Raw genomic sequence first — 55080 nt, 5'->3', positions numbered from 1 at the left:
GCGCGCTGCTCGGGCTCGGCTTCGGCGGTGAATGGGCCGCCGGCGCGGTGCTGATCGGCGAGGCGATCCGGCCGCAGTATCGCGGACGCGCGGTCGGCTCGGTGCAGTCGGGCTGGGCGGTCGGCTGGGGCCTTGCGGTGCTGGCGCAGGCGATCCTGTTCTCGGTGCTGCCAGCGGAGAACGCCTGGCGCTGGATGTTCGTGATCGGCGCACTGCCGGCGCTGCTCGTGTTCTACCTGCGCCGCTACGTCACCGAGCCGGAAATCTCCGCCGCGACCATGGCGCAGGCGCAGGCCTCTGGCAGCGGCCCCGCCGCGTTGTGGGAGATCTTCCACGGACCGATCCTGAAGACCACGCTGCTGGCCTCCCTGGTCGGCACCGGCATGCAGGGCGGCTATTACGCCATCACCTTCTGGGTACCGCGCTTCCTCACCACCGAGCGCAAGCTCTCGGTGGTCGGCTCGACCGGCTATCTCGCGACGCTGATCATCGGCTCCTTCATCGGTTATCTGGTCGGCGCCTGGCTCGCCGACCGGATCGGCCGGCGCAACCTGTTCCTGATCTTCTCGATCGGCGCGATCGCAGTGGTGCTGCTCTACACCCAGCTGCCGCTGTCCAACGAGGTGCTGTGGGTGCTGGGCTTCCCGCTCGGCTTCTTTGCCTCGGGCTATTTCTCCGGCATGGGCGCGTTCCTGACCGAACTGTATCCGACCCGGCTGCGTGGCTCCGGCCAGGGCTTCTGCTACAATTTCGGCCGCGGCATCGGCGCGCTGTTCCCGTTCCTGGTCGGCGCGCTGTCGACCACGACCACGCTCGCCAACGCGATCGCGATCTTCGCGGTGGCGGCGTACGGCGTGTTCTTCATTGCCGCCTACGCGCTGCCGGAAACCCGCGGCCGCGTGCTGCATGCGGATGGCTGAAATTGAGCACTGACCTGTCAACTTGCGCCGCTTCGCCTCTCCCCCTGTGGGAGAGGCCGGATTGCATCGACAGATGCAATCCGGTGAGGGGTTGCGGTCTCTCCATGCAGTATACCGTGTGGAGAGATACCCCTCACCCCAGCCCTCTCCCACAAGGGGAGAGGGAGCCATCGTCTCGTGCGTCCCTCACAGGAGGCTCTCATGACGTCGCTCAAGGGCAAGACGCTGTTCATATCGGGCGCGAGCCGCGGCATCGGGCTGGCGATCGCGCTGCGCGCCGCGCGTGACGGCGCCAATGTCGCGATCGCGGCGAAGACCGCCGAGCCGCATCCGAAGCTGAAGGGCACGATCTACACCGCCGCCGACGAGGTCCGCGCCGCCGGCGGCAAGGCGCTGCCGGTGCTCTGCGACATCAGGGACGAGGCGCAGGTGATGGCGGCGATCGAGCAGACCGCCGCCGAGTTCGGCGGCATCGACGTCTGCGTCAACAATGCCAGCGCCATCAGCCTGACCAATTCGCAGGCGACCGACATGAAGCGGTTCGACCTGATGATCGGGATTAACACCCGCGGCACCTTCATGGTGTCGAAATACTGCATCCCGCACCTGAAGAAGGCGGAGAATCCGCACATCCTGATGCTGTCGCCGCCGCTCGACATGAAGACGAAATGGTTCGAGCACTCGACCGCCTACACGATGGCGAAGTTCGGCATGAGCATGTGCGTGCTCGGGCTCGCGGGCGAATTGAAATCGGCCGGCATTGCCGTCAACGCGCTGTGGCCGCGCACCACGATCGCGACCGCCGCGGTCGGCAATCTGCTCGGCGGCGACGCCATGATGCGCGCGAGCCGCACGCCCGAGATCATGGGCGATGCGGCCTACGCGATCATCACCCGGCCGTCGCGCGAATTCACCGGGCATTTCTGCATCGACGACAAGGTGCTCTATGCCAATGGCGTCCGCGACTTCGAGCGCTACCGCGTCGATCCCTCGGTGCCGCTGATGTCGGACTTCTTCGTGCCCGACGACGACGTGCCGCCGCCCGGCGTCACCGTGCAGCCGCTGCCGTCACACTAGGCTACACCGCGAACGCATTCAGCTCCGCGCGCCAATGCTGCACGCGCTCCTTCAGCAGCGTGTCGCGCACATAGGCGAGCTCCTCGTCCTCGATCCGCTCCAGCGTTTCGAGCGAGAGATTGTCCGCGCCATGCCCCGACCAGGCGCGCTGCAGCTCGGCGTTGCGATGACTGCCCATCCGCAGCGTGAACCAGATGCGGTTCTCGATCTTGTCGAGGTCGAGCGCCTGCCCGACCCAAACCTCGCCGGTCGCGCGGCAACGGATCGCGAACACGCCGGCGACGCTCGCGCGCTTCTTGTAGTCGGCGATGGCTTGCTTGCGGTCCTCGGTCTTCATGGTGACTCCTGTCGTTCTGTCGGGCTATTTATATCCGGGTATTATTGACAAAGCAATTATGCCCGGGTAAAAAGTGCCATCAACCTTCGATGGGACACCGACATGGACACCGCCGCCTGCTATCTCGAGCCGACCTGGAACGCCGGGCGCGACTTTGCCCAGCGCGAGATCGCGGGCGAGCTGGTGATGCTCAATTTGTTGCGCTTCCACGCGATCGCCGACTATTCGCAAAGCCCGGAGCTCGCCCCGCCGCAGCCGATCACGGGGGCGGAGGCCTACGACTGCTATGTCGCGCACACGCTGCCGCATCTGCGGAAGAGCGGCGGCGATATCCTGTTCATGGGTGAAGGCGGCCCGTTCCTGATCAGGCCGGAGGGCGAGCGCTGGGATCGCGCGATGCTGATCCGGCTGAAGAGCCGTGGCGCGTTCCTCGCCTTCGCGGTGGCGGAGGCCTACCTCGCCGGCATCGGACACCGCACCGCGGCGCTGGCGGATTCGCGGCTGCTGCCGCTGGTCGAGCTGCCGCGATGACCGCGTATTTACCGGCCGACCTGGTACGGCCCGCCCTTCTCCAGCGCCCGCGCATAGGCCGGGCGGGCGTGAATACGCTCCAGGAACGCGATACACTTGGGATGGCCGTCCTCGAGCCCGCCGCGCGCCGCGGCGGCCTCGAGCGGAAAGCTCATCTGGATGTCGGCGCCGGAAAACTCGCTGCCGGCGAACCATTCGCTCTTGCCGAGCTCGCCTTCCCAATAGGCCATGTGCTGCCTGAGCTGCGGATTGACCAGCGTGGACAGCGCCGTGTTGGATACCTTGCGCACCAAGGGCCGCAGCAGCGCCGGCGCGCGCTTCGGCATCAGCGTGAACAGGAGCTTCAGCAGCAGCGGCGTCATCGCCGAACCCTCGGCGTAGTGCAGCCAATAGGTGTAGCGCAGCCGCTCCGGCGTATCGGCCGGCGGGATCAGGCGCCCGTTGCCGTAGGTCGCGATGATGTATTCGAGGATCGCGCCGGATTCCGCGATCGTGTGGCCGTTGTCGGTGACGACGGGCGACTTGCCGAGCGGATGGATCGCGCGCAGCTCCTTCGGCGCCCGCATGTCGGGCTGCCGCTGGTAGCGCACGATCTCGTAGGGCACGCCCAATTCCTCGAGCAGCCACAGTACGCGCTGCGAGCGGGAATTGTTGAGGTGATGAACCGTCAGCATGGGCATCCTCTGAAAGATCAGCGCAATCGGGCGGCGTTTGGTGCCAGCGGGAAACCAGAAAGTCGAGATCCACGCGCTGCGATTGCCAAGAATTATCCGGGCAGTATGTCGCGCAATCTGAGAGGTCTACCATGAATCCTGCCTATGTCGCGTTCGAAGGCGAGCACCGCATCGGGGCCGGCGACCTCCCGGAGGTTGCGCGCGCCGCCAAGCAACACCTCGACCAACGCAAGGACGCCGCGATCCTGGTGTTCAACGGCCGCACCTCGGCGCTGGTCGATATCGATTTCCGCGGCTCGGTCGACGACGTGCTGGCGCGGCTGCCGCAGCCCGCACCTGCGCGCGACGAGGAGCCGACGCCGACCGCGCCGCGCGGCCCGGGACGTCCGAAGCTTGGCGTCGTCGCGCGCGAGATCACGCTGTTGCCACGGCATTGGGATTGGCTCGCGCAGCAGAAGGGCGGCGCGTCGGTTGCGATCCGCAAGCTGGTCGACGAGGCGCGGCGCTCAAGCGGCGACAAGGACCGCACGCGCAGCGCGCAGGATGCCGCCTATCGCTTCATGACTGTCATGGCCGGCAACCGGCCGAACTATGAAGATGCGATCCGCGCGCTGTTCGCCCACGACCGGCGCCGCTTTGCGACGCTGATCGCGGACTGGCCGGCCGACATCCGCGATCACGCGATCCGGCTCGCCTATAGCGATCAAGCGGACTGACTGGTTTCGAGTGACATGGATGGCGGCCCGGCCTGCCGGCGATTCGGTTCTGATCGAACTGAACCGCAGCCCCTGGTCCGCCGCCGTCCCTGACGTCGCAATTTTTGGAAGTTGAACGTGTCCAACCCTCGCTCCCTGCGCAAAGCCTTCCTCGCCTTCCTCGCGCCGATGCTGCTCAGCAACGTGCTGCAGTCGCTGTTCGGCACCATCAACGGCGTCTATCTCGGCCAGATGATCGGCGTCGACGCGCTCGCCGCCGTCTCGGTGTTCTTTCCGGTGATGTTCTTCTTCATTTCCTTCGTGATCGGCCTGAGCGCCGGCGCCTCGGTCATGATCGGCCAGGCCTGGGGCGCCGGCGAGCCCGACCGGGTGAAAGCGGTCGCCGGCACCACCATGACCGTGACGCTGCTGCTCGCGCTGGCGATCGCGATATCAGGCGGCCTGTTCGCGCGCCCGCTCTTGATCGCGCTCGCGACGCCATCCGACGTCCTCGACGCCGCGGCGGCTTATGCGCAGATCATGATGATCACGATGCCCATCACCTTCGCATTCCTGCTGCTGACGGCGATGATGCGCGGCGTCGGCGACACCGTGACGCCGCTGGTTGCGCTGACGGTCTCGACCATCGTCGGCCTAGTGGTGACGCCGGCGCTGATCCGCGGCTGGCTCGGCCTGCCGATGCTCGGCGTCGCCAGCGCTGCGGTTGCCTCCGCGGTCTCGGGCGTGGTCACGCTGCTGTGGCTGCATGTCCATATGCTGCGGCACCGCCATGCGCTGGCCTTCGACGCCGCGTTTCTGCGCGCGATGCGGCCGAACGGCGCGCTGCTGCGCATCGTGCTGCGGCTCGGCATTCCGACCGCGATCGGCATGGTGGTGGTCTCGCTTGCCGAGCTGGTGCTGCTCGGCCTCGTCAACGGCTTCGGCTCGGACGCCACCGCGGCCTATGGCGCGGTTAACCAGGTGATCGGCTATGTGCAGTTTCCGGCGATCTCGATCGCGATATCGGTGTCGATCTTCGGCGCGCAGGCGATCGGCCGCGGCGATTCCGCCCGGGTCGGCGCCATCGTCCGGACCGGGATCGAGATGAATCTCGCGCTGACCGGCGGGCTGGTCGTGCTGGGCTATCTCTTCGCGCGGCCGCTGATGGGCTTCTTCATCGTCGACAATGCCGTGCTCGGGCTGGCGCAGCAGCTGTTGTACATCGTGCTGTGGAGCATGGTGCTGTTCGGCATGGCGACGGTGTTTTCGGGCGCGATGCGCGCCGGCGGCACGGTGTGGATGCCGCTGTTGCTTTCGACCCTGCGATCGCGGTGGTCGAGGTGCCGGTCGCGATCCTGCTCAGCCGCACCATCGGCGTCAGCGGCATCTGGATCGCCTATCCCGTCACTTTTGCAACCATGTTCGTGCTGCAGATGGCCTATTACGCCCTGGTATGGCGCAAGCAGACCATCAAGCGGCTGATTTGACATCGCGCGCCGCGGCTCACATGATGACTATCATATTCTACTGATGGCGCCTGCGACAGCAGGTCCATGCTAAACAAGCCCAAACGAGACAGGCCGAGGGAGAGACCGCCGTGAGCCAAAATCCGCAATTCCTGTTCGATTTCGGCAGCCCCAACGCTTTCCTCAGCCATGAAGCAATCCCGGCAATCGAAAAGCGCACCGGCGTCAAGTTCGAATATGTCCCGATCCTGCTCGGCGGCATCTTCAAGGCCACCAACAACAAGTCGCCGGCCGAGACGCTGGCGGGCGTCAGGAACAAGCCGGAGTTTCAGAAGATCGAGACCGAACGCTTTCTCAAGCGCTTCAACGTCAAGCCCTACACCTGGAACCCGTTTTTCCCGGTCAATACGCTGAACCTGATGCGCGCGGCGGTCGCCGCCCAGTTTGAGGGCGTGTTCGAGAAGTATATCGAGGCCGCCTTCCACCACATGTGGGTCGAGCCCAAGAAGATGGACGATCCTGAGGTCGCCGGTAAAGCCATCGCCTCCTCCGGCCTTGACGCCGCGAAACTGTTCGCCCGCGCACAGGACGCGGATGTGAAGGCCAAGCTGATCGAATATACCTCATCCGCCGTCGAGCGCGGCGCGTTCGGCTCGCCGACCTTTTTCGTCGGCAACGAGATCTTCTTCGGCAAGGAGCAGCTGCGCGAAGTCGAGGAAATGGTATCGGGAAAGTGAGATGAGCGAATGGCCAATAGCGAGTAGCGAATAGTCGAACAGTATCCTTATCTATTCGCTACTCCCTATTCGCTCGCCTCCTCGGGCAACAACAAAGAAGGACAAATTCCCATGCGCGTTCTCGTGGTCGGCGCCGGTGCGATCGGCGGTTATTTCGGTGGCCGGATGCTTCAGGCCGGCCGCGACGTCACTTTCCTGGTGCGCCCTCGCCGCGCTTCCGAGCTCGCCTCCGCCGGGCTCGTGATCAAGAGCCCGAACGGCGATGTCACGCTGAACAACCCGCCGACCGTGCAGGCCGACAAGCTGTCGGACAAGTTCGACGTCGTGCTGTTGAGCTGCAAGGCGTTCGATCTCGAGGATGCGATTAAGTCCTTTGCGCCCGCCGTCGGCAACAAGACCGCGATCATCCCGCTGCTCAACGGCATGCTGCATCTCGATACGCTCGACAAGACGTTCGGAGCTCAGCATGTGCTCGGCGGCCTGTGCGCGATCGCGGCGACGCTGAACGAGAAGCGCGAGGTGGTGCAGCTGCAGCCGATGCAGTCGCTCGGCTTCGGCGAGCGCGCCGGCGGCCTGTCGGACCGGGTGCGCGCGATCGCTGAAACTTTCTCGGCGATCAACGGCGCCAACGCCAGCGAGCATGTGATGCAGGACATGTGGGAGAAGTGGGTGTTCCTGGCCTCGCTCGCCGCCTCCACCAGCCTGATGCGGACCTCGGTCGGCAACATCCTGGCCGCGCCCGGCGGCAAGGATTTCCTGCTCGGCATCCTCGACGAATGCAGCGCGATCGCCGCCGACGCCGGCCATGGCCCGGGCGGACCGTTCTTCCAGCGCACCCGCGGGCTCCTGACCACCGAGGGCTCGCCGATGACCGCATCGATGTTCCGCGACATCAAGGCGGGGCTGCCGGTCGAGGCCGATCACGTGATCGGCGACCTGATCGTGCGCGCCGACGCCGCCAAGATCCCGGTGCCGAAGCTGCGCACGGCCTACACGCATCTCAAGGCGTATGAGAAGCAGCGGGCTGGGTGATCTTGTAGCCCGGATGGAGCGGAACGAAATCCGGGAATCATCTCGCGGCAGATAGAGCGCCCCGGATTGCGCTGCGCTCCATCCGGGCTACGCACATTTTTCGTACCTACAAATGCGCCAGATAATGCGCGAGCGCGGTGATCTCTTCGTCGCTCAGCGGATAGGCAACATCGGCCATCGCGGCCTGGGCGCCGCCGGAGCGCTGGCCCGACTTGTAATCGTGCAGCGCCTTGACGAGATATTCCTCGCGCTGGCCGGCGATGCGGGCCACCGCCTTGGTACCGGCAAACGTATCGCCATGGCATGAGGCGCAGCGGCGGCCGGCGGCGGCTTGCTTGCCCTTTTCGGACAGGTCCGGATTGTCGTCCTTGCCGCCCTTGAACGGCGTCAGCGACGCGAAATAGGCGCCGAGACTGCGGATGTCGTCGTTGTTGAGCTGCTCGACGATCGGCTGCATCTGCTCGTTCTTGCGCGCGCCGGCGCGGAAGAACACCAGCTGCCATTGAACGTACTGGTCGAGCTGGCCGGCGAGCGAGGGAATGTTCTCGGTCTGCGAGATGCCGTTGTCGCCGTGGCAAGCGGCGCAGAGTTCGGCCTTCGCCTTGCCGGCGGCGACATCGGCGGCATTGGCGGACGACGCAACTGCGATCACCGCCGCGAACAGGATTGCAAAGGACGTAACACGCATTGCCAGTTTTCTCCACGGGTCATTGCCGGGCCTGGCCCGGCAATCCATCTGGCTTGCAGAAGGGTTGTTGTTTGGATGGATGCCCGGATCAAGTCCGGGCATGACGAGTCTGTTCCGTCGTTGGGCTTGCCGAACCACGTAAACGGGGCTGCGGCTGCCTGATCGGCCACCGCAGCCCCGCATTGTTTCAACCGTTACTTCTTGCTGTAGCTGATGCGATAGATCGCACCGGCCCAGTCGTCGGCGACGAGAATCGAGCCATCCTTGTCGAGCAGGATGTCGGCGGGACGGCCGAGATAGCCCTGGTCACCCTCGATCCAGCCGTCGGCGAAGATCTCCTGCTTGGCGTTCTTGCCGTCAGGGCTCGCGGTGATCTTCACGATGCGGCCGCCCTGGTACTTATGCCGGTTCCAGGAGCCGTGCTCGGCGATCAGGATGCTGTTCTTGTACTCGGCCGGGAATTGGCTGCCGGTATAGAACTTCATGCCGAGCGGCGCGACGTGCGCACCGAGATTGTACACCGGCGGAGTGAACTCCGAGCACTTGTGACCCATCGCGAACTTGGTGTCCGGCAGGTTGCCCTGGTGGCAATAGGGATAGCCGAAGTGCTCGCCGATCTTCGAGATCATGTTGAGCTTGTCGCTCGGCAGATCGTCGCTGATCCAGTCGCGGGCATTCTCGGTGAACCAGTACTTGCCGGTGCGCGGATCGACGTCGCCGCCGACCGAGTTGCGCACGCCGAGCGCCCAGATTTCCGCGTTGCCGGTCTTCGGATCGACGCGGCGGATCTGCGACACCGAGGTCGGCGGAATGCCGATGTTGAAGGGCGGTCCGAACGGAATGTAGAACCAGCCTTCCTTGTCGACGGCGATGTATTTCCAGCCATGCGCCGCGTAGGACGGCATGTCGTCATACACCACCTTGCCGCTGCCGAGATTGTCGAGATTGGCTTCGGCATTGTCGTACTTGATCAGCTTGTCGACCGCGATAACGTAGAGCGCGCCGTCGCGGAAGGCGAGGCCGGTCGGCATGTTGAGGCCCTTGAGGATGGTCTTGACCTCTTTCTTGCCGTTGTTGTCCTTGATCGCATAGACGTTGCCGAGCCCGAACGAGCCGACGAACAGCGTGCCCTTGTCACCCCAGGCCATCTGCCGCGCCGCGAGCACGTTCGAGGCATAGACCTCGATCTTGAAGCCCGGTGGCAGCTTGATCTTCTTCATCATCGTCGCGAGCTCGGAATCGGACGCGCCGGTCGGCGGACCGGACGGCGGGGCAAGGCCCTTCTGCGCTTCGGTCTCGTCGCCGAGGAACCAGTCATCCGGCGGATGGGTCCAGAATTCCTTGGTGCCCGATTCGTACTTCTTCAGCGCACGATTCTTGTCTGTCTGTTGCTGCGCACTGGCGAAGGTCGTCCCCGCCAGCAGCGCGATCGCCGCGAACGCAAGTATTGATCGATTGAAAGCGGATTTCATCGCGTCACTCCCCTACGCAAGCCGTTGCAGCTTGCCTGTTATTGATTTTGAACGCCCTGAGAGATGATGGTGGCGGTCCGTGAGGTAGGTCAGACGGCAAAATGGTAGCACATCCATCGACGCTGAAAAGCGCGTCCGCCGGTGTGCGCTGCGTCAAAACTAGTTGAGACGATATTTGAGACGAAGTTTTCCTGAGCAGCCTGCCTGATAACAAGGCATTCTGCACCGCAGCGTGATATTCGAATGAAGCTAACGCTCGTGATCGCCTCTATCGCGACGACAGGCGCGCCAGACCGAGCGCTTGCGCCTTGGCCTTCGACAGCGGCCTGAACAACACGCTGCGCCGCTGCCCGCTCGTGATCGCCGCGATCTTGAAGCCGTCATCGGCGGCGATGATGTCGCCGGTCCGAAGCGTCATGTCGTCCTCGATCGCAATCGGCGAAAGGCCGGTGGACGCGCCGGCGCTGCACGAGCATTGCGGCACCATCTCGCGCTGGAAGCGGAATGCATTGGCGAGCGCCTTGTAGGTCTCGCCGGCTTCGGTTCTGGCGCTGTCGATATCGGAGCTGGAGTACAGCTTCACCTCGGCGGCGGGACAGGCCGCCTCGCATGCCTTGACGTCCGCCGTCTCGCTGACGCGCGGCAACGGAAAGAAGCGGCCGTCGCAGGTCCTGACGCAGAAGTTTTGCTGGCCGCCCCGGTGCGACCGCGTCGTGATGTAGACCCGCGCTCGCGGCCGTTCGGCCGGCTCGAAGTCAGGCGCCGGCCCAAAGCCAGGCATGGGAGAGAAGCTGGGCGCCGGGGCATACGCCGAGTCGCTCGGCAATTGCTGCGCTGATGCGCCCGAACATGTCCAGACGCCGACGAGCACGACCAGCGCAGCGACGTTTGCGCGAGCCAAGCGGCGATTTAACCCGGGAGCCGGCTTCCAACAGATCGACATCGTTCACGCGCTTGCCGCCCGGCAAAACCGGCGGCAACCAGTCCAGCTCCAACACAACCACAGATTTCTATCAGTTTTGAGAATGCAACGTTTGCCGGTTAACAAAAGCCGGAAACCGCCACGGCGGGCCGCGGCATCTTGACCTCGCGATCGCGGCCTGGAGATGCGACCTTGGGCCGGACAGCAAAAAGCCCGCGCCAGTGGGCTGGCCTCATCAGCGGGCCTTCATCAGACTGTCAGCTCGGTCAGCGAGAAGTTTTGGAGCGGGCGAAGGGGCTCGAACCCTCGACCCCGACCTTGGCAAGGTCGTGCTCTACCACTGAGCTACACCCGCATCCGAAATGGCGGCGATCGCTCGCCGGCAACGGCAGACCTATGCCAAAAGCTGTCTGTGAATGCAACACAAGAGCGCGGTCCGAACCTCACGAAATCGCACGGTTTCTCTAAAAATTGACCCCGAATCGGCCGAAACCGGCTGCGCCGCCGATTTCTCTTTAGATTTCCGCCGGAACCGGCCTCAGGGCCATCTCGTCCCGGAGCGATTCGAGCCAGGTCTCGAACCAGCCGGCCAGCGTCTGCGCCAGCTCGACGCGGCGGGTCGGGTCGCAATCGAACACGGCCCACCATTCGATAAAGGCCCGGTCGCCGTCGATCACCGGGGTTACCCGCAGGGTCGCACTGAAATCCGTCATCGGCAGGGTCGGGGTGTCGACGAATTCGTAGGTCTGGAAGCGCTCGACGTCGGACTGCGCGAGCAGCCGCTGCCGGATCCGCCGCTCCCGGTACAGCACATTGCGCACGGCCCCGACGGTATCGCCGGATTTGCCGTCCTCGATCTCGCTCGTCCGCGGGCCATGGACCCAGACCGGGTAATTGTTGAAATCGCGGATGATTTTCCAGACCTCGCCGGCCGGCTGCTCGAACACCGTGCTGTAATAGGCCTTTGCCACGGGCGCTCCCCTGCTGTCATGAATGATCGCTATCATCGGCCGTTCCGCGGCACCAACCCACCCGATCTCCGATGGAACGGGACGGGCGGCCAAGCGATTGAATTTTGCTGGCTGACTGCCATTTACGGAGCATGATCCCGGAAACCGGTTCCCACTTTTCCGGGATCATGCTCTAGCTGACAGAACGGCTGAACGTGCCGTTCCGGGCGTGCTAGAACGCCCACCGGATTTCCGACCTCAGAAGCAGGCGAGGACAACGTGACGATAATGGAGCAGGGCGGCCCCACGCCCGAGGCAGCGCCCGATCTGATCAAGGAGACGACGACCCAGACCTTCGTCAAGGACGTCATCGAGGAATCGCGCCGTCAGCCGGTCATGATCGACTTCTGGGCGCCGTGGTGCGGTCCCTGCCGCCAGCTCACGCCGATCCTGGAAAAGGCGGTTCGTAACGCCAAGGGCCGGGTCAAGCTGGTCAAGATGAACATCGACGAGCATCCGCAGATCCCCGGCCAGATGGGCATCCAGTCGATCCCGGCCGTGATCGCCTTCGTGGGCGGCCAGCCCGCCGACGGCTTCATGGGCGCGGTGCCGGAGAGCCAGGTCAACGCCTTCATCGAGAAGATCACCAAGGGCGTGCCGGCCGCCGGCGAGCCCAATCTCACCGAGATCCTGGCCGAGGCCGACGCCGTGCTTGCCGAGGGCGACGCCGCCCAGGCCGCGCAGATCTATGCCGAGGTGCTGGCGCACGACGCCACCAACATCGCGGCGCTCGCCGGCCTCGCCAAGTGCTACGTTACGTCGGGTGCAATGGAGCAGGCCAAGCAGACGCTCGCGATGGTTCCGGAATCCAAGCGCAACGACGCCGCGGTGAAGGCGGTGCAGGCGGCGATCGATCTCGCCGAACAGGCGGAAGCGGTCGGCCCGGTCGCGGAGCTGGAACAGAAAGTCGCCGCAAACCCGCTCGATCATCAGGCCCGATTCGATCTCGCCACCGCGCTCAATGCGATGGGCAAGCGCACGGAAGCGACCGAGCAATTGCTCGCCATCGTCAGGCGTGACCGCAAGTGGAACGACGACGGCGCGCGCAAGCAGCTGGTGCAGTTCTTCGAGGCGTGGGGCGGCACCGATGAGGCAACCGTCGAGGGGCGCAAGCGGTTGTCGACCATCCTGTTCTCGTAAAGCACGCCCGTCACAGCAGCGGGACCGCAGATGCCGATCAATGCCGAATATCGCGGGCCCGGCGAGCTCCCGGAGGTGATCCCGGTGTTCCCGCTGCCCGGCGCGTTGCTGCTGCCGCGCGGCCAGATGCCGCTCAACATCTTCGAGCCGCGATATCTCGCGATGATCGACGACGCGTTGCGCGACGGCCATCGCCTGATCGGCATGATCCAGCCCGACGTGACGCATTCGCAGAAAGAGGCGAAGCCGGTCCTGTTCCGGATCGGCTGCGTCGGCCGCATCACCCAGCTCGCCGAATCCGGCGACGGCCGCTACATCCTCGAACTGACCGGCGTCGCGCGCTTCAAGGTGGTCGAGGAGCTGACCGTGCAGACGCCGTACCGGCAGTGCAAGGTCGACTTCTTCTCCTTCGCCGGCGACTTCACCGCGCGCAAGGGTGAGGAGGCCGTCGACCGCAAGGCGCTGCTCGAAGTGCTGGCCGATTTCCTGGAAGCCAACAATCTGAAGGTCGACTGGGAAGGTATCGAGTCTGCGCCCAACGAGGCGCTGGTCAATGCGCTGGCGATGATGTCGCCCTATGGTCCCGCCGAGAAGCAGGCGATGCTCGAGGCGCCGGACCTGAAGACCCGCGCCGAGATCCTGATCGCGGTCACCGAGATGGACCTCGCCAAGAAGCGCACCTCGGGCGACCCGCCGGTGCAGTAGCTACCGACCGGGATCAGACGTTTGTTGTTTGGATCGCTCGGCCCGCGATCGTCCACCTCTCCCCGTCGGGGAGAGGTAAACTTCCGTTGCGGCTTCAGCTTAAGAACGATTGCGCAGCTGCTTGCGACCGGTGAACATCGCGCGCACCAGGTTCTGACGCTGCAGCAAACCGACCACGACGACGCCGAGCACATGCAGCCCGACCAGCACCATGACCGCATCCGAGGCATAGGCGTGGGTGTCCTCGACCCACCAGACTCCGAAGAAGGTCACGGTGACCTCCATCACGCCCGTGATTGTCGAGATCGCAAGCAGGAACAGCAGCGCCACCAGCATCACGGTGCCCGCCGGATTGAGTCCGATGTAGCGCCCGGTGATGCCGCGCCGGAGATTCCAGATGTAGCGCGGCGCGGCGCGCAGGCGGACGCCGAGCCTGCCGAAACGCGCGTAGCGCGTGCCGGCAAAGCCCCAGATCAGCCGGAACGCCAGCAGGGCGATCACCGAATAACCCGCCAGCCGGTGCAGCCGGTCATAGGTGCTGGGCGTCACCCAGGCGACCAGGACGAGGATGGCGAGCGCCCAGTGCCACAGCCGCAGCGGCAGGTCCCAGACCTGCACGCTGGTCGCGCCGCGGGCGCCCCGCGCCGCCTCCGTCATCGCGCCTGCTTCACTTCGCGATCGTGTGCTTCAGGCTGAGGTCTTCCGGGCTGTAGAACAGCTCGTAGAGCTTGCCTTCCTTGACGCCGTACACCTCGTAGCAGGAGCCCTCGATTTTCGACCGGCGCACCTCGTAGCCGAGCGCCTTGGCCTTGGCTTCGGCCTCGCTTGCCGGCTTCCACGACGCCTTGTCGAGTTTGGTGCAATTCTTGTAGCCGTCGGCGAACGCCGCCGATCCGGTCAGCCCAAGAACGCTCCCAAGGACGCATGCTGCAAGCGCAGCACTCGAAATCACTCTCACGCGCATATCCCCTCCGTTGACAATCATACCCACAACGCCTTCGCGCAGGGCACATGCGTGACGAATGCTGACGCGATTGCCAAGTCAAGGAAGCGCCGCGACGGCTGGCTTTAGAGGAATTCTAACGGTCGCCAAAACCGCTTTGCGCTCCACGCGCAGATCGGTTTTGACCGCGTGCTGCGGCCTTAAGCCTCATGCGTATCGGGCCGCCCGGCGCAGCCCATCGATCAGGACGCAGCACCCGCCATTGCAAGACGGACCGTAGGCCGTTCGGCCGCTGCCGGGGTTCGCCCGCCGATCATCTGTGCGACCTTCTCGCTCTGCACCGGCGGGCTGAAGTGGAAGCCCTGCACTTCCACGCAAGCATCGGCGCGGAGAATGTCGAGCTGCTCCCTGGTTTCAACGCCTTCGGCCGTCGTGGTCTTGCCGAGGCTGACGGCAAAGCGCACGATCGCGCGCGCGATCCGGCGCGACTCGTCGGTCGCGCCCGAGAGCTCGGACACGAAGCTGCGGTCGATCTTGACCTTGTCGAACGGAAACTTCTGCAGAAAGCTCAGCGACGAGTAGCCGGTGCCGAAGTCGTCGAGCGCGATCCGCACCCCGAGATCGTGCAATTGGCTAAGCGCGGTAAACACCGCTTCGCTGTCCTGAATGATGGCCGTTTCGGTAACCTCGAGCTCGAGGCGCTCCGGCGAAATTCCGGCACTCGCCAGCGCGTGCACGATCACCGGGACCAATTCCGGACTCCTGAACTGCACAGGCGACAGGTTGATCGCGATCTTGAGGTCGCCCGGCCATTTGGCGGCTTCCGCACACGCGGTGCGCAGCACCCATTCCCCGAGCGGCACGATCAGGCCGGTCTCTTCCGCCAGCGGAATGAACTGCGCCGGCGATACCATGCCGCGGTGCGGATGGTGCCAGCGGAGCAGCGCCTCGAAGCCGCAGGTCTCCCCGCTCGCGACGTGGATGAACGGCTGATAGTGCAGCTCGAACTCGCCATTGGCGAGCGCACTGCGCATGTCGCGCTCGAGGCTGCGGCGGGCCTGCAGCAGCCGATCGAGCTCCGGCTCGAAGAAGCGGAACGAGCCGCGCCCGCCGCTCTTGGCCGAGTAAAGCGCGAGATCGGCGCTGCGCAGCACCTCGTCCGAATCGGTGCCGTCGCGCGGTGCGATCGCAATGCCGATGCTGGTCGTGGTGGTCACCCGATGGTCGCCGAGATCGATCGGCTCGCTGAGCGCCTTCCTGATCTTCTCGGCGAGCAGGCCCGCTTCCGTGACCGGATCGCTGACATAGTCGATCACCGCGAACTCGTCGCCACCGAGCCGCGCAACCAGCGTCGTATCACTGACGGATCTGCGCAAGCGCGCGGCCACCGACTTCAGCAACGCATCGCCCGCCGGATGCCCGAGCGTGTCGTTGACGTCCTTGAAGCGGTCGAGATCGAGCATCAGCACCGCAAGACTCGGTCCGCCGCACCGGGCACCGGAGAGCGCGCGCTCCATCCATTCCTTGAGCAGCACGCGATTCGGCAGATCGGTCAGCGCGTCGTGCTGCGCCATATAGGTGATCTTGGCCTCGGAGCGCCGCTGCTCGGTGACGTCGCGATGCGTCGCCACCCAGCCGCCGCCGGGCATCGGCTGCCGCGTCACGCAGATCAGCCGGCCGTCGGCGAGCTCGTCGACCCGGCTGTTGATCTCGCCGGCCGGGAGCGCGTTCAGTGTCGCGAGCACCTGCGTCGCGGCACTGTCGCTGGTCTCGCCCTTGAGAATGCCGTTGGCGATGCGATGCCTGATGATCTCGCGATGGGCCGTGCCGGGCAGCAGCAGTTCCGGCGGCAGCCGGTACATCTTGGCGTAGCGATCGTTGCAGACGACGAGGCGCTTCTCCGCATCGAACATGCAGAGGCCCTCGCCCATATGGTTGATCGCGGTATCCAGCCGGAACCTCTGCTCCTCCAGCGCCTTCTGCGACGCCTCGACCTGCTGTCGCGCCGACGAAAGCTGGCTGATGATCTCCTCGAAGCGGCGGGTGCGAAGCGCCAGCCGGCGATCCGCGAGCACGCCGACCAGGCTCATCCCGAGCACCGATAGCGCCACACCGGCGATCACGATGGCGAGGAAGGCAGGCGAGAGCGACAGGGCCGCCGGAGCCTGCAACGGATCCGGAACGATCTCGACCGCGCCCATCGCGGTGAAATGATGCGACACGATCGCAAGCGTCAGCAGCAGCGCTGCGACGAGCGACATCCAGCGGTCCTGACGGCGGACCGCGATCGCCAGCGCGGCGTAGCCGAACAGCATGCCGAGCACGATGGAGGCCGCCACGAGATCGAGCGACCAGACCACGTGGCCCGGCACCTCCAGCGCCCACATCCCGAGATAGTGCATGCTGGCGATGCCGGCTCCGATCACGGCGCCGCCGACCGGCGCGCGCCAGCGGCTGGAGTCGCTGGCGGCAAGGCCGAGGCCGCCGGATGTCAGCATCATCGCCGCGGCGAGCGACAGCGCGGTGAGGACGATGCCGTAGCCGGTGGGGACTCCCGGCTCATAGGCCAGCATGGCGATGAAATGCGTTGCCCAGATGCCGTAGCCGATCGCGGCTCCCGCGATCGCAATCCAGATCAGCCGCGTCCTCGCCTGCGATGCAATTGCACGATGAAAAATATTGACGGCCACAATACTGGCAACGAAGCAGACCAGTCCGGCGAGCAGAACGAGCCGCCAGTCATGCTCACCTGAAAGGCACGTAAGAACACGAAACATGCGTCGGTCCATGGTTGTCCGTACGCACAGGCTAGGCTGATTGAATTGTCTTCTCGATAATATTCTGCAACTTTCAGTGGCATGGTTATCCGCGCGTAAGCCGATTCCGCACCGAAATTGATGGCTCCATAAATTTCACAGTCATGCGCGATCCGCGCGGCTTAGCCTGCCAGCGGAACGAGCACGGTTTCACCGGTTGCAACCAACGAGGCTTCACCCTGCTCGTTCTCCGTAAAAAGTTCCGCGCGCGCGAAGACCTGCCTGCGTCCGGCACGCAATGTGGTTCCTTTGGCGATGAAGCAGCGGCCCAGCGCGGGCTTCAAGCAGTTCATCGAGAAATGCGATGCGGTGACGGAACCTGCGATCGACGCCGCGGCAAAGCCGCAGGCGGTGTCGAGTAGCGCCGCGATCACGCCGGCATGGAGGTGACCCGCATATTGGGTGAGATCGTCGCGCCAGGGCATCCGCAGTTCCACCGTGCCGGTGCCGGTGGAGACGATCTCAAAGCCGGCAAGCCGATTGAAGGCCGCCGACGCATTGGTCGCAACGAGACGTTCGAGATCGAAGCCCGGGCCAGTCGTCATGTAAAACTCCATTGCGGGGGTCGCCGTTCGAGATTCGCTCTGACGGCCTCGATGTGATTGGGCGAGCCGAGCAGAAGCGCCTGTTCGGCCGTTTCGGCCGCGAGTCCGGTCGCCGCATCGCGATCGGCTGCAAGATTGAGCAGCCGCTTGGCCGCGCGGATCGCATCCGGGCTGCGGTCCGCGATCGCGCGCGCCGTCTCCAGCGCGGCCTCGCGCGGCTGTTCGACGATGCGGGTGGCGAAGCCATGACCAAGCGCATCCTCCGCGGAGAAGATGCGCGCGGTGTAGGTGAGTTCACGGACCACATCCTCGCGCGCGAGATGACGCATCAGCTGCGTGCCGGCCATGTCGGGCACCAACCCCCATTTGGCTTCGATGATCGCAAGGCGCGTGCCGGGTGCGAGATATCTGATGTCGGCACCAAGCATCAGCTGAAAGCCGCCGCCGAAGGCGATGCCGTGGACGGCAGCGATGACCGGCACCGGCAACTCGCGCCAGAGCCACACCAGATGCTGCGCAAAGTTGGCAATGCCGTGGGTCCGCTGGCCGAGATCGGCAAAGGGCAGGATGGACTCGCCCTCCGTCGTTGCGACCAGCCGCTCCATGTCGAGGCCTGCGCAGAAGGCCTGCCCTTCGCCCGAGAGCACCACGGCGCGGAGCTTGCGGTTGTCCGCAAGCTGCGCACCGATCTCGGCGATCGCGGCGAACATCGCCGGATCGAGCGCATTGAGCTTGTCCGGGCGGTTGAGCCTGACGTCCGCGACGCCATTGGCGATGCTGAGGCTGATGCGATCAGTCGTCATGGTCGTCCTCGCTAATAGCCGGCGGCGGCGAGCGCCACCACGGCGCTCATCGCCATCCAGCCGAAGTGGCGGCCGCGGGTCGCCACCGCGTTGGCGAGCGCCGCGATGCCGAACACGACGCCGAGCGTCGCCACGATCCAGTGCCGCGCGGCATCGGAGGCCATCGCAGGCGCGGCGATCAGCAGCACACCGCCGCCGATCCAGGCAATGGTGCCGGCCTGATAGACCAGGCGAAGCAAGAGCCGCAGCCGCGGCGGCTCGACGGTGGCGCGCGCGAATATCCTGGTCTCGCCGAGCACGCCATGGATCAGGCTGACCAGAATGGCGACGACGCCGGCGCCCTGCAGCAGAAGATCACGCATCGCGATGCCTCCATACACTACTGTATGGGATATGATACCGGCCGCTGGCGTCTGTCAATACACTTGTGTATTGTGGGCGACGCGGACGGGGAACCATGACGGAACAGCTCTCGGTCAAGGACTGGCTCGATCAGGGCCTGAAGACGCTGGCGCGGCGCGGCTTCACGGCGCTCAAGGCCGAGCCGCTGGCCAAGGCCATGGGCGTCTCGCGCGGCAGCTTCTACTGGCATTTCGCCGACATCGGCGCCTACCGCGCCGCGGTCCTGACCCATTGGCGCGAGGTCGCGGCCGAGCAGGTGATCGCCGAGCTCGAGACCATTCCGGAAGGCGGCGACGCGCTGGCGCTGTTGCTGCGCCGTGCCTTCTCGGCGCGGCTGGCGCTGGAACGCGCGGTGCGCAGCTGGGCCACCGCCGATGCCGTGGCGCGCGCCGCCGTGCTCGAGGTCGACGAGCGCCGGATCGGCTATATCGAAACCCTGCTGCGGCAGGCCGGATTCCCGGACGACGTGGCGCGCGGCCGCGCGCAGATCTTCTACTGGGCGTTCATCGGCTACGCGCTGTTCGAGCAGGCGCTGCCGAAGCCGCGTCAGCAGGCCGCGATCGACGAATTGCTGCGGATTGCCAAACGCTGACAGCGCTTATTTGGATGTGCTACATCACGGCGAGCCGGAGACTCCCATGAATTCCACGACCGACCATCTCGAGAGCACCGCCGACCCAAAACTGCTGGAAATCCTGGTGTGCCCGATCACCAAGGGGCCGCTGGAGTTCGACGCCGCGCGGCAGGAGCTGATCTCGCGCTCCGCCAAGCTCGCCTATCCGATCCGCGACGGCATTCCGATCATGCTGCCGGAAGAGGCGAGGAAGATCGATTGATGTCAGCGCGTAGCCCGGATGGAGCGCAGCGAAATCCGGGGAAGTCGCACCGCTGAAAGGCCGGCCCCGGATTTCGCTTCGCTTCATCCGGGCTACGAGGGCTAAAGCGCCTCGCCCTTCAGCAGCCGCGGCACCTCGCCTGACAGTCCCGCCGCCTGGCGGATGAACATCTCCTTCAGCGGCGGCGCGCGATCGACGAGCCCGAGGCCAATGTCGCGCACGGTGCGCAGCAGCGTCGATTCGTTGGAGAACAGGAAGTTCAGCGAGTTGGTGGCGACGCCCATCGCCATCGTATCGAAGCGGCGCCAGCGCTGGTAGCGCTCGAGCACGTCGGCCTGGCCGAGGTCCATGCCGAGCCGCGCCGCATCGACCACGACCTCGGCGAGCGCAGCGACATCCTTCAGGCCCATGTTGAGCCCCTGCCCCGCGATCGGATGGATCACATGCGCGGCGTCGCCGATCAGCGCCAGCCGTTCGGCGATGAACGAGCGCGCGACGAAATAGCCGAGCGGGAAGGCGCGCGGCTTGTCGAGCGGCTTGATCTCGCCGAGATGCAGACCGAAGCGCTGCTCGAGCTCGGCGTGGAATTGCTCTTCGTTCAAGGCGACAATGCGCGCGGCATCGTTGCGCGTCTCGGTCCACACCAGCGACGAGCGATTACCGGTCAGCGGCAGGATCGCGAACGGCCCGGCGGGCAGGAAATGCTCCTCGGCGCGGCCGTGATGTTCGCGCTCGTGCCCGACCGTGACCACGATGCCGGACTGGTCGTAGTCCCAGCCATGGGTCGCAATCCCGGCGCGCTCGCGCAGCTTCGAGCGGGCGCCGTCGGCGGCAACCAGCAGGCTCGCATCGATCACGGTGCCGTCGGCCAGCGTAACGCTGACGCCGTCGGGCCGCGACGCGAAGCTCGACACCGCGGCGGCGCGCAGCTCGACGCCCTCGGCTTCGGCACGGCTCGCGAGCGCATCGATCAAATAGCGGTTCTCGACCATATGGGCGAACGGCTCGCCGGGCGCGACATTGCCGGCGAAGGTCAGGAATACCGGGCGCGTCGCGTCCTCCAGCTTGGAGTCGGTCACGACCATATCCGTGATCGGCTGCGCCGTCGGCGCCACCTGGCCCCAGACGCCGAGGGTCTCGAACAGCCGCCGGCAGGCCGCCACGATCGCGGTCGCGCGCGGATCGCGGCTCGGGCGCTGGCTCAGCGCCGGATCGGCCACGATGACCGGGATGTCGGGCCCAAGCCCCTGGCGCAGCGCCACGGCCAGCGCCAACCCTGCAAATGCGCCCCCGCAGATGACAATACTTCGCTGTGCCGGCATTGCCCTTCCCTTACGCGCCTCACGCTCTCAGACTATGCTTGCTACCTGATAATAGCTGGGCGAAACAGGGGCCAGAAACAAGGTCACGAACCTAACGGACGTCATTCCGGGGCGATGCGTCAGCATCGAACCCGGAATCTCGAGATTCCGGGTTCACGCTTGCCCGTGCCCCGGAATGACCGTTCAAGTCAAACCGAAAGCCGCCGATGTCCAAGAGCCTGATCGACCTGCTGTCCATCCTCGATCTCGAGCAGCTCGAAGTGAATTTGTTTCGCGGCAACAGCCCGAAAACGAGCTGGCAGCGCGTGTTCGGCGGCCAGGTGATCGGCCAGGCGATGGTGGCGGCCTGCCGCACCGTCGAGGGCCGGCTGCCGCACTCGATCCATTGCTACTTCATTCTGCCCGGCGATCCGCAGATCCCGATCATCTACCAGGTCGAGCGGCTGCGCGACGGCAAGAGCTACACCACCCGCCGCGTCACCGCGATCCAGCACGGCAACGCGATCTTCTCCATCATGGTGTCGTTCCATGCCGAGGAGGAGAGCAACTTCAATCATCAGGAGAAGATGCCCGACGTGCCGCCGCCGGAGAAGCTGACCGCGGAGGAAGTGTCGAAGCAGCCGATGTTCAAGGAGATGCCGGAGTTCATCCGCCGCTATTACGAGAGCGACCGGCCGATCGAGCTGCGCCCGGTCGAGCTCGGCCGTTATTTCGGCCAGAAGATCGACGACGGCCGCATCCATGTCTGGATCCGCACCGCCGCCAAGCTGCCCGACGATCCCGCGCTGCATCTGTGCGCGCTCGCCTATGCATCGGATTTCTCGCTGCTCGATGCCGTGATGGCGCGCTACGGCCGCACGCTGTTCGACAAGCGCATGATGCCTGCGAGCCTCGATCACGCGATGTGGTTTCACCGCCCGTTCCGCGCCGACGAATGGCTGCTCTACGCGCAGGATTCGCCGAGCGCGCAGTCGGGCCGCGGCCTGACACGCGGCCTGATCTTCAAGCCCGACGGCACGCTGGTGGCGTCCGTCGCGCAGGAAGGATCGGTGCGCGAGCGAAAGGCGTAGCGCTCACAGCGCGATCCGGAAAAAGCGCGGAGCGGTTTCCGGAGGCCTCACGCTCGAACAAAGCCGGTCGGCACGATGAGATCGCGCTTACTGGCCGGCGTAGGCGCCGCGCTCGGTCAGCGCGAATTGGGAGACGAACCAGTTGCCGTACCAGCGCAGCACCCACGGAATCGGGATCAGGAAGCCGCAGGCGATGGTGAACACGATGGTTCGCCACAGCACCTCGATGCCGGACGCATTGAAGCTGACCTCGCGGCGCGTGCCGTCGATGTTGCGGCAGATCCAGCGCATCCAGGCGGTCAGCACCCAGGCCCAGCCGATGATGGTGATGGCCGAGACCACCATCGCCACGTACCAGCCGACATAGGCGACCGGGCTGCCCTTGAACGAGATCGGCAGGTCCTGGCCGCTCGAGCTGAGATGGCCGATGATCCAGCGCACGATCATCCAGCTCAGGAAGCCCTGCAACAGCAGCGAGAGCAGCGTCACGATGTTGCTGTCGGCCACGCCGGCATAGGTCAGAAGGCCGAGCACGATGAAGACCCACCAGATGTCGAGCGGCTGCCCGGTGAAGGCGAAATGCGGGCGACCCGGCACGCGGATATAGGGGATCGCAAAGCGGTACAGGCCGGTCGCGGTCCACGGCGCCGGGATGACGAGAATCTGGCCGATGAACATCAGGAGGCTGCGGCCGAACAGGCCCCAGATCGGGAAGTCGGCGGACAGCGTGCCGCCGCTATAGCTTCCGGACGCCACCACCGGCGGCGGTCCGCCGGCTTGCGGAAATACCGGCGGCGCGCCGGCGCTCGGGACGAGGCCCGGAATCTCCCCGGCCTTCTGCCAGCCGGCCATGCCCTCGGTCCACACCAGGGTGTCGGCCCCCACCGTGCCCCGGGTGATCAGGTCGCGGAGCTGGGTTTCAGGCAGGGGGCCCTTTTGCTGGCCTTCGGATGCATAAAACCAGTTTCGGTTCGACATTTCTTGTTTCCTCGGGGCGCGCGCACAGGGACACGCGATAGGCGAAACGAACCAGCAAAAGCGCTGGCCGGGGCGGGAAAGCCACATTGTGGCCGAGCGTTTCCATTCCGTACAGTGAGGGAGCACACGCGCTGCGCATGTTTTCCGCTTCAACCTGCAAGTTTTTTATGCCATTTGCCCAGAAAGCTGCCAGATTTGGCGGACGCGAAGTGCCGCTCGGGGATGGCAAATTGCCGCTCCGGGAGGCAGCAGGTGCCGGCTCGCGGGACGGCAAGTGCCGCTCCGGGACGGGCGCACACGGAAAACCTCAAGGGAATGAAGGCCTGAACCATGAAACTCGTCGTCGCGATCATCAAACCGTTCAAGCTCGATGAGGTGCGCCAAGCGCTGACCGCGATCGGCGTCCACGGCATGACTGTGACCGAGGTGAAGGGCTATGGCCGCCAGAAGGGCCACACCGAGATCTATCGCGGCGCCGAATATGTCGTGAACTTCCTGCCCAAGCTTCGGATCGAGATCGCCGTCGATACCGAGCTCGCCGACAAGGCGGTCAGCGTCATCACCGAGCACGCCCGCACCGGCCAGATCGGCGACGGCAAGATCTTCGTGACGCCGATCGATCATGCGCTGCGCATCCGCACCGGCGAGACCGACAACGACGCGCTCTGAACCCTGGAGCCTGATCCCTCGCGACAAACGCGGAAAGCGTTTGCGCGGAGATCATGCCCAAACAAAACGATCGAGATCATCGCCGGCAACGACGCCGGCGCACGCCACAACCGCACACCAAGAAACGACGACCGTCGGGGAATGATGATGGGGGCACGAGCTCTTCGTGCAGCGATATCAGCTGCGCCGATCACTGCTGCAATCCTGTTCGCGCAAGCCACGCCGGCCTTCGCGCAAGACTCGGCATCCAGCGCCGGCGTCAACGCCGCCGACACCGCCTGGATGATCGTCGCCACCGCGCTGGTGCTGATGATGACGATCCCCGGACTGGCGCTGTTCTACTCCGGCATGGTGCGCAAGAAGAACGTGCTGGCGACGATGGCGCAGAGCCTCACCGCCGTTGCGCTCGTCTCGATCCTCTGGGTCACCTTCGGCTATTCGCTGAGCTTCGTCGGTGACGGTCCTTGGCTCGGCTCGCTCGATCGCTGGTTCCTGGCCGGCATCACCATGGACAGCATCAATCCGGCGGCGAAGACCATCCCCGAAGCGCTGTTCATGCTGTACCAGATGACGTTCGCGATCATCACGGTGGCGCTGGTCGCAGGCTCGGTCGCCGACCGCATGCGGTTCTCCGCCTATGTGCTGTTCTCGATCGGCTGGTTCATCTTCGCCTATGTGCCGCTGGCGCATTGGGTGTGGGGCGGCGGCTTCCTCGCATCAGTGGGCGTGCTGGATTTCGCCGGCGGTCTTGTGGTGCATCTCTCCGCCGGCATCAGCGGCCTGGTCGCGGCCAAGGTGATGGGCAACCGCCACGGCTATGGCCATGACAATCTTTCACCGTTCGATCTGTCGCTCGCGGTGGTCGGCACCGGCCTGCTCTGGGTCGGCTGGTTCGGCTTCAACGGCGGTTCGGCGCTCGCGGCCAATTCGCGCGCGGTGATGGCGATCACCGCCACCCATCTTGCGGCCTGCGCCGGCGCGCTGACCTGGGGCGCGATCGAATGGGCGACGCGCCGCAAGCCGTCGGTGCTCGGCATGATCTCGGGTGCGGTCGCGGGACTCGGCACCATCACCCCGGCATCCGGCTTCGTCGCGCCGTGGCACGGCGTCGTCATCGGCATCATTGCCGGCCTGGTCTGCTTCTGGGCCTGCACCTGGCTGAAGCATCGCTTCAAGTATGACGACTCGCTCGACGTGTTCGGCGTGCACGGCATCGGCGGCCTGACCGGCACGCTGCTTGCCGGCGTGTTCGCGGCCTCCGCAATCGGCGGCACGTCCGGCCTGCTCGAGGGCAATCCGAAGCAGCTGCTGATCCAGCTCTACGGCGTCGCGGTGACCTTTGTCTGGTGCGGCGGCGTCACCTTCGTGCTGCTCAAGCTGGTCAGCGCCTTCGTCCCGCTGCGCGTCTCGATGCAGCAGGAGCTCGAAGGTCTCGACATCTCCCAGCATGGCGAGGCGCTGCAGTAAGTAGCCGAGGCGGCGGTGGCAGCCGGACTCACGGGGCCAGGACGACGACACCGGCCACCGCGAGGGCGAATTTGTAAAACAACCCCATGCAAAGGACCCGAGCGCCGCGACGTCACGAAGTACGGCGCGAGCAAGGTTCGGGCTTGCACGACACATAAGTGTATGCTTATGTGTCGTCATGGTCGACACCGACATCTTCAAGGCGCTGGCCGATCCGACCCGCCGCAAGGTCTTTGAGAAGCTGGCCGGCGGCAGCCTGAACGCCAGCGCCTTGCGCGACGGACTTGAGATCAGCCAGCCGGCGATGTCGCAGCATCTGGCGGTGCTGCGCGCGGCAGGGCTGGTGCGCGAGCAGCGACAGGGCCGCTTCGTGAACTATGAGGTCGACCCGGACGGCATCGCCAGCATCGGGACCTGGCTCGCCCGCTACCGCGCCTATTGGCCGAAGCGCATCGAAGCTCTGTCCGATCTGCTGAAGGACATGGATCAATGAGCGACACAGTAGAGCCTGATCATGCCGACGCCGACCTGGTGCTCGAATACGAGCTCGATGCACCGCCTGAAAAAGTGTGGCGTGCGGTGACCATTCCGGCTCTGCGCGAACGCTGGCTCCCGGATTGCGATCTCGCGGACGCTGAACCCCTGTCATCGATCGCTGGCGAAGAGGTGCGCTTCCGGCTGCGCGAGTCCGAGCCGCCGTTTCGCGAAAGCCATGTCACCTTCCGGATCGAGCCGAACGAGGCCGGCGGCACAAGGTTTCGCATCATCCAGCAAGCCTGCGACATCAGGGCAAAACAGCCGCAACCGGCCAACAGCAACAACCGCACAATGATGCGCGCGGCCTGATCCCCAACCTCACCTACCGAGACTTCATCACCTGCAGCAATGGAGGTCGCCGATGCGCGACATGATGCAACTCGTCCCTATGGTCGTCGAACAGTCGAGCCGCGGCGAACGTTCCTTCGACATCTATTCCAGGCTGCTGCGCGAGCGCATCATCTTCCTGAACGGCGAGGTCAATGATGCGATGTCCGGCCTGGTCTGCGCGCAGCTGCTGTTCCTCGAAGCCGACAACCCCAACAAGCCGATCAACCTCTACATCAACTCCTATGGCGGCGTGATCACCAGCGGGCTTGCGATGTACGACACCATGCAGTTCATCAAGGCGCCGGTGCACACGCTGTGCATGGGCACGGCGCGCTCGATGGGGTCGTTCCTTTTGATGGCCGGCGAGCCCGGTCATCGCGCCGCGCTGCCGAATGCGAGCCTCCACGTGCATCAGCCGCTCGGCGGCTTCCAGGGCCAGGCGTCCGACATCCTGATCCATGCCACCGAGATGCAGGAGACCAAGCGGCGCATCATCCGACTCTATGCCCAGCACTGCGGGCGCACCGAAGCCGACGTGGAACGGACCCTGGATCGGGATCACTTCATGTCCGCGCAGCAGGCGCTCGAATGGGGATTGATCGACAAGGTCTTTGCGGCACGCGACGCCGCCGAAAAACATGATCCGGTGCCGCGTTGATCTTCGTCGCTGGAGCGGCCAAACCGTTTCATGACAGCGCCATCGATTTAGGCTTCACCTCGGCATGCTGCACCGTGACCCGCACGGCATCGGGACGGCTCGATCCTCCGCGCCTGCCGCCGCCGCGGTGGTCGATCAGGCGCGCGACGACAGCGCGCCGCGCATGACGAGGCGTCAGCGAATGGTCGGCGTTCGGCAGCGTCAACCGCGTCACTCCAGGTATACTTGTGAGCCGTTTGCCGTCCTGACCGAAATGCCGTGCGATCTCCTGCAGGCTGAGATCGCCGTCCGAGGTGACCATGAGGACGCGCACGCCGCGGCTACAAAGCTCGCGCATCCAGCGCTCGACGCGGTTACGACCAAGCAAGGCGGACGGATGAATTGCCGACAGCGTCGACTTGACGGCTTCCAATCCGCGCCGCACCAGCCGCCTGGCGCTATCTGACACTGACAGCTTCCAGGCGGACCTGGTCGTCATCGCAGGCCCGTCCGCCGGACCGATCTGCTGCTGGCTTCCGCGATTCGCCTTGGAGGTTTCGTATGCTTTCCAGGCCGTAAGCTCCAGCGCGTAGGAACTGTTCCAGGCAAAGCAGAGCGGGTTGATCATGGTGAGGGCGCGGACGCGGCGGTCCGCGCGCGCAGTGTGAAAGGCCTGGAAGGCGCCCGAGCATGTGCCCACAAGCTCGACTTTGGCAAAGCCCGCCCGCTGCATCCAGTCAATCGCCGCGCCGACGTCGAAGGGGGTGCGGGAATCATAGAGGAACAGACGATTGCTCCCGGCATCGTCGCTCAAGCCGAGGCCCGGCAGGTCAATGCGTAGCGACGCCACGCCGGCGGCGGCAAGCTCGCGCGCCGCCTCGACCGTGCCGCGCGCCCAACCGACATGCGGCACGCCGCCGGAGTTGAGGAAGATGACCGGATCGGCCGCAGCATGGCCGTCACGTGGCCGGGTCAGCACGCCACAGATCAATGGCGCCTGCCTGATCACAACCGCTTCTTCCGTGTAGTGCGATCCCTCCAATAGCTCGTGGCCGGTCAGGGACTCCACGCCCTGAGCTACGCCGGCGACGGCCCGGTCGGACAACCAATCCGCCCAGCAATCGACAACGTCGGCCGGGATCCGGTTCGCGGTCGGGTCGCACATGAGCAGGTGATAGTCCTTGAACTCCGCGATTGTCGCGCCTTCGAAAGAAGTTCGACCGTCGCGGATTTCAGAGCCTGCCAACGGCTTTCCGTTCGCGATCAAAAGCATCGGCAGGGGCGGAAGGGCCGCGACGGCCCGCCGCCAATCCAGCCTCGACAGATCGGCGAGCGTCTCATGCGAAAGCCGGAAGCCGACGACCTCGCGGCCCTCGGCGAACGTCGCGTCGCTTGCCGCGCTCTTGGCGAGCGACCCATCGATCACGCGCGACATCGCGGTGATTTCGCGCACATAGGTTTTTCCGGAACTCGGTGGCGCAAGCAGCGCAAGGCCTGCCACGTCGTCCCGCCCCGCCGCAGCGAGCGGGGCCAGCAGCGCGCCGAGACGGAAGCCGGCGAGGATGACATCCTCCACGCCGCAATCCCGCTTCAACCGGTCGATCGCCGCGCCGATGCTTGCGGTCCAGGCCATCACCCGGCCCGGCGCCGAATGGTCGCCGGCAGCGTCGCCACAACCGGGATAGTCAAACAGCAGGACAGGCAGGCCCCCCGCGGCCGCCCTGTCGGACAACAGCTTCAGGAATCGGCGACTGCACAGATCCTCATGACCATGCGCGCCGGCTATGACAACGCCCCGCCGCCCCTTCGCTACGTTCATCCAGCCGATGGTATCGGCAAACACAACTGGTTTCATGTCATGCTCCCGGCGGACTCCTTTGTCCGCACGACTTCCAATTCTTCCGCTCTCGGCACCTCGTAGCTCGCGTCGCGATCGGCATTGAGCGCTGTCACCGCGCCGCCAGGTGTCGCCAGGGGCGGACCGTCAAGGCCGACCTCCCGCTCGATGCCCGGCATCAGGTGGAAATTGTTCTCCGTTGGCACGAACCGATCGTCCTGGATGGAGACGTGGTAGGCCGCGCGTTTGCAGGCCAGCCGCAGCCGCCACGCGTCCTTCCGACGCACCAAACTCACAGTCAGACCCACGTCGCGCTGCGCGGTCATGACGCCCGGCAGCACATGGAAGGCCTCGGCAAAGACCTTCCCGTCGTCGCCTTCCAGCCTTGCAACGGTGACTTCATGGCCGGGCGGCCCGAAGCGATAGGCGTAGGAAATATCGAAAAAGGCGCCGAGTACCGAGAAGGCCGAAAGCGACAGGCCGCCGTGCGCCGGCACGCTGATCGGTTGGCGCGCCGACACCACCGGCGTGACGCCGTCCCGCAGACAGGTCAGCGATAATGTCGCCCGAACGGTCTGCGCGGTATCGTTGACGGCATGGACGGTCAGCCCGTTGACGCCCTCGTCGCTCAGGATCAGCCGTAGCGGGGCAAATGCCCGCCTCAGCCCGTGCCAGACGGGCTTAGGCCGGCCGGTCGAATCGACCAGGCCCCAACCCGCGCCCGGCCGCAAGTCCTTCCAGAAGAACAGCAGTGCTCCAGCCGTCGGCGAACAGGGTCTGCGCCATTCGTCGATGGTGCGCTCCACTATCTCGGTCGTCACCGCACGGGAGAGCTCGAGATAGCGTCTGGTATTTTCGATGCGCAGCCGGCGCGCGTCGACGGAAAAAAGCGTTTCCAGATAGTGCTCGCGCACATCCTCGAAGTCCCACGACGCGCCGACGTCGCGCGGCACACCCGCCTTCCAGCGCGGATCGTGCACCGGCGGCACCGGCAGATGCGCATCCAGCGTTGCCTGGTCAGGCACATTGGCAAAGGCAAGGCATTCGCTCGCGAAGCGCACTTCGGCCCGGCGCGCGTCATCCAGCGGCCGGCAATAGGCGCCGACCCCGTAATAATGCATCGGCCCGCCATCAGCCGTGAAAGGCAGGTTGCCGCCGGATGGCGATGACGTCACAAGCACCAGGTCGGGACGCTTCGCTTCAGCGATGGGGCGCACCACCTTGTCGAACCAGGGCGTCGGATCCATCGACATCGGCATGCCCATCATCGCCGCCTGCTGTGCCACCTCGCTGCCGCCGCACAGAACGGCGAGTGACGGCGAATGCCTGAGCCGCCCGAGCAAATTCCCGACCTCGCGCGAGAGCGACGCCTGCCAGGCTTCGTCCTTCGCCGGATAGTCGAAATTGGCGAGCATCAGATCCTGCCAGACCAGGATGCCCATCTCGTCGCAGAGCTCGTGAAACGCGTCGCTCTCGTAGACGAACGTGCCGCCGACCCTGAGCATGTTGACGCCCGCCCGTCGTGCAAGATCGAGGTCGCGCGCGATCTCTTCGCGTGAGGACGGCAGCCGCACCAGGTCGGACGGCGTCCACACCGCGCCACGACAAAAGACGGATACGCCGTTGACGACCAGCCGAAAGCCGCGTCCGTCGGTGCCGCGATCGATCTCGATATGCCGAAAACCGACGCGGCCGAGCGCTACTCGCATCGAGCCTAGCGTGACGACAACCTCGTGCAGCGCCGGATCGCCATGGCTGCTCGGCCACCATGGCGCAACGTTCGCAATATCCAGTTTCGCCGTCAGCCGCGTCGCTGTCTCCGAGGTCAATGCGGCGACAGCGCCCGCGCAGGCGACCGTGGCCGGCGCGTCATCAAACGGCTCGTCCAGCGTGATCGCGATGGAAAGATGCCCTGTTGTGCCGGCGAGGTCGGCCTGCATTTGCACATCGCGCACGCCTTGCCGGTTGGTATCGCGGATCAGCTTGATCGGTCGCCATGGTCCGACGATGTCGAAGCCAGGGCACCAACCCGGCATATGGCCGATCAGCGTGGTCCGTACGAGCCTCAGCCGCTGATCGTCGATCATGCGCGGCCGCCAGCGCCCACGCGGACCGGTCAGGGTTTCCAGATGGCGGTCGAGGCTGCGGAATGCGATGGCCAGTTGCTCGCCGCCGGCAAGCGTCAGGGCCACATCATGGCGCTCGAACATCGAGGTCGAGGACAGCACGAGGCGATCGTCGAGCCAGACCTCTGCAACCGTCGCCAAGCCGTCAAATACGAGACGGGCCGGGCCGGTGACGTCGAGCCGGCGACGATACCAGACGTCCTGGTCGTGCAGCGGAGTGGGATGGTTGCGGTCCCAGCGGCCAAGCCGTTCCAGCGCAGCAGCGGCCGTGCCGGGGCACGCCGCCTCCAGCCATTCGGCGCTGCCGTCGATCGCCGCCGGAGACGCCCACGCGCCGGCCGGCGAGACGACCATGCACCAGCCGCTGTCCAGAGGCTCGGCCGTGTCGGTCGTCGACACCAAAGCGTCCATACCCATGCATTCCCATGACCGGCAGGCCGGTCCTACGCTGCCTTGCTGGCGAGATCCGCCATGCGACTGTCCAGAGCGTCCATCACCGTTTGCCAGGCCTTGGCCATCGGCCCGATGGCGTCCGCGAGCCCATCGAACCGATGCCGGGCCATGGCGCGGGCGAGCTTGAATTGCATGACCTTGGCGCCCTCGGCGATTGCCGCGGCGGCTTCGATCGCCTCGGCCAGACCGGTCTCGCCGTGCCGTCCCAGCCATTCCAGATGGCTGGAGAGGAGTTCGAAATTGGCGCCCACCTGCCGCAACGTGTTGAAGGCGTAGATGTGAAAATACTCCGGTGACCGGGCGGCCAGTGCCTCGGCATGGCCGCCGAACACGGCCGCATAGGCATCGAGCGGATTGCGCTTCGGCCTGCGCCGCAGATGCTGCGCGAGGATTTCCGTGGCCGCACTGACTGGTTCGCGCGAGGGGCGCGTGGTGTCGAACTTGACGAACTCGGCATAGGGAAACAGCGGCAGGCCGCCGGCCGGCGCGCCGTTGCGCTGCTCGAAAATGCCGTCATAGTCCTCGCCGTCCAGGGCGAAGTAGCCGTCGTTGTGGAAGTAGGCCATGTGGCGGCGCCCGGGATCGAGCACGTTGACGCCGATCGTCGTCTTGGAATGGCCACTGCGATAGGTGATGCCCTTCGTATCGGGCAGGTAGAAGGCATCGACCTCGACCAGCGGCAGCCGCCCGCGCTCGATCTGATTGAGAACGTGCGCCTCCAGACGATCGAACACGGACAGTTCCTGGATATCCAGGCCGGCCAATCGCTGCAGGTCGGCCGTCGGGAACTTGAAGAACGTGAACTGGTCGCCTTCGAAATCCTGCGCCACGGTGAAGCCGAGCGCAGCGACCGGGTCATTCCCGTTCGCATGCATGACTTCGATCAGAAGATCGACATAGCAGTTGGTCTGCGGCCATCGCCGCGCCGCGTCGTGTAGCAGGTGCGGCTTGTAGTCGGCCGGATCGAGCCCGGCGATGGCACTCTGCATTTCAGTTGCCCCAAAGCGTGTCGCGCACGGAAGCCGGCCATGCCTCGACGTCAGGGCCGTGATGGCGGAACAACGCGAGCGCCACGCGCTCCAGCCCGAAGCCGACGCAGGCCGAGTGGCACAGGCTGCCATCCGCGAATTTGAGGCCCCAGGTCTGGCCAAAATGGTCGCGATGATAGTTGAAGGACAAGCAGGCCGTCGGTTTCTCGATACTGGTTACCGGGATCAGCAGCTCGAACTTGAGTCCCTCGTCGCGCTGGTTGTTGGCCATCATCTTTCCGCCGCGACCGAAGAACGGATCGTTGGCGAGGTCAACTTCGCATGGCAGGTCGAGTGACTCGATCATCGCCTTGCCGCGCTCCAGCCAGCTTTCGCGGAAGGCGCACACCTGCTCGGCCGTCCCGATGCGGACGAATTCGCGCATGCGGAACAGCTGCATGCGCGCGGGATCCTTGGAAGGCTCATGACGGAAGCAATAGGAGGAAAGCTCGAACAGCACACCGTCATCGGGCACCGGACCGCGCGCGGCAACGGTCGGATAGAGCGGATAGCAGGCGGCTGGCGTCAGCACGACGTTCGTCGCCTGCTGCAGTTCGGTCCAGTCCTCTCCCGCAGCCATCATGCCGAGAAGCTGCGCATGCTCGCGCTCGCCGCCCATGAAGGAATGCACGCAGCCTGCAAGCTGCGGGAAGCTTTTCATATAGCCACTGCCTTCAAGCGTGGCGCGGCTCATGCCCGGTGGGAAGTGGATGCGGGTTGCCTTGTCTGGCGCTCCGATGCTGGTCACGAGCCGCTCAAAGCGCTCGATCACGTCTTCGAAAACGCCGGAGCGGCCATAAAGCCCGTCTACTCCGGTCTTGAACAGGATGCTCTTGTCGAACAGGGTGTCGAGCAGGCTCTTGGCATCGAACGTCTTGGCGTCCATCTCAACCTCTCAGGCTGGTGTCAAAGCGGCTCATCAGCAGGAGCGTCGCGGTGTTGGAAAGAATACGGTCGTTCGAAATCATCAGCGGCGCTGAGCTCACATCGCGTAGGTGCCTGCCGACGCTGAACGGCGTGCCGTTCTTGTAGCCGACGATGCCGTTGACCAGCATGGCGAGCCGCACGATCGCCCCGGCCTTCTCGCTCGCAGCGACCTTCAACGCGTTGATCTCGGCGGTAAAGCCAATCGAGGAGAGCGCGTCGTCATTGCCCTTGGCCGCATCGAAGCGGTCAATGGCCGCCGTGAGATGACCCTTCATCTCCTGAAGCAGGGCGGCCGCCTCGGCGAGCCGAAGCGCGCCCGGGGGCAGACTTCCATCCGCCTGCTTGCGCGCCGCAGCCTTGACGAATGCTTGCGCGCGATTGAAGGCATCGGTGGCGATACCGAACCAGGTCGCCGCCCAGAAGATATGCGAGCTCGCCAGCATCGACTGTGCCGCGATCTCCGAGAACGGCTTGGGGAAAATCTGCGCCGCGTCACCGTGCGCGACGAGATGAAAACCGTCCGAACAGGTGCCGCGCATTCCGAGCGTATCCCATACGGAGGTGCGCTCCAGCGTGCGGTTCAGGTCCGCGGGAATGACAACCATCACCTGATCGGAGCTTGCCGCGTCGGGAGCGCGCCGCGCCGTGGCAAGAATCGCGTCGGCGTGGCGGCCGTAGGAAATAACGGTTGCTTCCTTTGTCAGCGAGAAGCGGCCGTCTGCCACTTCGACCGCACAGATCGAATTGCGCAGATTGCCGCCGATGCCGGCTTCCGTGGTCGCCGAGGCCATCAGCAACTGCTCCGCCGCAATGCGGCGCATATAGGCCAGATGCCAGTCGCTGGCGCCGCCATGGCTGACGAAGCTCGACGTCTTGATCTGGTGCATGGCGTAGATCATGGCGCTCGAGCCGCAGGCCTGGGCGAGCTGAACGATCAGCTCCGCGATCTCCATCGTGCCCAATGCCTCCCCGCCATGCTCGACGGGAATCGCGACGCCGAGCAGGCGCTCGCGCTTCAATGCTTCGATGGTATCGGCCGGGAAGCGGCCCTCACGGTCTACCGCATCGACCTGCTGCGCCGCGACCTTGGCGACCCGACGCATGCGCTCGGCCGGCGTGGCGGCAGAGGCCGGCACGGGCTCCATCTTTCTCACCACGCTCATGGTCTTACGCCGCCCGCTGTGTCAGCCGTGAAACGGCGTCCGCGACGTTGGCGAGCGACGAGAAGGTCCGTCGCGTGAGCATCGCTTCGGGAAATTCGATGTTGAACTCTTCCTCGAGCGCCAGCATCACCTGCACCGTGGCGAAGGATGTCAGCCCTGCGTCATAGAGATTCGTGTCGTCGGTGATTGTGTTGAAATCCAGCGAAATCATCGGCTGCTGCTCGAGCAGCGCGCGGATACGATCAATCATTGGTTGCCCCACCTGTCATTGAAGTTCTTATGCGGCGGCAATAGCGCAACGACGGCAACCGCGGCGTTAACGCCGGAACGACAATGTTACAGACAGCTAACGATCGGTAACGAGCGCCGGCAAAAGTCCAGCATTGCTGTCCGGGCGGGCGTACCTGATGCGAGCCCTTGTCCGCTTCGCGCAGAACGACGCGGCGAGGATGCCCGCAACTGTCTTCGCGCCGGTCCCGTTTCGGGTGGGAACCCAAACAAGCCGATGAAGCCCAACATCAAATTCCCATCGCGCAATGGTCCGACAGACGCCAATGGCGAAATGATCGAGAGGGTGTTCGCGGACCGCGGGGCGGGCCCGGAAGCCCTCGCCGGATACCGCCTGCTGCCCCGCGGCTGAGCAGAATTGTGTCCGGAGTTAGCCGTGCCTCCGTTCTAGACAGGTCTGACCATATTTTAGGCGCGGCGGAATAGCGCAGGGGCACCTCCCACCCGTAAAGCGGGAAAAGGTCCGGATTCATAATCCATTAGCGAGCTCCGGCCGTTTGGCACGGCATTTGATTCTAAGGCTCCAGGCTGTGCCCGCGTAGTGGATGTCCTCCGCGTGGTGAACCTCAGTCGAAACTCCCGGTGTTCATTCGCACCGGGCCCAAGCGGGGATAGGACTCATGAAAATTGTTATGGCGATCATTAAGCCATTCAAGCTGGAAGAGGTCCGTGACGCCCTGACCGCCATTGGCGTTCACGGTCTCACGGTGACGGAAGTCAAGGGGTACGGCCGTCAGAAGGGTCACACGGAAATCTATCGCGGCGCCGAATATGCCGTGAGCTTCCTGCCGAAGATCAAGATCGAGGTCGCGGTCAACTCCGATCAGGTCGACAAGACCATCGACGCCATCACCTCCGCCGCCAAGACCGGCCAGATCGGCGACGGCAAGATCTTCGTCATCAGCCTCGAACACGCCGTGCGCATCCGCACCGGCGAGGCCGATGCCGCGGCCCTCTGATTTCGCGCTCAAACCTTAAGACCTCAGGAGTGAAATAACATGACGTTCAAGCGTCCCTATGGCGCGGGACTGGCGGCCCTTGCAGTCGGCCTGTTCGCCGCGACCGCCGCCTACGCCGAGCCGACCGTCAACAAGGGCGACAACGCCTGGATGCTGACCTCGACGGTGCTGGTGCTGCTGATGACCATCCCGGGCCTCGCGCTGTTCTATGGCGGCCTGGTCCGCTCCAAGAACATGCTCTCGGTGCTGGCGCAGGTGTTCTACACGGTCTGCCTCGTCACCGTGCTCTGGGCCCTCTACGGCTACAGCCTCGCTTTCACCGGCGGCTCCGACTTCATCGGCGGCTTCTCCAAGGCCTTCCTGATGGGCGTCACGCCGGACTCGAAGGCGGCGACCTTCTCGGTCGACGCCAACATCTCGGAACTCATCTATATGTGTTTCCAGATGACGTTCGCGGCGATCACGCCGGCCCTCATCGTCGGCGCCTTCGCCGAACGCATGAAGTTCGCGGCGATCGCGCTGTTCATCCCGCTCTGGGTCACCCTGATCTATTTCCCGATCGCGCACATGGTCTGGTACTGGCCGGGCCCGGACGCGATCCAGGATGCCGCCAAGGCGCTCGCCGCTGCGGCTGACGGCGCGGCCAAGACCGCGGCGCAGGCCAAGCTCGACGAGATCAACGCCGATGCCGGCTGGATCTTCAAGAAGGGCGCGATCGACTTCGCGGGCGGCACCGTCGTGCACATCAACGCGGGTATCGCCGGCCTGGTCGGCGCGCTGCTGATCGGCAAGCGGACCGGCTACGGCAAGGAGCTGATGGCTCCGCACTCGCTGACCATGACCATGATCGGCGCCTCGCTGCTCTGGGTCGGCTGGTTCGGTTTCAACGCCGGCTCCAATCTCGAAGCCAATGGCGGCGCTGCGCTCGCCATGACCAACTCCTTCGTGGCCACTGCCGCGGCGGCGCTGGCCTGGATGTTCGCGGAATGGATCATCAAGGGCCATCCCTCGCTGCTCGGTGCGCTCTCGGGCGCGGTCGCGGGCCTCGTCGCGGTGACCCCGGCGGCCGGCTATGCCGGTCCGATGGGCGCCATCGTGCTCGGCCTCGTGGTCGGCGTGGTCTGCCTGTTCTTCTGCACGGTCGTGAAGAACGCGCTCGGCTATGACGACTCGCTCGACGTGTTCGGCGTCCACTGCGTCGGCGGCATCGTCGGCGCGCTCGGCACCGGCATCCTGGTCAACCCGGCGCTCGGCGGTGCAGGCATCATCGACTACACCGCGATCCCGCCGAAGGTCGCCGATTATGACTTCGCGGCGCAGATGATCTCGCAGGTCTGGGGCGTCTGCACCACGCTGGTGTGGTCGGGCATCGGTTCGGCGATCCTCTACAAGATCGTCGACGTGATCGTCGGCCTGCGCGCCAACGTCGAGACCGAACGTGAAGGCCTCGACATCACCGAGCACACGGAGCGCGCCTACAACATGTGAGTTCTCCCGGGACTCTGGCTCCCTCCGGGGCCGGGTCCAGAACTACGGTTCGGGCACATACCCGGCAATGTCCGGACCGTTGAGGGGCTCCAGCGCAAGCTGGGGCCCCTTTCTTTTTTCCGCTGCTTGAGAAAATATTGTCGGAATTGCCTGTCATTGTGGAATGACAGGCTACAAACAACGAAAGCGGGAGGACGTCATGAAGGTGCAAGGCAGGTGCTACTGCGGCAACGTGCGCTATGAGGCCGAGGGCGAGCCGATGATGGCGGCGCAGTGCCTGTGCCGCGAATGCCAGTACATTACGGGCGGCGGACCGAACATGTTCATGGCGATGCCGACCACCGGCTTCAAATACACCGCCAGCGAGCCCAAGCAGTTCACCCGCAAGGATCTCGACCGCGCCGTGACGCGGGAGTTCTGCCCGGAATGCGGCACGCATCTCGTGACCAAGGTGCCGGGCCTGCCCGCCACCATCCTGAAGGTCGGCACCTTCGACGACCCCTCGGTGTTCACCCCGCAGATGACGATCTACACCTGCGACAAGCAGACCTTCCACCACCTGCCCGAGGGCAAGCCGTCGTTCGAGAAGTTGCCAGCGCGGTAGAGGTCACCCATCGCGCGCGTAGCCCGGATGGACCGGCAAATTCGAATCGTCATGGCCGGGCCTGACCCGGCCATCCACCTCGCTTCGCAAGATTCTGGCGTAGTCGATGGATGCCCGGGTCAAGCCCGGGCATGACAAGTTGTGGGTCACGCCATGGAGCCGCGTCAGTCGATCAAAACTTCCTCATCCGGCAGCTCGCTCGGTGCGCCGTCGCGCAAATAGCGCTCCAGGATGTCGGCAAGCGACAGCGGCGTCAGGCGCTCGCTCGCACCGGGTAGGTCGGCGATCGACCACCAGCGGAAGCAATCGAGCACGCGCGCCTCGGCCTCGTCGGCCATCACCGGCGTGAAGCGATCCGCGTGAACGATCCGGTATTCCTCTTTCTGGGAAATCCGCCTGCCGCCCCAGTTGAAGGTGTGGTGCCGCCGCCATATTGCGGGCCCGGGCTCGAAATCGATCAGCCCCAACTCCTCGGCCAGTTCCCGCTGCAACGTCGCTTCAGCCGTCTCGTCGCCCTCGACGCCGCCGCCCGGCGCGATCCAGAAGCAGTCGCCGCCGTGCGGCGGGCGAATCCGCATCAGCAGGACTTCGCGCTCGCCGGTGATGATGAGCGCCCGGACGGCGCGGCGGTGGATCATGTCTCGGAGCAATTTCGATGCGGTGCCTTGGGATCAGCGCGGATATCACGCGTCGGCCGATCGTGCCGCACCGCCGATGGTTAATCGCGTCTTAACCTCGCCCTATCTATGGTGACTTGATCGGTTTACGGTCGGCGCCCCTACCCTCCGACCGCAGTGAAAGTGCTGGCATTTCAATCATGGCAATGACCGCCTCATCCGGCTTGGCGCAGGGCGCCGGCGATGTCGCATCCGCCGGCCAGGCCGAGCGTTCCCCTTTCCTGCGCACGACCGAGCTGCTGGCGCCGTATCAGCCCGCCAAGCCCTTGATTACGCTGTCATTAGGCGAGCCGCAGCACCCGGTGCCCGATTTCGTCGGACCGGTGCTGGCAAAGCATACCGCCGAGTTCGGCCGCTACCCGATCGCCAAGGGCATCGAACCGTTCCGCCGCGCCGTCGCGATATGGCTGGGAAGCCGGTTCCAGTTGCCGCGACCGGTCGATCCGGAGAGCGAGGTGATGGTGCTGAACGGCAGCCGCGAGGGGCTGTTCTTTGCCGCGATATCAGCCTCGCGCTACGTCGCGCCGCGCAAGGGCCGGCCGGCGATCCTGATGCCGAACCCGTTCTATCCGGCCTATGGCGCCGGCGCCCGCGCGGCCGGCTGCGAGCAGATCTACCTGCCGACCACGCTCGCTAACGGTTTCCTGCCCGACCTCGATTCGATCGACGAGGCGACGCTGGCGCGCACCGTCGCGTTCTTCATCGCCTCGCCCGCCAATCCGCAGGGCTCGGTCGCCTCGCGCGCCTACTTCACACGGCTGAAAGAGCTCGCCGATCGCTATGGCTTCATCATCCTGAGCGACGAGTGCTACTCGGAAATCTACACCCGCGAGGCGCCGGGCAGCGTTCTCGAATGCGCCGGTCCCGACTTCAGCAATGTCGTGGCGTTCCAGTCGCTGTCGAAACGCTCGAACCTGCCGGGCATGCGGGTCGGCTTCGCCGCGGGCGACAGGAAGTTTCTGGCCGCATTCCACGAGCTGCGCAATGTCGCCGCACCGCAGGTGCCGGTGCCGCTGCAGCATGTCGCGGTCGCCGCCTATAGCGACGAGGCGCATGTCGAGGAGAACCGCAGGCTCTATCGCATCAAGTTCGATTTCGCCGACCAGATCCTCGGCAACCGCTACGGCTACAAGCGTCCCGCCGGCGGCTTCTGCGTCTGGCTCGACGTCTCCGAGCGCGGCGGCGACGAGGCTGCGGCGGTCAGGCTCTATCGCGACGCCGGCGTGCGCGTGATTCCCGGCAGCTATCTGGCGCGCCAGCAGACCGACGGTTCCAATCCGGGCGCGGGCTATATCCGCCTTGCGCTCGTCTCCGACAGTGAATCGACGGCCGAGGCGATGCATCGCCTGGTCGAAACCCTGGGTTAATCGCGAAGCGCGAAGATTGAGTATGCCAGCGATCGAACGTGTCATCCCCCTGGTCGGCCATCTGCCGCTCTCGCTCCGCGAGGCGCTGGCGCGACGGCTGCGCGAACTCACCGGGCTCGGCCTGATCGCGCTGTCCGGCGCCATCACGGCGGCGCTGATGACCTGGTCGGTGCAGGATCCGTCGCTGAGCCACGCCACCTCGCGCGCGATCCGCAACGTGCTCGGCTATCCCGGCGCGATCGGCGCCGACCTCCTGATGCAGATTCTCGGTCTCGGCGCGATCATGCTGCTGCTGCCGGTCGCGGTGTGGGGCTGGCGGATGCTGACGCATCGCCCGTTCGACCGCGAGGCGCTGCGGCTCGGCTGCTGGATCCTGTGCACGGTGATCGCGGCGGGCTTCGCCAGCTGCTGGCCGCACAACACCGCATGGCCGCTGCCGACCGGGCTCGGCGGCGTGGTCGGCGACGCGCTGCTGCGTGCGCCGGCCGTCGTGTTCGGCCCGCCCGGCTTCATCTATCGCGTCGTGCTCGGCCTGATCCTGTTCGTCGCGATGGCGGCAAGCTTCCTGTTCGCCTGCGGCTGGGGTGCCAAGGAGCAGGACGACGAGCTGACGCCGATCTCCGACGACGACGAGCCGTTCGTCGAGGAAGAAGACAACGACCGCAGCTCGGTCTCGCTGGGCTGGCTGTTCCATGCGCTGATGAGCGCCAAAGCGCGGCTCGGCTGGCTGCTGACCACCGCCTACAAATCGCTGGTCTCGAGCGGAGCCCAGAGCCGCAGCGCTGCGTTCGAGCGCCAAGAGCCGAATATCGGCGGCGGCCGCTCGGCGCCCTCGATCGCGCCCGCGCATGAAGACCATGATGAGGACGAGGCTGAAGCTTTCGACGACGATGAGGAAGAGGAGGACGAGGAGGACGAAGCTCCCGCCGCCCGCGCCCCGCGCAAGAAGGCCGAGCCGAAGCCGAAGAAGAAGAATTCCGACAAGTTCGAGCTGCCCTCGGTCTCCGTGCTCAGTGCGCCGAAGGCCAGCGATCGACAGCCGCTGAGCAAGGCCGAGCTCGAAGCCAATTCGCGCTCGCTCGAGGGCGTGCTGCAGGACTTCGGCGTGCGCGGCGAGATCGTCAAGGCCAATCCCGGCCCGGTGGTCACGCTGTACGAGCTCGAGCCGGCGCCCGGCATCAAGTCGTCGCGCGTGATCGGGTTGTCCGACGACATCGCGCGCTCGATGAGCGCGCTGTCGGCCCGCGTCGCGGTCGTCGCCGGCCGTAACGCGATCGGCATCGAGCTGCCCAACGCGCATCGCGAGAAGGTCTATCTGCGCGAGCTTCTGGTCGCCAAGGAAAGCGTCGATTCGGTTGCGAAGCTGCCGCTGTGCCTCGGCAAGACGATCGGCGGCGACCCCGTCATCATCGATCTGGCGCGCACGCCGCATATGCTGATCGCCGGCACCACCGGCTCCGGTAAATCGGTCGCGATCAACACCATGATCCTGAGCCTGGTCTACCGGCTGCGGCCGGATCAATGCCGCCTGATCATGGTGGATCCGAAGATGCTCGAACTCTCCGTCTATGACGGCATCCCGCATCTGTTGACGCCCGTCGTCACCGATCCGAAGAAGGCGGTGGTGGCGCTGAAATGGGCCGTGCGCGAGATGGAAGAGCGCTACAAGCGGATGGCCAAGCTCGGCGTGCGCAACATCGACGGCTACAATGCGCGCCTGGTCGAAGCCAAGGCCAAGGGCGAAGAGCTGACGCGCACCGTCCACACCGGCTTCGACAAAGAGAGCGGCAAGGCGATCTACGAGGAAGAGAAGCTCGACCTCGAGCCGCTGCCCTACATCGTCATCATCGTCGACGAGATGGCCGACCTGATGATGGTCGCCGGCAAGGATATCGAAGGCGCGGTGCAGCGCCTCGCGCAGATGGCGCGCGCCGCCGGCCTGCATGTCATCCTCGCCACGCAGCGTCCGTCGGTCGACGTCATCACCGGCACGATCAAGGCGAACTTCCCGACCCGGATCGCCTTCCAGGTGACGTCGAAGATCGACAGCCGCACCATCCTTGGCGAGATGGGCGCCGAGCAGCTGCTCGGCCAGGGCGACATGCTCTACATGGCGGGCGGCGGCCGCATCAGCCGCGTGCACGGACCGTTCGCCTCGGACGAGGAAGTCGAGAAGGTCGTGCGTCACCTCAAGACGCAAGGCGCACCGGAATATCTCGAAGCCGTCACCGCGGAAGAGCCGACCGACGAGGACGGTGCCGTGTTCGATGCCACCGGCATGGGCGGCGACGGCGGCGGCGATCTGTTCACGCAGGCGGTTGCGATCGTCAAGCGCGACCGCAAGGCGTCGACCTCCTACATTCAGCGCCGGCTGCAGATCGGCTATAACCGCGCGGCCTCGCTGATGGAGCGGATGGAACTTGAGGGCATCGTCGGTCCGGCGAATCACGCCGGAAAGCGCGAAATCCTGGTCGGGGAGGAAGAAGGCCAGTTCTGATCGGGGACGATCATCACGGAAAAACCATATCTCCCTCGGAAGAGGCGGGATAAAATCCGGCGCAGCGGGACGAGCGTCGAACAGAGACCTGACATATCTGATGGCAAAACACCTCATTGACCGCGGCACGCGCACCGCGCTGGCTCTTCTCGTCACCGCCGCGATCGCCGGCGCTGCGACTGCGCAGAATGCGCCGCCCCCGAAGCCCGCGCCCAACGCCGGATCCAAGGCTGCGCCAAAGAAGGACGCCGGCGCGCAGACCAATGCGGACAAGGGTCCGACGACGACGGGCGCCACCCAGGCACCGCCGAACCCGGTGATTCCCGATCCGCGCCGCAACGTGCCCGCCAACATCTTCCAGACCTTCGACGCCAACCAGAAGGCGCAGGCCGCCAAGGTCTCGGCCTATCTCTCGTCGCTGCAAACGCTGGTCGGAAATTTCGTCCAGGTCGGCCCCGACGGCACCAAGACCAAGGGCGATTTCTACATCCAGAAGCCCGGCAAGCTGCGCTTCGAATATGACGATCCGAGCCCGATCGAGGTAATCGCGGACGGCTCCTCGGTCGCGGTGCGCGACCGCAGGCTCGCCACCCAGGACGTCTATCCGCTGTCGCAGACCCCGCTGCGCTATCTGCTGTCGGACCGCATCGACCTGATGAAGGACACCAACGTCATCAGCGTCACCGCCGACGACGTGTTCGTCAGCATCACGATCGAGGAAAAGCAGGCGCTGGTCGGCACCAGCCGCTTCCTGCTGATGATCGGCGCCAAGGACGGCAAGCTCAAGCAGTGGACCGTTACCGACCCGCAGGGCTACGACACGACAGTTGCGGTCTACAATCTCGACGCGACGCAGAAGCCCGATCCGGCGCTGTTCAAGATCGACTTCACGACCTATCCCGGCACCTCGCCGGGCTGACCGCCTTTCCTTCTCCCTCGCCCCGCTCTTGCGGGGTCGAGACGAGCGAAGCTCGCTCTTGGAGGGTTGGGTGAGGGGCTGCCTCCACGAATCCGAAAGACGCGAGTACGCGGTGAGTCCCTTCACCCGGATCACATTGCGCTTCGCTCCATGCGATCCGACCTCTCCCCGCAAGCGGGGCGAGGTGGGAGCCTCCCTGTGGACAATTGAAATCCGCACCGAGAACCGTGCTAAGACGCACCTCTCATGCGGTTCTCCGTCACCACCTGGAACATCAACTCGGTGCGCCTGCGCATCGACACCGTCGCCAAGTTCATCAAGAGCGCGCGGCCGGATGTGCTGTGCCTGCAAGAGACCAAATGCATCGACGATGCGTTTCCGCTCAAGCGCTTCAAGCGGCTCGGCTATGAGCACGTCGCGCTGAACGGACAGAAGGGCTATCACGGCGTCGCCATCGTCTCGCGCCTGCCGTTCGAGACGACCGACATCAGGACGTTCTGCGACAAGATCGATTCACGACACATCTCGGTGTCCTTCGGCGAGAAGGCGCAGCTGTCAAAGCCGCTGGTGCTGCATAATTTCTACGTGCCGGCCGGCGGCGACATTCCCGATCCCGCGCTCAATCCGAAATTCGAGCACAAGCTGCAATTCCTCGACGAGATGAAGGCCTGCGAGCCGCTGCATCCGCGCGGCGACGACCGCCACATCCTGGTCGGCGACCTCAACGTCGCGCCGCATGAGAACGACGTGTGGTCGCACAAGCAGCTGCTCAAGGTGGTCTCGCACACGCCGGTCGAAACCGAGAAGCTGCTCGCCGCGCAGGCGCATGGCGAATGGTTCGACATCGCGCGCGAGCGGATCCCGATGTCGGAAAAGGTCTACACCTGGTGGAGCTACCGCGCGGCGGACTGGACCGTCGGCGATCGCGGCCGACGGCTCGATCACATCTGGGTCTCGCGCGCGCTGAAGGATCAGGTCAGCGATTTCAAGATCACCCGCGACGCCCGCAGCTGGGAGCGCCCGTCGGACCACGTGCCGGTGACGGCGGTGATGGAGGTTTAAGGGCGCCGCCGACCCTCGACCCGTCATCCTGAGGAGCGCGGAACGCGCGTCTCGAAGGGTGCACGGCCCGGCTGGTGGCCGTCGACCCTTCGAGGCTCGCCCAGCGGCGCAATTGCGCCGCAAGGCTCGCACCTCAGGTGACGGTTTAATGAACTTGCGGAATGACGCGCGGAAAGATCACGTACTCAGCTTCCCGCCCGCCATCAGGATATCGCTTGCGAGCTGGCTGGTGCGCAGCGCGAGCTCGTCGCGCAGCCGAAGGGCCGCGGCGGGATCGCTTTCCAGCACGCGCTGGAACAGGCTACGCGCGACTCGGATCACCGAGCCGCGCTCCAGCGCGGTGGCGGTCGATGGCCGCTTCATCGCGACGATCAATGCGAGCTCGCCGATCAGCGCGCCGGGACCGGCGATGATCTCGGCGCCGCCTTCCTCGACGCGGAAGGTGCCGCGCTGCACGACATAGCCGGCATCCGCAGCGTCGCCGGCCCTGAACAGCACGTCGCCTGCGTTGAAATCACGTTGCTCGGAGCCGATCGCCAGCATGCGCAACGAGCTCTCGCCCAACAGACGCATTGTCGGGACGCGCTCGAGCAGGGCTACGTCATCATCGATCGACATTCAGGTCCGGTAACCGCGGTGCGCCTCGATTTCACGAATCGTTGAGCGCAAAGCGTATCACGGCACCAGCTTGTAGCCACCGGCTTCCGTCACCAGGATTTCCGGGTTGGCGGCGTCCTTCTCGATCTTCTGGCGGAGGCGGTAGATGTGGGTTTCCAGCGTGTGGGTGGTGACACCGGAATTGTAGCCCCAGACTTCCTGGAGCAGGGTCTCGCGCGACACCGGCATCTGGCCGGCGCGGTAGAGGAAGCGGAGGATCGCGGTTTCCTTCTCGGTCAGCCGCACCTTCCTGGCATTGGCGCCGGTCAGCATCTTCGAGCCGGGCCGGAACGAGTACGGACCGACCGAGAACACCGCGTCCTCGCTGGCCTCGTGCTGGCGGAGCTGCGCCCGGATCCGGGCCAGCAGCACCGCGAAGCGGAATGGCTTCGCCACATAGTCGTTAGCGCCGGATTCGAGCCCCAGGATCGTATCGGAATCGGTGTCGTGGCCGGTCAGCATGATGATCGGAGCCTTGAAGCCGCCCTTGCGGAGCGAGCGGACCACTTCGCGGCCATCGGTGTCGGGCAGGCCGACGTCCATCAGGACCAGATCGGGGGAATTGGCTTTGGCGGCAGTGGCGCCCTTGGCGCCGGTGTCGACTGCGGAGGCTTCGAATTCCTCGTGCAGCGACAGCTGCTCGACCAGCGTATCGCGCAGATCGGTATCGTCATCCACGATCAAGATCTTGCGGGCATTGGCCATAGGTACAATCCTTCGGGGGCGGGCGGTCAGAAGCAGAGGACGCTTATGGCCGTAACATCGGCTAGATATGTGTTCAGGTAGGCGATTGTTACCGATTCACAAGGCAACGCAGTCTACCTCAAATCCGGCGGGGCAGGACGTGAATGTCCTGTAATGCCGGGAGATAGGATGTTCTGAACCTCCAAGGCAAGCTCAGTTTGGAACGATTCTTAGGGGAAGGTCAGCTATTTCAATCACTTATATGACAGCCAAACGTGATCGCCCGCTCTCCATCATCGAGGTCCGAGCAGCCGCCGGCGACCCGCGCCGGGGCTGGCTGTCGGCTGACGGCTGGACCGTGCCGGTGGCGCTCGGGCGCGGCGGAATCCTCGCCAACAAGCGCGAGGGCGACGGCGGCACGCCGCGCGGCGTCTTCCATCCGCGCCAGCTCTGGTGGCGCGCCGACCGGCACCAGCGTCCGACGACTTTCCTGCCGACCCGGCCGATCCACCGCGAGGACGCCTGGTGCGAGGACCCCGCCGACCGTCACTACAACCAGCCGATCCGGCTCGATCGGGCGCAGGGCGGCGACCGCCTGACTCGCGAGGACCATCTCTACGACTTCATTATCGAGATCGATCACAACGCTGCACCGCGCGTCGCCGGCCGCGGCAGCGCGGTGTTCCTGCATCTGGCGCGGCCGAATTTCTCGCCGACCGCGGGCTGCGTCTCGATGACGAAGACCTCGATGCTGCGGCTGTTGCGGCGGATGTCGCCGCAGACCCGGATCGTTATTGGGTAGGGTAGTGGAATAGCTCAGCATCGGTTTTCCCACGCGACAGACGCGACGCGTTTGTGCTGAGATCGTGCACAACAGAAAATAATTCCCGCGGGGAGCGAAACAGCATGCTCGACAACAACAAGATCGCCGCCGCCTCGAAGGTCCTGCACGATCACTGGCACGCCGGCACCAAGCTCGCAGCGCTCGATGTCGCCATTCGGCCGCGCGATCGCGCCGAGGGCTATGCGGTGCAGGCCGAACTGGAAAAGACGTCGCGCAAAAAACTGTTCGGCTGGAAGATCGCGGCGACCAGCGCGGCCGGCCAGAAGCACATCAATGTCGCCGGACCGCTCGCCGGGCGCATCCTTGCCGAGACGGTGATACCGGATGGCGGCACCGCGTCGATGCAGGGCAACGAGATGCGCGTCGGCGAGCCGGAATACGCCTTCCGCATGGCGCGCGATCTCGCGCCGCGCACGACGCCGTACAGCATGCAGGAGGTGCTGGAGGCCGTCGGCACGCTGCATCCGGCGATCGAGATTCCGGATTCGCGTTTCGCCGATTTCGTCGCCGCCGGCGAAGCGCAGCTGATCGCCGACAATGCCTGCGCGCATCTGTTCGTGCTCGGACCCCCAACCTCAGCCGACTGGCGCGCGATCGACCTGGTCGAGGACCGCCCGGTCATCACGCTGCGCGGCGAGCGCTATATCGGCCACGGCAAGAACGTGCTCGGTGATCCCTGCGCAGCGCTCGCCTGGTGCGCCAACGAGCTGCGCGCGCTCGGGCTGACCTTGCGGGCAGAGGAAGTCGTCACCACAGGCACCTGCCATCCCCCGCTGCCGATCACCGCCGGCGATAAATTCGCCGCCGATTTTGGCGCGATCGGAAAAGTGTCGGTGCGGTTCGTGTAGGCGCCGCGCACGCGCCACACACACCGCTGTTCTCCCTGCTTTCGAAAGCAGGGGACGACAGTCAGTTATGCGGCACCGTCCGCGTCCCGAAGATCGCCGAGCCCACCCGCACGTGGGTCGCCCCCATCTGGATCGCCACCGCGAAATCCGCGCTCATGCCCATCGAGAGATTCGTCAGCCCGTTGCGCGCGGCGATCTTGGCGCAGAGCGCAAAGTGCGGCGCCGGCGCCTGGTCGACCGGCGGGATGCACATCAGTCCTGATATCTGCAGGCCGTAGGTGTCACGGCATGCCGCGATGAAGGTATCCGCGTCCTGCGGTGCGACGCCGGCCTTCTGCGGCTCCTCGCCGGTATTGATCTGGACGAACAGTTCCGGGTGCTTGCCTTGATTTTTGATTTCCTTGGCTAACGCTTCGCAAATGCTGGCGCGATCGACCGAATGGATCGCATCGAACAGCGCGACGGCCTCCTTGGCCTTGTTCGACTGCAACGGTCCGATCAGATGCAGCTGCAATCCCGGATGAGCCTGGGTTAGCGCCGGCCACTTGCCCTTGGCCTCCTGCACGCGATTTTCGCCAAATACGCGCTGTCCGGCGCCGATAATCGGCAAAATTGCGTCGGCCGCGAACGTCTTCGACACCGCGATCAAGGTCACCGACGTGCGGTCGCGCCGCGCTTCCTTGCAGGCATGGACGATCTCGCGTTCGACGGCGGCGAGGCCATGTGGTGAATCGGCCGGTAACGGCGTGGTCGGGCTTTGCGTCATGCTTGTGCCGTTCTCTGACAGGTGCGGGGGGTTGGCTCGAATTTTACCAAATTCGGGAAAGGCTTTTTGAAGCCCTGCATTCTAACTTGCGCACGGGCAAGGGAATAGAATGTCGGGCGTTACTTTCAACCGCAACCGGGTCAGGCTCAAGAAGGTTCTGGGAATTCGTGCCCGGCTGGCCTTGCTTGCGCTGATGCTGGTCGCGCCCCTGATGCTGGACCGCGTCCGCACGCTGGAGGATTCCCGCAGCAAGCAGATCGCGCAGGCCGCGGCCGGCTATGCCAGCCTCACCGCGCATGCCGCGGAAACCCAGCGCGAGGTGGTCTCCTCGGTCGAGACCATGCTGAAGTCCGCAGCCTACATCCGCGCTTCCGGCGGCATCGCGCAGAGCTGCGAGGTGCTGCGCGCCAGCCTGCCGACGGTGCTGCCCTGGATCCGCAGCATCATGTTCGTCTCCAGGGACGGGCTGGTGCAGTGCTCGACCCTCAACGTCCAGGTCGGCCTCAATGTCGGCGACCGCGAATATTTCAAGAAGGCGCAGGACAACCGCGACTTCGTGTTCAGCGACTATCTGCGCGGCAGGACCAATGGCCGCCCGATGATGATGGCCGCGTATCCGGTGGCCGCGATCAATCCGGAGCAGGATGCCGTCGTGGTCGCCGGCATCAATATCGACTGGCTGTCGCAGATCATGGCCAATCTCGGCGGCCAGCCCGGCATGTCGGCCGTGCTGGTCGACTCTACCGGCGTCGTGATCGCCGCGCCCGCCGATCATGCGAGCCTGATCGGCCGCTCGCTCGACACCATCCCGCTGATGGCAGCGATCGCCGAGAAGGCGCTGAGCTATGACGAGCCGTCCGGCTCGGTGTCGTTCACCGCGTCCGACGGCGCACAGCGCACGCTGAGCTTCGCGCGCATCGCCGGCACGCAGTCCCGGCTGATCGTGAGCATGGACGAGGCCAAGGTGACGGCGGCGATCAACCGCGAGATCCGCACCGCCTATCTGCAGCTTGGATTTGTCTGCCTTTTCGTCTTGTTGGGCGCCCTGGTCGGCGCCGAGCGGCTCGTCATCCATCCGATCGAGCTGATGACCGGCATGGCGCGGCGGTTCGGCGAGGGCGACTGGTCGGCGCGCGTCGCCAAGCACAAGCTGCCGGCGGAATTCGTGCCGCTGGCGCGTGCCTTCAACGCGATGGCGGCGCAGCTCAGCCAGCGCGAGCGCGAGCTGGTCGCCTCCAACGATCGTCTCACCGTGATGGCCTCGATCGATGCGCTGTCCGGCCTTGCCAATCGCCGCGGCTTCCAGAGCCGGCTCGACTTCGAGTGGATGCGGGCGCAGCAATATGAATGCGAGCTGTCGCTGATGATGATCGATGTCGATCACTTCAAGCTCTACAACGACACCTACGGCCATCCCGAAGGCGATGCCTGCCTGACCCGAATCGGCGAAGTGCTGTCGGGGATCGCCGCCGACACCATGGGCTTCGCCGGCCGCTATGGCGGCGAGGAATTCTGCCTCTTGCTGCCGAACACCGACGCCGCGCATGCGCTCGCGATCGGCGAGACCGTGCGCACCGCCGTGCTCGGCCTCGCCGTGCCGCACGCGTCCTCGAGCCACTGCGTCGTCACCGTCAGCGTCGGCGTCGCGACGACCAGACCGAACGAGACCCAGCGCCCCGGCGACCTGATCGAAGCTGCGGATGCCGCCCTCTACGCCGCCAAGCGCCGCGGCAGGAACGCCGTGATCGAGCACGGCTTCCTGCAGACGCTGGACGAAGCCGGGATGGCGCTGGCGAGTTGAGATCGTGCGTGATCGAGCCGCGCCATGAGCGCGGAACCATGACCATCGGCGACGCCGCATATTCAGCGTCGTCCTGGCGAAGGTCAGGACCGATTACCCCCACCGTTTATTATTGCGCGAAGCTGGGGCCACGATCCCTTCCTCGAAAAAGCTCTGTGGTCCAGGCCTTCGCCAGGACGTCGAGGAGGCTGCAGACGGCGCCCCTGCGACAGCGGCAGGGCGGCTGCGCGAGGGGATGGGACGTTTGGAGGCCCCAAGCCGTTGACCGCGCAGGCGCTTTTGTGGCCTAGTCCGCCGTCCCCGGACGGGACCCGAAAACCACCCAAAGCCACCCAAAATCCTTGCGATTTCATGACCGCCGAACGCTACAACGCCCGTGAATCCGAGCCCCGCTGGCAGCGCCTGTGGGACGAAAAGGCGATCTTCGCCTCCAAGAACGACGATCCGCGGCCGAAATACTACGTGCTCGAGATGTTCCCCTATCCGTCGGGGCGCATCCATATCGGCCATGTCCGCAACTACACGCTCGGCGACGTGCTGGCCCGCTTCATGCGCGCCAGGGGCTACAACGTGCTGCACCCGATGGGCTGGGACGCGTTCGGCCTGCCGGCGGAGAATGCCGCGATCGAGCGCAAGGTGGCGCCGAAGGCCTGGACCTACGACAACATCGCCGCGATGAAGAAACAGCTGCGGTCGATCGGGCTGTCGCTCGACTGGTCGCGCGAGTTCGCGACCTGCGACCCCGGCTACTACAAGCATCAGCAGAAGATGTTTTTGGACATGCTGCGCGCCGGCCTCGCCGAGCGCGAGAAGCGCAAGCTGAACTGGGATCCGGTCGACATGACCGTGCTCGCCAACGAGCAGGTGATCGACGGCCGTGGCTGGCGCTCGGGCGCCGTCGTCGAGCAGCGCGAGATGAGCCAGTGGGTCTTCAAGATCACGAAGTACTCGCAGGAGCTCCTGGAAGCGCTGGATGGTCTCGACCGCTGGCCCGACAAGGTGCGGCTGATGCAGCGCAACTGGATCGGCCGCTCCGAGGGCCTGTTGATCCGCTTTGCACTGGATGCGGCGACCACGCCGGCCGGCGAGAGCGAGCTGAAGATCTTCACCACGCGGCCGGACACGCTGTTCGGCGCCAAGTTCATGGCGATCTCGGCGGATCATCCGCTGGCGGTAGCGGCTGCCGCGAAGAACCCGAAGCTCGCGGAGTTCATCGCCGACATCAAGAAGATCGGCACCGCGCAGTCGATCATCGACACCGCAGAAAAGCAGGGTTTCGACACCGGCATCAAGGCGGTGCATCCGTTCGATCCGAGCTGGAAGCTGCCGGTCTATGTCGCGAACTTCGTGCTGATGGAATACGGCACCGGCGCGATCTTCGGCTGCCCGGCGCACGACCAGCGCGACCTCGACTTCGTCAACAAGTACAATCTCGGCAATGTGCCGGTGGTCTGCCCCGAGGGCCAGGACCCGAAGACGTTCGTCATCACCGACGTCGCCTATGACGGCGACGGCCGCATGATCAATTCGCGCTTCCTCGACGGCATGACGATCGAAGCGGCCAAGGAAGAGGTCGCCAAGCGGCTGGAAAGCGAAGTCCGCGGTAATGCGCCGGTCGGCGAGCGGCAGGTGAATTTCCGCCTGCGCGACTGGGGCATTTCGCGCCAGCGCTACTGGGGCTGCCCGATCCCGGTGATCCACTGCCCGAAATGCGACGTGGTGCCGGTGCCCGACGACCAGCTGCCGGTGACGCTGCCGGAGGATGTCAGCTTCGACAAGCCGGGCAACGCGCTCGACCATCACCCGACCTGGAAGCACGTCAGCTGCCCGAAGTGCGGGGCCAAGGCCGTGCGCGAGACCGACACGATGGACACCTTCGTGGACTCGTCCTGGTATTTCGCGCGCTTCACCGACCCGTGGAACGAGACCGCGCCGACCACGCCTGCGGTCGCCAACCGGATGATGCCGGTCGATCAGTATATCGGCGGCGTCGAGCACGCGATTCTGCATCTGCTCTACAGCCGCTTCTTCACCCGCGCGATGAAGGCCACCGGCCACGTCGACATGAGCGAGCCGTTCGCCGGCATGTTCACCCAGGGCATGGTGGTGCACGAGACCTACCAGAAGGCCGACGGCAGCTGGGTCACGCCGGCCGAGGTGAAGATCGAGGTTGGCGGCAACGGCCGCCGCGCGGTGCTGATGGCGACCGGCGAGGACGTCGCGATCGGCCCGATCGAGAAGATGTCGAAGTCGAAGAAGAACACCGTCGACCCCGACGACATCATCGCGAGCTACGGCGCCGACGTCGCGCGCTGGTTCATGCTGTCGGACTCGCCGCCGGACCGCGACGTGATCTGGAGCGACGAGCGCGTGCAGGGTGCCTCACGCTTCGTGCAGCGGCTGTGGCGGCTGGTGAACGAATCGGCCGAAATCGCCAGGACGGCGCCGGCGGCCCGGCCAGCCACGTTCGGGCCCGAGGCGCTGGCGCTGCGCAAGGCGGCCCATGGCGCGCTCGACAAGGTGTCGTCCGGCATCGAGCGGCTGCATTTCAACGTGTGTCTCGCGCATATCCGCGAGTTCGCCAATGCGCTGTCCGAGGTGCTGGCGAAAGGCGACAAGCCGGCACCGGACCTAGCTCCAGATGTTTCTTGGGCCGTCAAGGAGGCGGCGACCATCCTGGTGCAGCTGTTTTCGCCGATGATGCCGCATCTGGCCGAGGAGTGCTGGGTGGTTCTGGGCCAGACCGGGCTGGTTTCCGAGGCCGATTGGCCGCAAATCGAGCGCGATTTGCTGGTCGAAGACAGCGTGACCCTGGTCGTCCAGGTCAACGGTAAAAAACGAGGTGATGTTACCGTGCCACGGGCGGCCCAAAATGCGGATATAGAGGCTGCCGTTTTGGCGCTCGATGCGGTAAAAGCCGCCTTGGGCGGCAATCCCGTCCGCAAGGTGATCGTGGTGCCCATGAGGATCGTCAATGTTGTCGGCTAGGATCAGGATCGCCGCCCGGCTCGTGGCCGTGGCCTCCTTGGCCGCACTGACGGCCGGATGCTTCCAGCCGATGTATGCCGAGCGCACCCTCGACGGCCAGTCGTCCGCGCTGCGCGAAAAGCTGATGGGCGTCGAGGTTCCGCCGGTCGACAAGCCGAACGCCTCGCGCGAGGCCCGGGTCGGCGTCGAGGTCCGCAACGCCCTCGCCTTCAAGCTCTACGGCACCGCCACCGGCATGCCGCCGACGCATCGGCTGGTGCTGCGCTTCAACACCAGCCGCTCCTCGCTGATGATCGATCCGGCCACCGCGCTGCCGACCAGCGAGAACTACGCCATCGACGCCCAGTTCAACCTGATCGAGATCGCGTCGAACAAGTCTGTGATGACCGGCACCACGTTCTCGCGCGTGTCCTATGATATGCCCGGCTCGTACCAGCGCTTCGCCCGCGCCCGCGCCTTCCGCGACGCCGAGGACCGCGCCGCGCAGGAGATCGCCGACAACATCCAGACCCGCCTCGCCTCCTTCTTCTCCACCGGAACCTGAGGCGGGAGGTCATTCCGGTGCGCGCCACTGGCGCGAACCCGGGATCTGGAGATGATGGATCGAGATTCCGGGTTCGCCTCTGACGAGGCGCCCCGGAATGACAGTTTAAAGGCGAGATGGTCGCGCTTCGCGGAAAAGAGATCGACAGCTTCCTCGCCCGGCCTGACGCCGGCCGTCCGATGATCCTGCTGTACGGCCCGGACCTCGGGCTGGTGCGCGAGCGTGCCGACGCGCTGATGGCCTCCGCGGTCGACGATCCCAACGATCCATTCTCGCTGGTGCGGCTCGATGGCGACGAGCTCGCCGCCGAGCCGTCGCGGCTGGTCGACGAGGCCATGACGGTGCCGCTGTTCGGCGGCCGCCGCGCCATCCGCGTCCGCGCCGGCTCGCGCAACTTCTCGAGTGGCGTCGAGACGCTGACCGAGACCACGGCGCTCAGGGATTGCCGCATCGTGATCGAGGCCGGCGAGCTCAGGCCGGAATCGCCGCTGCGCAAGATCTGCGAGCGCGCCAAGAATGCGGTGGCGATCGGCTGTTATCCCGACACCGAGCGCGATCTCACCAAGCTGATCGAGGACGAGCTGCGCGCATCGAATCTGCGGCTCGCACAGGATGCGCGCGCGGTACTGATGTCGCTGCTCGGCGGCGACCGCATGGCTTCGCGCAACGAGCTGCGCAAGCTGGCGCTGTTCGCGCACGGCAAGGGCGAGATCACGCTCGAGGACGTCATGACCGTGGTGTCCGACGCCTCCGAGCTGAAGCTCGACCCGATCGTCGACGGCGCCTTCGCCGGCAACGCCGCGCTGGTCGAGAGCGAGTTCACCAAGGCAATGGTCGCCGGCACCTATCCCGGCGTGATCATCTCGGCCGCGCAGCGCCAGGCGGCATGGCTGCACAAATCAGCGCTCGCGATCGCGGACGGCACGCCGGCGTCAGCCGTGCTCGAAGGCGGATTCCCGCGGCTGCACTTCTCGCGCAAACCCGCGGTCGAGATCGCGCTGCGCAATTTCACGCCGCCACGGCTGGTGAACGTGATCGATCAGCTCGCCACCGCGGCACTCGACATGCGCAAGCAGGCCTCGCTCGCCGCCGTGATCGCGCAGCGCGCGCTGCTCTCGATCGCGGCGAATGCGAAGCGGCGGGGGTAAATTGAAGAAGTCATTCCGGGGCATGCGAAGCATGAACCCGGAATCCAGAGATGTTGAAAAAGAGATTCCGGGTTCGCGCTGACGCGGGCCCCGGAATGACGAAACCGCTAGCCGCCCTCCAGCCGCCGCACCACTTCGTCGAGCTGCTCGAGGTTGCGGTAGCTGATCTGGACGGTGCCGCCGGGATCGCGATGGCTGACGGTGACGGCAAGGCCGAGCGCATCGCTGACGCGCTTCTCGAGCGCCAGCGTGTCGGCATCCTTGTCGACCTTGGCCGCGCTGCCGCTGCGCGCCTTCTGCGGCTTGCGCTCCGGCACGCCCTCCTCATGCGCCAGTGCCTCGGCCTGGCGAACGTTGAGACCCTCGGCGACGATGCGCTTCGCTGCAGCGAGCGGATCCGGCACGCCGATCAGCGCGCGGGCGTGGCCGGCGGAGAGATCGCCCTTCGAGATCAGCGCCTGCACCTCAGGCGGCAGCTTGGTCAGCCGCATCATGTTGGCGACATGGCTGCGGCTCTTGCCGACGATCTTGGCGATCTCTTCCTGGCTGCGTTTGAACTCGTCGGCGAGTGCGTGATAGCCCTGCGCCTCTTCCATCGCATTGAGGTCTTCGCGCTGGACGTTCTCGATGATCATGATCTCGAG

55 protein-coding genes, 1 tRNA gene and 1 pseudogene (2 of these 57 only partly in view) are annotated in these 55080 nt (G+C 65.3%); 30 read left to right on the top strand and 27 right to left on the bottom strand.

Features of this window, described 5'->3' with window-relative positions; translation table 11 throughout:
• Together ACZBJS_RS08645 and ACZBJS_RS08640 are read left to right on the top strand one after the other, a co-directional pair.
• Positions 1-920: the 3' portion of an MFS transporter gene (locus ACZBJS_RS08645; protein WP_225161876.1), read on the top strand. It extends 379 nt beyond the left edge of the window; the window shows 920 of its 1299 coding nt (coding positions 380-1299); its start codon lies beyond the left edge, outside the window; its stop codon occupies positions 918-920.
• Positions 921-1121: 201 nt separating this feature from the next.
• Positions 1122-1997 carry an SDR family oxidoreductase gene (locus ACZBJS_RS08640; protein ID WP_316395412.1) on the top strand — a complete coding sequence of 292 codons (876 nt, stop codon included), beginning with the start codon at positions 1122-1124 and terminating at the stop codon, positions 1995-1997.
• Position 1998: 1 nt separating this feature from the next.
• On the opposite strand, the gene ACZBJS_RS08635 is transcribed toward ACZBJS_RS08640, so the two are convergent.
• The gene (locus ACZBJS_RS08635; RefSeq protein ID WP_057021339.1) at positions 1999-2334 is read right to left on the bottom strand and encodes a GIY-YIG nuclease family protein; all 336 of its coding nucleotides are present in this window, start codon (positions 2332-2334) and stop codon (positions 1999-2001) included.
• A gap of 102 nt (positions 2335-2436) precedes the next feature.
• Between ACZBJS_RS08635 and ACZBJS_RS08630 the strand changes: the two genes are divergently transcribed.
• A complete protein-coding gene (locus ACZBJS_RS08630) occupies positions 2437-2865 on the top strand; it encodes a DUF1330 domain-containing protein (protein ID WP_316395413.1) in 429 nt (142 codons plus the stop codon).
• An 8-nt stretch (positions 2866-2873) separates the two neighbouring features.
• Here the strand turns inward: ACZBJS_RS08630 and ACZBJS_RS08625 are convergent, their stop codons facing one another.
• The gene (locus ACZBJS_RS08625) at positions 2874-3539 is read right to left on the bottom strand and encodes a glutathione S-transferase family protein (protein ID WP_316395414.1); all 666 of its coding nucleotides are present in this window, start codon (positions 3537-3539) and stop codon (positions 2874-2876) included.
• Between the two features lie 131 nt (positions 3540-3670).
• On the opposite strand from ACZBJS_RS08625, the gene ACZBJS_RS08620 reads away from it, so the two are divergent.
• The 4 genes and pseudogenes from ACZBJS_RS08620 to panE all read left to right on the top strand — a co-directional run bounded on the left by ACZBJS_RS08620 (position 3671) and on the right by panE (position 7469).
• A complete protein-coding gene (locus ACZBJS_RS08620; RefSeq protein ID WP_168856115.1) occupies positions 3671-4255 on the top strand; it encodes a DUF2239 family protein in 585 nt (194 codons plus the stop codon).
• Positions 4256-4423: 168 nt separating this feature from the next.
• Positions 4424-5721: pseudogene (locus ACZBJS_RS08615) on the top strand (MATE family efflux transporter).
• Between the two features lie 110 nt (positions 5722-5831).
• Complete coding sequence (locus tag ACZBJS_RS08610) at positions 5832-6437, top strand: 2-hydroxychromene-2-carboxylate isomerase (RefSeq protein WP_057021342.1); 606 nt, start codon at positions 5832-5834, stop codon at positions 6435-6437.
• 111 nt (positions 6438-6548) lie between these two features.
• Complete coding sequence (gene panE, locus ACZBJS_RS08605) at positions 6549-7469, top strand: 2-dehydropantoate 2-reductase (protein WP_057021343.1); 921 nt, start codon at positions 6549-6551, stop codon at positions 7467-7469.
• Positions 7470-7575: 106 nt separating this feature from the next.
• Here panE and ACZBJS_RS08600 read toward each other — a convergent pair whose 3' ends face one another.
• The 6 genes from ACZBJS_RS08600 to ACZBJS_RS08575 form a co-directional block, all read right to left on the bottom strand.
• The gene (locus tag ACZBJS_RS08600; protein ID WP_316395415.1) at positions 7576-8157 is read right to left on the bottom strand and encodes a c-type cytochrome; all 582 of its coding nucleotides are present in this window, start codon (positions 8155-8157) and stop codon (positions 7576-7578) included.
• Between the two features lie 194 nt (positions 8158-8351).
• Positions 8352-9629, bottom strand: a complete 1278-nt coding sequence (locus tag ACZBJS_RS08595; protein ID WP_168856117.1) for a PQQ-dependent sugar dehydrogenase — start codon at positions 9627-9629, stop codon at positions 8352-8354.
• A gap of 268 nt (positions 9630-9897) precedes the next feature.
• Entirely contained in the window at positions 9898-10410 is a 513-nt protein-coding gene (locus ACZBJS_RS08590; protein WP_253588422.1) for a DUF2865 domain-containing protein, read from the bottom strand.
• Entirely contained in the window at positions 10385-10627 is a 243-nt protein-coding gene (locus ACZBJS_RS08585; protein WP_253588420.1) for a hypothetical protein, read from the bottom strand. Before ACZBJS_RS08585 ends, ACZBJS_RS08590 begins: the two co-directional genes overlap by 26 nt.
• 204 nt (positions 10628-10831) lie before the next feature.
• Positions 10832-10906, bottom strand: a tRNA-Gly gene (locus ACZBJS_RS08580).
• A 160-nt stretch (positions 10907-11066) separates the two neighbouring features.
• The gene (locus ACZBJS_RS08575; RefSeq protein WP_463438632.1) at positions 11067-11522 is read right to left on the bottom strand and encodes an SRPBCC family protein; all 456 of its coding nucleotides are present in this window, start codon (positions 11520-11522) and stop codon (positions 11067-11069) included.
• A 258-nt stretch (positions 11523-11780) separates the two neighbouring features.
• On the opposite strand from ACZBJS_RS08575, the gene trxA reads away from it, so the two are divergent.
• On the top strand, positions 11781-12701 hold the full coding sequence (trxA, locus tag ACZBJS_RS08570) for a thioredoxin (protein ID WP_026192069.1): 921 nt from the start codon (positions 11781-11783) through the stop codon (positions 12699-12701).
• A 30-nt stretch (positions 12702-12731) separates the two neighbouring features.
• Entirely contained in the window at positions 12732-13406 is a 675-nt protein-coding gene (locus ACZBJS_RS08565) for an LON peptidase substrate-binding domain-containing protein (protein ID WP_028335846.1), read from the top strand.
• Positions 13407-13505: 99 nt separating this feature from the next.
• Here ACZBJS_RS08565 and ACZBJS_RS08560 read toward each other — a convergent pair whose 3' ends face one another.
• From ACZBJS_RS08560 to ACZBJS_RS08535, 6 genes are all read right to left on the bottom strand, one after another.
• Positions 13506-14063 carry a cytochrome b/b6 domain-containing protein gene (locus ACZBJS_RS08560; RefSeq protein WP_253588415.1) on the bottom strand — a complete coding sequence of 186 codons (558 nt, stop codon included), beginning with the start codon at positions 14061-14063 and terminating at the stop codon, positions 13506-13508.
• 10 nt (positions 14064-14073) lie between these two features.
• A complete protein-coding gene (locus tag ACZBJS_RS08555; RefSeq protein WP_092081268.1) occupies positions 14074-14370 on the bottom strand; it encodes a PepSY domain-containing protein in 297 nt (98 codons plus the stop codon).
• Between the two features lie 221 nt (positions 14371-14591).
• A complete protein-coding gene (locus tag ACZBJS_RS08550; RefSeq protein ID WP_316395418.1) occupies positions 14592-17126 on the bottom strand; it encodes a bifunctional diguanylate cyclase/phosphodiesterase in 2535 nt (844 codons plus the stop codon).
• Between the two features lie 161 nt (positions 17127-17287).
• A complete protein-coding gene (locus ACZBJS_RS08545; RefSeq protein WP_253638239.1) occupies positions 17288-17710 on the bottom strand; it encodes a PaaI family thioesterase in 423 nt (140 codons plus the stop codon).
• On the bottom strand, positions 17707-18513 hold the full coding sequence (locus ACZBJS_RS08540; RefSeq protein ID WP_057021350.1) for a crotonase/enoyl-CoA hydratase family protein: 807 nt from the start codon (positions 18511-18513) through the stop codon (positions 17707-17709). Before ACZBJS_RS08540 ends, ACZBJS_RS08545 begins: the two co-directional genes overlap by 4 nt.
• An 11-nt stretch (positions 18514-18524) precedes the next feature.
• Positions 18525-18875, bottom strand: coding sequence for a hypothetical protein (locus tag ACZBJS_RS08535; RefSeq protein ID WP_253588408.1), 351 nt, complete (start codon positions 18873-18875; stop codon positions 18525-18527).
• A 95-nt stretch (positions 18876-18970) separates the two neighbouring features.
• Here ACZBJS_RS08535 and ACZBJS_RS08530 point away from each other — a divergent pair, with 95 nt between their 5' ends.
• The gene (locus ACZBJS_RS08530) at positions 18971-19507 is read left to right on the top strand and encodes a TetR/AcrR family transcriptional regulator (protein WP_253588407.1); all 537 of its coding nucleotides are present in this window, start codon (positions 18971-18973) and stop codon (positions 19505-19507) included.
• A 46-nt stretch (positions 19508-19553) separates the two neighbouring features.
• Complete coding sequence (locus ACZBJS_RS08525) at positions 19554-19751, top strand: Trm112 family protein (RefSeq protein ID WP_018269337.1); 198 nt, start codon at positions 19554-19556, stop codon at positions 19749-19751.
• Between the two features lie 101 nt (positions 19752-19852).
• Here ACZBJS_RS08525 and ACZBJS_RS08520 read toward each other — a convergent pair whose 3' ends face one another.
• Positions 19853-21073 (bottom strand): ubiquinone biosynthesis hydroxylase, encoded by a 1221-nt coding sequence (locus ACZBJS_RS08520; RefSeq protein WP_076833641.1) that lies wholly within the window; start codon positions 21071-21073, stop codon positions 19853-19855.
• A 206-nt stretch (positions 21074-21279) separates the two neighbouring features.
• Between ACZBJS_RS08520 and tesB the strand changes: the two genes are divergently transcribed.
• A complete protein-coding gene (gene tesB / locus ACZBJS_RS08515) occupies positions 21280-22143 on the top strand; it encodes an acyl-CoA thioesterase II (protein ID WP_016841424.1) in 864 nt (287 codons plus the stop codon).
• A gap of 87 nt (positions 22144-22230) precedes the next feature.
• Here tesB and ACZBJS_RS08510 read toward each other — a convergent pair whose 3' ends face one another.
• On the bottom strand, positions 22231-23121 hold the full coding sequence (locus ACZBJS_RS08510; RefSeq protein ID WP_316395419.1) for a DUF4339 domain-containing protein: 891 nt from the start codon (positions 23119-23121) through the stop codon (positions 22231-22233).
• 330 nt (positions 23122-23451) lie between these two features.
• Between ACZBJS_RS08510 and ACZBJS_RS08505 the strand changes: the two genes are divergently transcribed.
• The 5 genes from ACZBJS_RS08505 to ACZBJS_RS08485 all read left to right on the top strand — a co-directional run bounded on the left by ACZBJS_RS08505 (position 23452) and on the right by ACZBJS_RS08485 (position 26782).
• On the top strand, positions 23452-23790 hold the full coding sequence (locus ACZBJS_RS08505) for a P-II family nitrogen regulator (protein WP_028335836.1): 339 nt from the start codon (positions 23452-23454) through the stop codon (positions 23788-23790).
• 147 nt (positions 23791-23937) lie between these two features.
• On the top strand, positions 23938-25257 hold the full coding sequence (locus ACZBJS_RS08500) for an ammonium transporter (RefSeq protein WP_253626097.1): 1320 nt from the start codon (positions 23938-23940) through the stop codon (positions 25255-25257).
• Positions 25258-25435: 178 nt separating this feature from the next.
• Positions 25436-25750 carry an ArsR/SmtB family transcription factor gene (locus ACZBJS_RS08495; protein WP_016841428.1) on the top strand — a complete coding sequence of 105 codons (315 nt, stop codon included), beginning with the start codon at positions 25436-25438 and terminating at the stop codon, positions 25748-25750.
• Positions 25747-26103, top strand: a complete 357-nt coding sequence (locus ACZBJS_RS08490) for an SRPBCC family protein (protein WP_316395420.1) — start codon at positions 25747-25749, stop codon at positions 26101-26103. The genes ACZBJS_RS08495 and ACZBJS_RS08490 overlap by 4 nt, the downstream gene beginning before the upstream one ends.
• A gap of 52 nt (positions 26104-26155) precedes the next feature.
• Positions 26156-26782, top strand: a complete 627-nt coding sequence (locus ACZBJS_RS08485; protein WP_316395421.1) for an ATP-dependent Clp protease proteolytic subunit — start codon at positions 26156-26158, stop codon at positions 26780-26782.
• A 28-nt stretch (positions 26783-26810) separates the two neighbouring features.
• On the opposite strand, the gene ACZBJS_RS08480 is transcribed toward ACZBJS_RS08485, so the two are convergent.
• The 6 genes from ACZBJS_RS08480 to ACZBJS_RS08455 all read right to left on the bottom strand — a co-directional run bounded on the left by ACZBJS_RS08480 (position 26811) and on the right by ACZBJS_RS08455 (position 34545).
• On the bottom strand, positions 26811-28604 hold the full coding sequence (locus tag ACZBJS_RS08480) for an alpha/beta fold hydrolase (RefSeq protein WP_463438631.1): 1794 nt from the start codon (positions 28602-28604) through the stop codon (positions 26811-26813).
• 8 nt (positions 28605-28612) lie between these two features.
• Positions 28613-31078 (bottom strand): glycoside hydrolase family 2 protein, encoded by a 2466-nt coding sequence (locus ACZBJS_RS08475; protein WP_463438636.1) that lies wholly within the window; start codon positions 31076-31078, stop codon positions 28613-28615.
• Between the two features lie 89 nt (positions 31079-31167).
• Positions 31168-32166, bottom strand: a complete 999-nt coding sequence (locus ACZBJS_RS08470; protein ID WP_316395424.1) for a DUF1839 family protein — start codon at positions 32164-32166, stop codon at positions 31168-31170.
• A 1-nt stretch (position 32167) separates the two neighbouring features.
• Positions 32168-33091, bottom strand: coding sequence for an amino acid--[acyl-carrier-protein] ligase (locus ACZBJS_RS08465; protein WP_057020313.1), 924 nt, complete (start codon positions 33089-33091; stop codon positions 32168-32170).
• A gap of 1 nt (position 33092) precedes the next feature.
• Positions 33093-34295 carry an acyl-CoA dehydrogenase family protein gene (locus ACZBJS_RS08460; RefSeq protein ID WP_410469705.1) on the bottom strand — a complete coding sequence of 401 codons (1203 nt, stop codon included), beginning with the start codon at positions 34293-34295 and terminating at the stop codon, positions 33093-33095.
• 4 nt (positions 34296-34299) lie between these two features.
• A complete protein-coding gene (locus ACZBJS_RS08455; protein WP_057020315.1) occupies positions 34300-34545 on the bottom strand; it encodes an acyl carrier protein in 246 nt (81 codons plus the stop codon).
• Between the two features lie 658 nt (positions 34546-35203).
• On the opposite strand from ACZBJS_RS08455, the gene ACZBJS_RS08450 reads away from it, so the two are divergent.
• The 3 genes from ACZBJS_RS08450 (at position 35204) to ACZBJS_RS08440 (ending at position 37634) form a co-directional block, all read left to right on the top strand.
• The gene (locus ACZBJS_RS08450; RefSeq protein WP_024583097.1) at positions 35204-35542 is read left to right on the top strand and encodes a P-II family nitrogen regulator; all 339 of its coding nucleotides are present in this window, start codon (positions 35204-35206) and stop codon (positions 35540-35542) included.
• Between the two features lie 39 nt (positions 35543-35581).
• Entirely contained in the window at positions 35582-37030 is a 1449-nt protein-coding gene (locus tag ACZBJS_RS08445) for an ammonium transporter (protein ID WP_057020316.1), read from the top strand.
• 199 nt (positions 37031-37229) lie between these two features.
• Positions 37230-37634: a GFA family protein gene (locus ACZBJS_RS08440; RefSeq protein ID WP_016841439.1), complete on the top strand. Its 405-nt coding sequence runs from the start codon at positions 37230-37232 to the stop codon at positions 37632-37634.
• Between the two features lie 164 nt (positions 37635-37798).
• On the opposite strand, the gene ACZBJS_RS08435 is transcribed toward ACZBJS_RS08440, so the two are convergent.
• The gene (locus ACZBJS_RS08435) at positions 37799-38272 is read right to left on the bottom strand and encodes an NUDIX domain-containing protein (protein WP_463438630.1); all 474 of its coding nucleotides are present in this window, start codon (positions 38270-38272) and stop codon (positions 37799-37801) included.
• Between the two features lie 179 nt (positions 38273-38451).
• Here ACZBJS_RS08435 and ACZBJS_RS08430 point away from each other — a divergent pair, with 179 nt between their 5' ends.
• The 4 genes from ACZBJS_RS08430 to ACZBJS_RS08415 all read left to right on the top strand — a co-directional run bounded on the left by ACZBJS_RS08430 (position 38452) and on the right by ACZBJS_RS08415 (position 44156).
• On the top strand, positions 38452-39678 hold the full coding sequence (locus ACZBJS_RS08430; RefSeq protein WP_316398479.1) for an aminotransferase class I/II-fold pyridoxal phosphate-dependent enzyme: 1227 nt from the start codon (positions 38452-38454) through the stop codon (positions 39676-39678).
• 16 nt (positions 39679-39694) lie between these two features.
• Positions 39695-42175: a DNA translocase FtsK gene (locus tag ACZBJS_RS08425; RefSeq protein ID WP_316398480.1), complete on the top strand. Its 2481-nt coding sequence runs from the start codon at positions 39695-39697 to the stop codon at positions 42173-42175.
• A 100-nt stretch (positions 42176-42275) separates the two neighbouring features.
• Positions 42276-43094, top strand: coding sequence for an outer membrane lipoprotein carrier protein LolA (locus ACZBJS_RS08420; protein ID WP_028335823.1), 819 nt, complete (start codon positions 42276-42278; stop codon positions 43092-43094).
• Positions 43095-43340: 246 nt separating this feature from the next.
• Complete coding sequence (locus ACZBJS_RS08415; protein WP_028335822.1) at positions 43341-44156, top strand: exodeoxyribonuclease III; 816 nt, start codon at positions 43341-43343, stop codon at positions 44154-44156.
• Between the two features lie 177 nt (positions 44157-44333).
• Here ACZBJS_RS08415 and ACZBJS_RS08410 read toward each other — a convergent pair whose 3' ends face one another.
• Together ACZBJS_RS08410 and ACZBJS_RS08405 are read right to left on the bottom strand one after the other, a co-directional pair.
• Positions 44334-44774 carry a cyclic nucleotide-binding domain-containing protein gene (locus ACZBJS_RS08410; RefSeq protein WP_316398481.1) on the bottom strand — a complete coding sequence of 147 codons (441 nt, stop codon included), beginning with the start codon at positions 44772-44774 and terminating at the stop codon, positions 44334-44336.
• 57 nt (positions 44775-44831) lie between these two features.
• Positions 44832-45518: a response regulator transcription factor gene (locus tag ACZBJS_RS08405; RefSeq protein ID WP_016841446.1), complete on the bottom strand. Its 687-nt coding sequence runs from the start codon at positions 45516-45518 to the stop codon at positions 44832-44834.
• 241 nt (positions 45519-45759) lie between these two features.
• Here ACZBJS_RS08405 and ACZBJS_RS08400 point away from each other — a divergent pair, with 241 nt between their 5' ends.
• The gene (locus ACZBJS_RS08400) at positions 45760-46299 is read left to right on the top strand and encodes a L,D-transpeptidase family protein (protein ID WP_253638231.1); all 540 of its coding nucleotides are present in this window, start codon (positions 45760-45762) and stop codon (positions 46297-46299) included.
• A gap of 104 nt (positions 46300-46403) precedes the next feature.
• Complete coding sequence (locus tag ACZBJS_RS08395; RefSeq protein WP_316398482.1) at positions 46404-47189, top strand: 2-keto-4-pentenoate hydratase; 786 nt, start codon at positions 46404-46406, stop codon at positions 47187-47189.
• Between the two features lie 61 nt (positions 47190-47250).
• Here ACZBJS_RS08395 and ACZBJS_RS08390 read toward each other — a convergent pair whose 3' ends face one another.
• Positions 47251-47955 carry a YggS family pyridoxal phosphate-dependent enzyme gene (locus ACZBJS_RS08390; protein WP_057020325.1) on the bottom strand — a complete coding sequence of 235 codons (705 nt, stop codon included), beginning with the start codon at positions 47953-47955 and terminating at the stop codon, positions 47251-47253.
• 109 nt (positions 47956-48064) lie between these two features.
• On the opposite strand from ACZBJS_RS08390, the gene ACZBJS_RS08385 reads away from it, so the two are divergent.
• From ACZBJS_RS08385 to holA, 4 genes are all read left to right on the top strand, one after another.
• Complete coding sequence (locus ACZBJS_RS08385; protein WP_076833669.1) at positions 48065-49756, top strand: sensor domain-containing diguanylate cyclase; 1692 nt, start codon at positions 48065-48067, stop codon at positions 49754-49756.
• 351 nt (positions 49757-50107) lie between these two features.
• Positions 50108-52744, top strand: a complete 2637-nt coding sequence (gene leuS / locus ACZBJS_RS08380; protein WP_316398483.1) for a leucine--tRNA ligase — start codon at positions 50108-50110, stop codon at positions 52742-52744.
• Positions 52731-53288, top strand: a complete 558-nt coding sequence (gene lptE / locus ACZBJS_RS08375) for an LPS assembly lipoprotein LptE (RefSeq protein WP_316398484.1) — start codon at positions 52731-52733, stop codon at positions 53286-53288. The genes leuS and lptE overlap by 14 nt, the downstream gene beginning before the upstream one ends.
• Before the next feature lie 116 nt (positions 53289-53404).
• Positions 53405-54436 (top strand): DNA polymerase III subunit delta, encoded by a 1032-nt coding sequence (holA, locus tag ACZBJS_RS08370; RefSeq protein WP_316398485.1) that lies wholly within the window; start codon positions 53405-53407, stop codon positions 54434-54436.
• Positions 54437-54543: 107 nt separating this feature from the next.
• Here holA and ACZBJS_RS08365 read toward each other — a convergent pair whose 3' ends face one another.
• Positions 54544-55080 carry the 3' portion of a ParB/RepB/Spo0J family partition protein gene (locus ACZBJS_RS08365; RefSeq protein WP_229190427.1) on the bottom strand. Its footprint extends 354 nt past the window's final position, so only the last 537 of its 891 coding nucleotides appear in the window; its start codon lies beyond the right edge, outside the window — the gene reads right to left on this strand; it ends in the stop codon at positions 54544-54546.

It is taken from the genome of Bradyrhizobium sp. KZN70725, assembly GCF_055264925.1.
The sequence above is the reverse complement of the archived record's forward strand: the minus strand, read 5'-3'. Positions and strand labels throughout refer to the sequence as shown.

What these genes read in the sequence shown, in the direction of transcription:
- ACZBJS_RS08495 (WP_016841428.1), top strand. Translation starts at nt 25,436, where the DNA reads ATGGTCGACACCGACATCTTCAAGGCGCTGGCCGATCCGACCCGCCGC.
- ACZBJS_RS08565 (WP_028335846.1), top strand. Translation starts at nt 12,732, where the DNA reads ATGCCGATCAATGCCGAATATCGCGGGCCCGGCGAGCTCCCGGAGGTG.
- ACZBJS_RS08445 (WP_057020316.1), top strand. Translation starts at nt 35,582, where the DNA reads ATGACGTTCAAGCGTCCCTATGGCGCGGGACTGGCGGCCCTTGCAGTC.
- ACZBJS_RS08435 (WP_463438630.1), bottom strand. Translation starts at nt 38,272, where the DNA reads ATGATCCACCGCCGCGCCGTCCGGGCGCTCATCATCACCGGCGAGCGC.
- ACZBJS_RS08430 (WP_316398479.1), top strand. Translation starts at nt 38,452, where the DNA reads ATGGCAATGACCGCCTCATCCGGCTTGGCGCAGGGCGCCGGCGATGTC.
- ACZBJS_RS08620 (WP_168856115.1), top strand. Translation starts at nt 3,671, where the DNA reads ATGAATCCTGCCTATGTCGCGTTCGAAGGCGAGCACCGCATCGGGGCC.
- ACZBJS_RS08440 (WP_016841439.1), top strand. Translation starts at nt 37,230, where the DNA reads ATGAAGGTGCAAGGCAGGTGCTACTGCGGCAACGTGCGCTATGAGGCC.
- tesB (WP_016841424.1), top strand. Translation starts at nt 21,280, where the DNA reads ATGTCCAAGAGCCTGATCGACCTGCTGTCCATCCTCGATCTCGAGCAG.
- ACZBJS_RS08590 (WP_253588422.1), bottom strand. Translation starts at nt 10,410, where the DNA reads ATGCCTGGCTTTGGGCCGGCGCCTGACTTCGAGCCGGCCGAACGGCCG.
- ACZBJS_RS08505 (WP_028335836.1), top strand. Translation starts at nt 23,452, where the DNA reads ATGAAACTCGTCGTCGCGATCATCAAACCGTTCAAGCTCGATGAGGTG.
- lptE (WP_316398484.1), top strand. Translation starts at nt 52,731, where the DNA reads ATGTTGTCGGCTAGGATCAGGATCGCCGCCCGGCTCGTGGCCGTGGCC.
- ACZBJS_RS08640 (WP_316395412.1), top strand. Translation starts at nt 1,122, where the DNA reads ATGACGTCGCTCAAGGGCAAGACGCTGTTCATATCGGGCGCGAGCCGC.
- ACZBJS_RS08450 (WP_024583097.1), top strand. Translation starts at nt 35,204, where the DNA reads ATGAAAATTGTTATGGCGATCATTAAGCCATTCAAGCTGGAAGAGGTC.
- ACZBJS_RS08535 (WP_253588408.1), bottom strand. Translation starts at nt 18,875, where the DNA reads ATGCGTGATCTTCTGCTGCAGGGCGCCGGCGTCGTCGCCATTCTGGTC.
- panE (WP_057021343.1), top strand. Translation starts at nt 6,549, where the DNA reads ATGCGCGTTCTCGTGGTCGGCGCCGGTGCGATCGGCGGTTATTTCGGT.
- ACZBJS_RS08455 (WP_057020315.1), bottom strand. Translation starts at nt 34,545, where the DNA reads ATGATTGATCGTATCCGCGCGCTGCTCGAGCAGCAGCCGATGATTTCG.
- ACZBJS_RS08555 (WP_092081268.1), bottom strand. Translation starts at nt 14,370, where the DNA reads ATGCGCGTGAGAGTGATTTCGAGTGCTGCGCTTGCAGCATGCGTCCTT.
- ACZBJS_RS08630 (WP_316395413.1), top strand. Translation starts at nt 2,437, where the DNA reads ATGGACACCGCCGCCTGCTATCTCGAGCCGACCTGGAACGCCGGGCGC.
- ACZBJS_RS08560 (WP_253588415.1), bottom strand. Translation starts at nt 14,063, where the DNA reads ATGACGGAGGCGGCGCGGGGCGCCCGCGGCGCGACCAGCGTGCAGGTC.
- ACZBJS_RS08475 (WP_463438636.1), bottom strand. Translation starts at nt 31,078, where the DNA reads ATGGTCGTCTCGCCGGCCGGCGCGTGGGCGTCTCCGGCGGCGATCGAC.
- ACZBJS_RS08485 (WP_316395421.1), top strand. Translation starts at nt 26,156, where the DNA reads ATGCGCGACATGATGCAACTCGTCCCTATGGTCGTCGAACAGTCGAGC.
- ACZBJS_RS08400 (WP_253638231.1), top strand. Translation starts at nt 45,760, where the DNA reads ATGACAGCCAAACGTGATCGCCCGCTCTCCATCATCGAGGTCCGAGCA.
- ACZBJS_RS08545 (WP_253638239.1), bottom strand. Translation starts at nt 17,710, where the DNA reads ATGACGACTGGCCCGGGCTTCGATCTCGAACGTCTCGTTGCGACCAAT.
- ACZBJS_RS08470 (WP_316395424.1), bottom strand. Translation starts at nt 32,166, where the DNA reads ATGCAGAGTGCCATCGCCGGGCTCGATCCGGCCGACTACAAGCCGCAC.
- ACZBJS_RS08410 (WP_316398481.1), bottom strand. Translation starts at nt 44,774, where the DNA reads ATGTCGATCGATGATGACGTAGCCCTGCTCGAGCGCGTCCCGACAATG.
- ACZBJS_RS08520 (WP_076833641.1), bottom strand. Translation starts at nt 21,073, where the DNA reads ATGCCGGCACAGCGAAGTATTGTCATCTGCGGGGGCGCATTTGCAGGG.
- ACZBJS_RS08465 (WP_057020313.1), bottom strand. Translation starts at nt 33,091, where the DNA reads ATGGACGCCAAGACGTTCGATGCCAAGAGCCTGCTCGACACCCTGTTC.
- ACZBJS_RS08405 (WP_016841446.1), bottom strand. Translation starts at nt 45,518, where the DNA reads ATGGCCAATGCCCGCAAGATCTTGATCGTGGATGACGATACCGATCTG.
- ACZBJS_RS08530 (WP_253588407.1), top strand. Translation starts at nt 18,971, where the DNA reads ATGACGGAACAGCTCTCGGTCAAGGACTGGCTCGATCAGGGCCTGAAG.
- ACZBJS_RS08550 (WP_316395418.1), bottom strand. Translation starts at nt 17,126, where the DNA reads ATGTTTCGTGTTCTTACGTGCCTTTCAGGTGAGCATGACTGGCGGCTC.
- ACZBJS_RS08390 (WP_057020325.1), bottom strand. Translation starts at nt 47,955, where the DNA reads ATGACGCAAAGCCCGACCACGCCGTTACCGGCCGATTCACCACATGGC.
- ACZBJS_RS08415 (WP_028335822.1), top strand. Translation starts at nt 43,341, where the DNA reads ATGCGGTTCTCCGTCACCACCTGGAACATCAACTCGGTGCGCCTGCGC.
- ACZBJS_RS08595 (WP_168856117.1), bottom strand. Translation starts at nt 9,629, where the DNA reads ATGAAATCCGCTTTCAATCGATCAATACTTGCGTTCGCGGCGATCGCG.
- ACZBJS_RS08540 (WP_057021350.1), bottom strand. Translation starts at nt 18,513, where the DNA reads ATGACGACTGATCGCATCAGCCTCAGCATCGCCAATGGCGTCGCGGAC.
- leuS (WP_316398483.1), top strand. Translation starts at nt 50,108, where the DNA reads ATGACCGCCGAACGCTACAACGCCCGTGAATCCGAGCCCCGCTGGCAG.
- ACZBJS_RS08500 (WP_253626097.1), top strand. Translation starts at nt 23,938, where the DNA reads ATGGGGGCACGAGCTCTTCGTGCAGCGATATCAGCTGCGCCGATCACT.
- holA (WP_316398485.1), top strand. Translation starts at nt 53,405, where the DNA reads ATGGTCGCGCTTCGCGGAAAAGAGATCGACAGCTTCCTCGCCCGGCCT.
- ACZBJS_RS08490 (WP_316395420.1), top strand. Translation starts at nt 25,747, where the DNA reads ATGAGCGACACAGTAGAGCCTGATCATGCCGACGCCGACCTGGTGCTC.
- ACZBJS_RS08525 (WP_018269337.1), top strand. Translation starts at nt 19,554, where the DNA reads ATGAATTCCACGACCGACCATCTCGAGAGCACCGCCGACCCAAAACTG.
- ACZBJS_RS08385 (WP_076833669.1), top strand. Translation starts at nt 48,065, where the DNA reads ATGTCGGGCGTTACTTTCAACCGCAACCGGGTCAGGCTCAAGAAGGTT.
- ACZBJS_RS08510 (WP_316395419.1), bottom strand. Translation starts at nt 23,121, where the DNA reads ATGTCGAACCGAAACTGGTTTTATGCATCCGAAGGCCAGCAAAAGGGC.
- ACZBJS_RS08420 (WP_028335823.1), top strand. Translation starts at nt 42,276, where the DNA reads ATGGCAAAACACCTCATTGACCGCGGCACGCGCACCGCGCTGGCTCTT.
- ACZBJS_RS08600 (WP_316395415.1), bottom strand. Translation starts at nt 8,157, where the DNA reads ATGCGTGTTACGTCCTTTGCAATCCTGTTCGCGGCGGTGATCGCAGTT.
- ACZBJS_RS08460 (WP_410469705.1), bottom strand. Translation starts at nt 34,295, where the DNA reads ATGAGCGTGGTGAGAAAGATGGAGCCCGTGCCGGCCTCTGCCGCCACG.
- ACZBJS_RS08395 (WP_316398482.1), top strand. Translation starts at nt 46,404, where the DNA reads ATGCTCGACAACAACAAGATCGCCGCCGCCTCGAAGGTCCTGCACGAT.
- ACZBJS_RS08625 (WP_316395414.1), bottom strand. Translation starts at nt 3,539, where the DNA reads ATGCTGACGGTTCATCACCTCAACAATTCCCGCTCGCAGCGCGTACTG.
- ACZBJS_RS08635 (WP_057021339.1), bottom strand. Translation starts at nt 2,334, where the DNA reads ATGAAGACCGAGGACCGCAAGCAAGCCATCGCCGACTACAAGAAGCGC.